The organism is Streptomyces sp. URMC 129, assembly GCF_051386415.1.
Taxonomy (GTDB): Bacteria; Actinomycetota; Actinomycetes; order Streptomycetales; family Streptomycetaceae; genus Streptomyces.
Genome location: NZ_JBPQTQ010000013.1, coordinates 1 through 56,645 on the forward strand (window position 1 = coordinate 1; position 56,645 = coordinate 56,645).

Here is a 56,645-nt window from a genome sequence, read left to right on the forward strand (position 1 = left end):
GGGCCGGGGCCGGGGGCGGCTCCGCCGCCACCGGCTCGGGCTCGGGCTCCGCCTCCCCGGCGGGCTCCGGCCCGCCGCCCGCGCGGTCGGCCGCCTCCTGGAGCCACTGCGGCGGCGTCAGCAGGAACGACGTGACGTTCAGATCGATCCGCTGCTCCTCCGGCTCGGCGGGCGGCGCGGCCGACGAGGTGCCGTACTCCTCCTCGTACGCCCGGATGACCTCCGCGACCGGCAGCGCGGGCCACAGCGTGGTGTCGCCGCTGTCCCGGGCGATCACCAGCTTGCCGCCGCCGACCGGGCCCGCCTCCGGGTCCTCGGCCCACGCCACGAAGCCGAGGCCGAACTCCCGCACCCGGACCTCGCGGCGCGGATCACCGCCGCCCGCGCCGTTCACCCAGCGCTCCGCGCGCTCCTGCGCCTGTGCGAACGTCACCATCGCGCTCATCCCTCCACCGGGACGGCGCGCGCGAATCCGCCGTCCACCATCAGATTCGCCACCGTCTCCAGCTCCGGGGGGTTCCCCGCCAGCCGCAGCAGGAAGTCGTCGAAGTCCGCGCCGCAGGGCAGCAGCAGGTCGTCGACCCGCTGCTGGAGGAGCATGCCGTCCCGGTCCCGCGCGTCGTCGTACGGGCACAGCCAGACCGAGCCCAGGTCCTCGCCCTTGACCTTCACGGCGAGGATGCCGCCGTGCACGAACGCGACGCCCAGGTAGTCCTTGGTGAGGTGGTCGCGCAGGCACTTGTTGATGTACACCAGATCGTTGACCGCGGCCTCCTCGCGCAGCGTGAAGAACGGCTGGTCGACCAGCAGCCCCAGCTCCGCGTCGAGCGCGGCCCCGACCGGGGCGCAGCCGCCCGCCGCCTTGAGGAACGAGCGGTACGCCTCCGGCAGCCGGTACCCCAGCCGGTCCTCGGCGGCCCGCAGCCGGTCCTCCGGCACGGCGACCGCGTGCGGCACGGAGAAGTGCACCGGCTTGGTCTCGGCCAGCGGGCGGGTGCCGCGCTTCGTCTGGTCGACGGGCGCGGTCGCCAGGCCGCCGTGGTGCCGCAGCAGCGCCTTCACCTCGACCGGGACCAGCTCCAGCCGCCGCGAGTGCGCCACGTGGTGCCAGGTCCAGCCGTGCGGCGTCGCGACCGGGGACAGGTCCGCCCACAGCTCGTGCCCCTGGGCGTGGAGCGCGGCGTTGGCCGACACGTAGTCGGTCAGCCGCAGCTCGTCCACGCCGAAGCCCTCGGGCGGCTCGGCGATCTCCGCGGCGGCCCCGGCATAGGGCGAGAAATCGGGAAAACCGTCCGCGTCCACGCGCACGCCGTCGGGGAACCGGGCGGCCCGGACCGGGTCGGGAAATTGCACGACCTGTCCGGCATAGGCCCTGTTCGGTGGCGCGGCCTGGTGCCCGAGCCGACCTGTCGTCATGGCGGTACGCCCCCTGCTGTTACGTCACGCTGTCGCCGGACAGCCTAGGGGTTCCCTGTGTCAGTGGCACGATCGTGCACGTGATATCGGATACCCACGGCCCGGTACCCCCGGTGCTCCAGCACCGCCGCGACGGCATTCTGCCGACGACGGCCGCCGCGCTGTCCGTGCCGGCGCGCGCCCAGGCGCTCACCGGGACGGCGAGCCGCGCCACCGCCGCGCCCGACCTCCACCCCGTCGTGGCGGGCATCCTGGCGGAGCTCGGCGCCGGACAGCGCGAGCGTCACCTCGGGCGCTGCCCCGAGGCGTTCCTGCTCTCCCGCTGCCTCACCGAGGCGGACGCCCATGACCTCGCCACCGCCCGGTTCGCCCTGGCGGACGCCGGGATCACCACGCGGCACATCCGCGAGGACGGCGACCCGCTGCACGGCGCGTACGCCCCGCATTGCCGCTCCTGCGCGGTGCTGCTGGCGCGGCTCGGCGTGCGCAGCGTCAGCGCCGACTCCGCCGCCGGGGCCACGGACAGCCCCGCGGCGGGCGCGCCGTGGTCGGCGGGCAGCATCGACCAGGCCCTGGCCGTCGCGGGCTGGAGCCCGGGGCGGCGGCACGCGGCGCGCGCCGAGCAGTGGGCGGACGTGCTCAGCGGCCACCGGTCGCCGCAGGGGCACCCGCACACGCTGTTCCCGGCCGCGTTCGAGACATGGGCCGAACTGGGCGAGCTGACGCTGCCGCCGCAGGGGCCCGGTCAGGAGTACGCGGCCACCGGCGTCGTCATCGACCCGCTGCGCGGCCTGCACTGGGCGCGCACGCTGGGCGACCTCGGGCGCGCGCTGGGCACCGAGCTGTGCCCGCTGGGCGAGGAGACCGGCGGCACGGCGCTGATCGCGGTGGACCGCGCGGGACGGCTGTACTGCGTGGACCACACCGGCGACTGGTACCTGGGCCCGGACGTGCTCAGCGGCCTGACGACGCTGCTGACGGGCGCCGCGCCGCACCGCCTGGTACCCGCTGCGGAAACGTTTTGACACGCCCGGGGCGCGACGCGGAACGCCACGGCCGTTCCCACCGCCGCCGGGCCGCCGGGCCGCACGTGCCGGGTGCGGCACGGAACCCCGGCGGCGTCCGGCCACCTGCCGCGCCGCCCGCCCCACGACGACGGCGGCCTGATCAGCGGCATCGGCGGCACGGTGGGCAAGCGGACCGCCCGGACGCGCGGGCCATCACCGCCTTCGCGCCCCTGGACCCCGCGCGGCGCCGCCGGCGCCCCACTCGACGCGGACGGCGGCTTCCCGGCCTGACCCCGGCCCTCGTCCCGGACGGTCACCGGGCGGGCCGTGGGGCGACCCGACCGTGCCGCCCCGCGTGACGTCGCCGTTGTCCTGGTCACCTCCGGGCGCGCGGGCTGTGACTGCCTGTACGGCCCTGGGGCGCCGCGCGGGCGGCGGGTCTGCGGCGCGGTGGTGCGCGCCTCGTCCCGGACGTCCCGCCGGGTCCGCCGGTCACCGGGCGGGCTGCTCCGCCGCGCGGATCGCGTCGCGGTAGACCCGGGCCGCCGCGCGGAGGGCCGTCTCGGGGTCGGTGCCGGCCGCTTCCGCCTCCGCGGCCAGGGCCAGCAGGCGGTAGCCGACATCGCCGGCCGGGGCCGGGGCCGGGGGCAGGGACACCTCCAGGCCCGCCGCGCGGGCGCGGGCGGCGAGCTTCGCCGCCAGGGCCAGGCCGGGCTGGCCGAGCGGGATGCCCTCCGTCACCGACGCGCGGCGCTTCTCCGCCGCCTTGGCGCGCTGCCACAGCGCCTTCACGTCCTCCGGCGTCTCCGCGCGCTCGTCGCCGAAGACGTGCGGGTGGCGGTGGATCAGCTTGGTCACGATGCCGCCCGCCACGTCGTCGATGTCGAACGGCTCCTCCGCGTCATCCGCCGCGATCCTCGCGTGGAAGACGACCTGGAGCAGCACGTCCCCCAGCTCCTCGCGTAGCTCCGTCCGGTCGCCCGCCTCGATGGCCTCGATCAGCTCGTACATCTCCTCGACGCCGTACTTCGCGAGATCCGCGCTGGTCCGCGTCGACGCCCACGGGCACTCGGCGCGGATGCGGTCCATCACCTGCACCAGGTCCAGCAGCCGCGCGCCCGGCAGGTCGTACGAGCCGGGCAGCAGCTCCAGCTCGGGCAGGGCCGTGGCCCGGCCGGAGCCCGCGAGCGCCGCCAGTCCGTCCGTCAGGCGCGGCTCGCCCTCCGCCGAGGCCAGCACCACGACCACGCGCCCGCCCGCGCACGCGGCCACCACCCGCTCCGCGCCGATCTCCGGGGCGGTCTCGACCGCGACCCCGGCCTCCTTCAGGTACGGGAGCTGCGGGTGCGCCGCGTCCCGGCACAGCACCAGACCGGCGGCGCGCAGCGTCTGCCAGGCGGGCCAGGACAGCAGTCCGGGCGCCACCCGGTGGGTGGTCGTCAGCAGAACGATCCGGCCGTGGGGAGCCGCGGGAGCGGGCGGGGGAGCGGATGGGGTGGTGGTCACCCGTCGAGCGTAACCGCGTGCTCCTCGACGCCGGCCGCCCGCAGCCAGGGCTCGGCCGCGTCGGTCAGCATGACCTGCCGCGCGTCCCACTGGCCGAACCGCGGGTTCACCTCGACGCCGATCTCGTCGGCGGTGTCGGCCAGCACCTCCGCGATCCGCTGCACGCCCGCCGCGTCCGGCGCGACGCCCAGTGCCTCCGCGAGGCCCTGGAACAGGAGCTGGCTGCGCAGCATCTGGTCGATCTGGTCGTCCCCCGCCAGCGGGGTCGCGCCGCTGGCGGGCATCAGCGCGGCCTGGGCGAGCGCGTCGGCGCCGCCGAGGCTCCGCTCGGCCTCGTCGCGGGCGCCCTGCACCTCGCGCCGGCTGACGTCCACCCCGGCGTCGGCCGCGGCCCGCTCCAGCACTTCCAGGTAGACCAGGAACTCGACGCGCTCGCGGGTGAGCCCGCTGCTGGCGGCGATGAGCTGGTCGGCCTCCGGGCGCGCGCGCTGCGCGTCGCGGACGGCCTCGACCTCGGACTGCACCGTGGCCAGGGAGATCCGCTCACCGCCCACCACGGCCGCCGCGCCCGGATGGGCGTCGGTGGAACACCCGGTCAGCAGGGGGGCCGCGGCGGCGAGCAGCGCTGCGGCGGAGACGGACAGTGCGGTGCGGCGGCGCTTCACTGAGGCACTCCCGTGGATGATCCGTTGGGTCGCTCGATCTTATGCAGCGGTCCTCGCGATGTCAGCACCGCTGCGCCGTACCCCGGCGCCCTTCCCCGTGCCGTCACCGGCCCTGCGCCAGGCGGCGGATGGCGGGCGCGACACGGGTGCGCCCGACGCGGTAGAGGCCGCCCGCGCCGCGCTGGATCAGCTTGCGCATCGCGGTCGGGTTGCCGGCCGCCGCGGCGGCGCCCGGCAGCGGGCGTCCGCTCAGGCCCAGGCCGTGGCGCATGAGCAGCGTCTCCAGATAGTCGGAGGCGTTCTGCGGCGTGTAGTAGGGCCGCATGCGGGGGAGCGAGGTGCGCCCCCTGAGCTGGGCGAACCGGGTGCGGGCGGCGACGAACGGGTCGCGCTGCCCGAGGCCCTGGCGGGCGGCCCACTCCGGGTCGGCGCGGGGGATCAGCCCCTCGTCCAGTTGCGCCCAGGAGGCGAGCAGGCCCGAGTCGAGGAAGAAGTGGTTGCCGTGGGCCTCGCGGATCCCGTGGTCGGTGAGGATCGCGGTCGGGATGCCCCGGTGGACGGCCTCCATGGCGGCGGTGGAGCTGACGGTGACGAGCAGGTCGGTGCGGTCCAGCACCTGGCCCATGTCGCCGTGGACGACGGAGAGGTTGGGCGGCGGGTCGGGCAGCGCGTCGTACAGCTCCTGGTACGGGAAGCGTTCGATCCGGCTGGTGGTCTCGCCCTCCCGCACGCGCAGCTTGATCAGCACCTCGCGGTCGGGGAAGCGGCGGGCGTGCCGCTGGAGCTTCTCCAGCATCCCGGCGCGCGCCGCGCGGGAGGCGGGCACGGTCGGCTGCACGGCGAAGCAGACGGTGAACGGCCGCTCGCCGCGCCCGACCGCCGAGGGGTTGTAACGGCGGCCCCCGAGGTACGGCAGCCCGGCCTCGACCACGGTGAACGGGTCCGCGCCGACCGTCCGGTAGACGTCGCGGAAGCGCTTGGCGTCGTCGGAGCCGTTGGCCAGCACGATGTCGGAGCCGACGCGCAGCAGCAGGCCGTCCACCAGGTTCTCGTAGACGACGCCGACGTAGCCGGAGACGACGACGGGGCGGCGGGAGGCGCCGTCCCACGCCATCCCCAGGCTGTGGACGAGCGCGAGCACGGTGCCGCCGATGGTGCCGACGACGACGAGGTCGGCCCCGGCCAGCGCCGGATCGTCCAGCAACTCGGCGCAGGTGACGTGGCGGCTGGTGTCGGGGGCGATGCCGACTTCGGCGATCTGGCGTGCGGTGGGGGTGGTCGGGGTCAGCAGGAACCGTGCGTCGAGGGCGTGTTGGGGGGCGAGCCTGCGGGCGGCGTGGACGGCCCACTTCCACCGGCTGTCCGAGTCCGCGAGCACGACGGCACGGGGAACTGCGCTTCCCATCGCTCGACTTCCCTTCGACGGGACCTCAAGTCCCGGTAGTACACGGGGCGTCAGGGTACCGCCTGTGCCGGAGAGCGTTCGAACCGTTGCGCGGGACGGCGGCGTCCGCCGGATCCGGTCCGAGGTTCGTCCTGCCGGGTGACGAGCGGGCCGCGCGTTCTCCCTAGTCTGCTGAGGGAATCCGATGGCCAACGCTTCACTCACCGAAGGAGATCAACGTGACAACGGCTGTGGTGGATCGCACGACCGGGGGCGGCGGAGCACACGCGGCCGTGGTGGCGCGGGCCGGGGCGGTGCCGGTGGCGCGGAACGGGGTCTCGCGGGACACCACCCGTGCCCTCGCCGCTCCCGCCGACCGGGCGCCGGGCCGCACGCGCCGCTCCGGCGCGAAGGGCCCCGTGTCGTGACCGTCCTCAGAACGTCCCTGCGGAGCTTCCTGGCCCACAAGTGGCGCATGCTCCTGTCCGGGATGGCCGTGGTCCTGTCCGTCGCGTTCGTCTGCGGCACGCTCGTCTTCACCGCCACCATGAACACGACGTTCGACCAGCTCTTCGCGGAGACCGCGTCCGACGTCATGATCGCCGCCCGGGAGGACGACGACCGGAGCGCCTTCGAGGAGGGCCCCTCCACCGGCGTGCCCGCCACCGTGCCCGTCTCGGTCCTCGACCGGGTCGCCGCCGTCGAGGGCGTGGCGCGCGTGACCGGCACGGTCGCCTCCACCAGCGCGGTCGCCGTCGACGGCGAGAACGAGAACATCGGCCCCACCACCGGCGCCCCGACCGTCGTCGCCAACTGGTCCGACATCGAGCTGCGGTCCATGGAGATCGCGGAGGGCGAACCGCCGTCCGGGCCGGACCAGGTCATGATCGACGGCGACACCGCCGACAAGAAGAACCTCGCCCTCGGCGACCGCCTGCGCCTGGTGACCCCCTTCGGGGACCATCCCGTCACCATCACCGGCATCGCCGACTTCAAGGTCACCAACCCCGGCGCCGCCCTCGTCTACACCGACCTGCCCACCGCCCAGCGGATCCTGCTCGGCGCGGAGGACCAGTTCACCCAGGTCTACGTGGACGCCACCGGCACCGTCACCGACGAAGCCCTGAAGGCCGCCGTCACCGACGTCATCGACGCCGGCGCGTACAAGATCCAGACCGCCGACGAGTACATCGAGGAGAACCGCGACGAGATCGGTGAGGTGCTGAGCATCCTGGAGTACGTGCTGCTCGGCTTCGCCGGTGTCGCGCTGCTGGTCGGGATCTTCCTCATCGTCAACACCTTCTCCATGCTGGTGGCCCAGCGCACCCGCGAGATCGGGCTGATGCGGGCGATCGGCGCCGGCCGCCGCCAGGTCAACCGCTCGGTGCTGATCGAGGCGCTGCTCCTCGGCCTCGTCGCCTCCGCCGCCGGGTTCGGCGTCGGCATCGGGCTCGCCGTCGGGCTCATGGAGCTGATGGGCCTGCTCGGCATGAACCTCAGCACCGAGGAGCTGACCATCGGCTGGAGCGTGCCGGTCGTCGGCGTCGTCCTCGGTGTCGCCGTCACCCTCGTGGCCGCCTACATCCCGTCCCGGCGGGCCGGGCGGATCAGCCCGATGGCCGCGCTGCGCGACGCGGGCATGCCGGGCGACGTGCGGGCCGGGCGGGTGCGGGCGGCCGTGGGCGCGCTGTGCACCGTCGCCGGCCTGGCCGCCCTCGCGGGCACGGCCACGGCGGAGGACAGTGCCGCCGACGGGGTGCCGTTCCTCGTCCTCGGCGTCCCGCTGAGCCTCGTCGGGCTGATCGTCGTCGGCCCGGCCCTGGTCGGGCTCGTGGTGCGGGTCCTCAGCGCGGTCCTGCTGCGGATCTTCGGGCCGGTCGGGCGGCTGGCCGAGCGCAACGCCCTGCGCAACCCGCGCCGCACCGGCGCCACCGCCGCCGCGCTCATGATCGGACTGGCACTGGTGGCCGGGCTGTCGGTGGTCGGCTCCTCGATGGTGGCCTCCGCGAGCGAGGAGATCGACGACTCGCTGGGCGCCGACTTCGTCGTCTCGTCCCTCAACTTCCAGCCCATCCTGCCGGACGCCGCCGAGGCCGTGCACGCGGTCGCGGAGCTGGACCACGTGACCGAATTCCGGCAGATCAGGTCCGAGATGACGTTCCCCGGCGGCGGCCACGACGCCATCACCCTCGGCGTGACCCCGCCCAGCTACCTGGACGACTTCACCTCCACCGTCCTGGCCGGCGACATGGCGGACGCGCTGCGGCCCGGCGGCATCTCCGTCGACGCCGACACGGCGGACCGCCGGGGCCTGGAGATCGGGGACGAGGTGACCGTCGCGTTCCGGGACGGCGGCACCGCCGCGCTCACGGTGCGGGCGATCACCGCCGCCGACAGCGTGCTGGAGGGCAACTCCTGGTACGTCGGCCTCGACACCGCCCGCGCCCATGTCCCGGACCGGGCGCTGCCGTTGCCGACGATGATGTTCGCCACGGCCGCCGAGGGGCGGCAGGACGAGGCCCGCGCCGCGCTGGAGGCCGCGCTCGAACCGCACCCGACGATGGAGGTCCGCGACCAGGCCGAGTTCAAGGAGCTGATCCAGGCGCAGATCGGCCAGCTCCTCAACATGATCTACGGGCTGCTGGCGCTGGCGATCATCGTGGCGATCCTGGGCGTGGTGAACACCCTCGCCCTGTCGGTCGTCGAACGGACCCGCGAGATCGGGCTGATGCGGGCCATCGGCCTCTCCCGGCGCCAACTGCGGCGCATGATCCGCCTGGAGTCGGTGGTGATCGCCCTGTTCGGCGCGCTGCTCGGCCTCGGCCTCGGGATGGCCTGGGGAGCGGCGGGCCAACAGCTCCTGGCCGCCGAGAACTTCACCGTGCTGGAGATCCCGTGGGCCACGATCACCGGCGTGTTCGCGGGCTCGGCCCTGGTCGGCCTGCTGGCCGCGCTCCTCCCGGCGTTCCGCGCCGGGCGCATGAACGTCCTGGATGCCATCGCCACGGACTGATCGGACTGATCATGCGCGGCGCGCGCGGCGCGCGAGGCACGGGAGGGGCGCTGGGGAGGAAGTGTGATCCAGTGGCGGAGAGTGAGGATGTGAGGCGCGCGGCCGGTTGATGACGGGAGAGGCTAGCATCGCGGTATGGCTGCCACCGCTGACCTGATCCGCATCGTCTCGCGCTCCTCGCCCATGGCGCTGGCGCAGGTCGAGCGGGTCCGGGCCGAACTGGCCGCCCTGCGGCCGGAGATCAGGACCGAGGTGGTGCCGGTCACCACATCCGGCGACCGGTGGACGGGCGACCTCGCCGCGCTGGGCGGGAAGGGCGCGTTCACCAAGGAGGTGGACGCCGCGCTGCTGGCCGGTGAGGCCGACCTCGCCGTGCACTGTCTGAAGGACGTGCCCGCCGACCGGCCCCTCCCGGCCGGGACGGTGTTCGCCGCCTATCTCGAACGCGACGACATCCGCGACGCGCTCGTCCACCCCGGCGGCCTCACCCTCGACCAGCTCCCGGCGGGCACCCGCGTCGGCACGTCGTCCGTGCGCCGCATCGCCCAACTCGCCGCCTCCCACCCGCACCTGAAGTGCGTGCCGATCCGGGGCAACGCCAACAGCCGCCTCGCCAAGCTCGACGCGGGCGTGATCGACGCGCTGCTGCTCGCCGTCTCCGGCCTCGAACGCATCGGGCGGAGCGACCGGATCGCCCAGGTCCTGCCGCCCGAGGTCATGTGCCCGCCCATCGGCGCGGGCATTCTCGCCCTCCAGTGCCGGGCGGACGACGCCACGACCATCGCGGCCGTCAGCGGCCTCGGGCACGGCGACACGTGGCGGGAGGCCACGGCGGAGCGGATGTTCCTGCACGTCCTCCAGGGCCACTGCAACTCGCCCATCGCCGGCTACGCCAAGGCCGAGCCGGACGGCCGGCTCTCGCTGCGCGGCCGGGTCTTCACGCCCGACGGCAAGCGGGTGCTCGACGCCCACGAGTGGGCCGGCGCGCTCGACCCCGAAGACCTCGGCACGGCCACCGCCCTGGCCCTGAAACGCCAGGGTGCCGGGGCCCTGATCGCCGGCATCCCGCACTGAAGCGCGTCGCGGAACCGCCGGACGGCCGTCGATCCCCTTCCGGAACGCCTGCGGGAGCAGGCCGGTCAGCCACGCCGCGTCGGCGTACAGGGGGCCGCAGGCGCCGAACGTGACGTCGGCGCGGTCGCGTTGGGTGAACGTCCGCCGGGCGGTGCCCGCGATCCCGCCGGGGGCGAGCGTCCGGTCTCCCACGGCGCCGGACCGCCGCGTGGGCGATGTCCCAGGTCATCCGGGAGTCCATGGAGGTGGCGCCGCGCGCCTGCGGCGCTGCCCGGCCTTCGTCCCGGACGGCCCGCGAGCCCGCGCCGCCCGGCCCGCGCCGGTGCCCGCCCTGACGCAGGACCAACGCACGGAGATCATGCGGCGTTCGCCCAGGACCCAGCGTTGAGAGCCGGGATCTCCGGGCGGTTCTTTCCGGTGGGCCAAGGGCCATGAGGCGTGAAGGCCGCGCCGGATACCCGCGGTTCTCTCGCCCCGGTTGCCCGTGCTCCCGCCGGCGCACGAGTCGGGCCCGACGGAGGACGCCCCGGCGGATGTGGACGCTCACAGCGCAACTGTCTTCAGGGCCGTCCCTTTTGGGGCGGGAAGCCGCGACGGCCCGACCCGCGTCGCGGTACTGCTCCCGGCCGGCCGGCCGCCCGCGGACAGCGCTGTGGCAGCGCACCGTGGCGGCGGAGAAGTGGCCGGGCCCTCCTCCGCCGTCCGCGTGTTGTGAGCACGGTGCGGGGCGGCGGAGGAGGGGGCTCGGTCAGGCGCAGCCGTTGAGGATGCTGGTCAGCGCGCTCTTCTCGGCGGAGTCCACGGCGAGGCCGTAGTAGTACTTCACCTGGACCCAGGCACGGGCGTAGATGCAGTGGTAGCTGGTGCGCGAGGGCATCCAGGTCGCCGGGTCCTGGTCGCCCTTCGCCTGGTTCACGTCGTCCGTGACGGCGAGGAGCTGGGGCCGGGTGAGGTCGTTGGCGAACGACTGGCGCTTGGACGTCGTCCAGGCGCTCGCGCCGGAGTCCCAGGCCTCGGCGAGCGGCACGAGGTGGTCGATGTCCACGTCCGAGGCGGCGTACCAGGTGGCGCCGTCGTAGGGGGAGTACCAACTGCCGCTGACAGCGGCACAGTTCGAGTCCTGCACGACGTTGGTGCCGTCGCGCTTGAGCACCACCTCGCGGGTGTTGCAGGTGCCGCTCTGGGTGATCCAGTGGGGGAACAGGTCGCGGTTGTAGCCCGTCCGGTTCTCGGTGCGGACCGGGAGGGCGGCCAGGTAGCTGCGGGCGGTCGAGGCGCTGACCGGGGTCGGCAGCGCGGCCTGGGCGGAGGGGCCAGTGAAGAGGGCGGCGATGGAGATGAGACCGGTAACGGCGGCTATCAGGGCCAGCCGTCGACGCGCGTAGAAGGCGCGCCGTGCGACGGCGCTGCGCACTCGGTTCACGCGGAACTCCCTTGTGGTGGAGGCGGATTCGGCTCAGCAGAGCCGCGTGTGCTCATGCGTTCGACATGGTCCCGCCGGAACGTTTCCTCGGGGAGTGCGGCAGGTAACGGGCTGACGGCATGCACACGTCATCCAGGCCGTGTGCGGTCATGACGTGCCGGATCGGCCTTCCGGACCTGCGAGAGTGGGGATCTCCGGCACGATCGGCCGGAAGCGCCGGAAGGAGCGTCAGGTGGGCAGGAACAGGGAGCACGGCTACGACGTCACGGTCCGCTGGACGGGGGACACCGGCGAGGGCACGGCCGGGTACCGGGCGTACGCCCGCGACCACGAGGTGACCGTGGCCGGGAAGCCGACGATGATCCTGGGCAGCGCGGACCCGGCGTTCGTCGGGGATCCCGACCGCTGGAACCCCGAGGAGCTGCTCGTCGCGTCGCTGTCGCAGTGCCACATGCTGTCGTACCTGGCGCTGTGCTCGCTGAAGCGCGTGGTGGTGACCGGCTACGAGGACGCCGCTCAGGGCACGATGCGCGAAACGCCGGGCGGCGGCGGGGCGTTCGCGGAGGTCGTGCTCAACCCGGTGGTGACGGTGGCGGAGGAGGGCATGGTCGAGGCGGCCACGGCGCTGCACGAGGAGGCCCACCGGATCTGCTTCATCGCCAACTCGGTCAACTTCCCGGTCCGGCACGCCCCGGTGATCCGCGTGTCGGCGCCCCCGGCGTAGCCGCGGACGACGCGGCCGGGGGCGCCGGGTGTCAGGCGGGCGTGCCCGGTTCGTTCGGTTCGTGGTGCGGGGTGGCGGCCAGGGTGAGGAGTTCGTCCACCGACCACTGGTCGTAGGCGTGGTCCCCGTACTTCGCCGCCAGGACGCGGCCGTCCGGGGCGATCAGGAAGTCCGCCGGGAGGCCGAGTTGTCCGCCGTGGGGCTTGAACTTCGGTGCCGGGCGCCTGCGTCGGGCCATCGGGCCGGCGACCAGCAGGAAGCCGCGCGCGATCGCGCCCCACGCGCGCGGGCCCATCGACCGCAGGCCGGACTCCACGCCGAAGCGCCGGTAGAACGTCTTGTCCGGGTCGGGCACCACCGCGAACGGCAGGTCCGCCACGTACGGCCGCAGATCGTCCGCCGGCGCGTGGAAGAACACCACCTCGCGGATCCCGGCCGCCGCGATCTCGGCGTGGCGCTCGACCACCGACCGCAGGTGCAGATTGCAGATGGGGCAGCCCGCGAAGCGGCGGAACTGGAGGTGCAGCAGCCCGCCCCCGCCGGGGAGCGCGATCCTCTCCCCGCTGATCGTCTCGGCCTCGGTGGTCTCGATCACCGTTCCCACGGGTATACGTGTCGCGTCGGGCGTCGCTTCCGGCATGGTCACCTGCCTTGTAGGAGTGCGCCGTACGCGGAACGACGGTATGGGCGTATCCTGTACGCTGTCAAGGTCATGCCGCGACCCAAATCCCTCACTCAGTCCCAGGTCACCGATGCCGCCCTGGCCGTCATCGACCGCGCCGGCCTCGCCGCGCTCTCGATGCGGGCCGTCGCCGCCGAGCTGGGCATGGCGACCATGTCCCTCTACCGCTACGTCACCGGTCGTGACGAACTGGAGGCCCTGGTCGCCGAACGGATGCTCGGCGCCGTGGACGTCACCCCGCCGCCCGGTGAGCCATGGCACGAACAGGTGGCCGTGCTCCTCGTCCGGCTGCGCGCCGCCGTCGCCGCCCACCCCGAGGCCATGCCGCTGATGCTCACCCACCGGCACCACTCACCCGGCGCCTGGCGCTGGGCCGAGGCCGTGCTCTCCGTCCTGCGCGCCGCCGGCTTCGACGACCACCAGCGCGTGATCGGGCTGCGCGGCCTGGTCAGCTATCTGATCGGCGCGCTCCAGACGGACCGGCTCGGCCCGCCCACCGGCGTCGCGGGCGGCGAGGAGTACCCGCTGCTGGCCGATGTCGTCCGCCGGGCCGAGACCCTGTCGCCCGACGACCAGTTCCGCAACGGGCTCGATCTGCTGCTGCGGGGCCTCGCCGGTCACCTGGCGTGACGTCCGGCGCGGGCGCGTACCCTGGGAACCCCCGGCCCGCCGCGCGTGCCGGGTGATTCGCGTTGCCCGTCAGGCGCGCCGCCCATCCGACACCCGCCACCCGCACTCACCACCCTCGGACGGAACCTCATGAGCCTGCACGGCCTGCTCGACGCCGTATGTGAAGAGCCAGCCCTCGCCGAGGCCGTCGCCGCCGCCGCTGCCGCAGCCGACGGCGGGCGGCGCCACCTCGACCTGGTCGGCCCGCCCGCCGCCCGCCCGTTCGCCGTCGCCGCCCTCGCCCGCACCGCCCGGCGCCCGGTCCTCGCGGTGACCGCGACCGGCCGCGAGGCGGAGGACCTGGCCGCCGCCCTGCGTTCGCTGCTGCCGCCGGACGGCGTCGTGGAGTACCCCGCGTGGGAGACGCTGCCGCACGAACGGCTCTCGCCGCGCGCCGACACGGTCGGCCGGCGGCTGGCCGTGCTGCGCCGCCTGGCCCACCCCCGCGCCGACGACCCGGGCGCCGGACCCGTCTCGGTCGTCGTCGCGCCCGTCAGGTCCGTGCTCCAGCCGCAGGTCAAGGGCCTGGGCGACCTGGAGCCGGTCAGCCTGCGCGGCGGCCAGAGCGCCGACCTGGCCCGGATCACCGAGGCGCTGGCCGCCGCCGCGTACAGCCGCGTCGAGCTGGTCGAGAAGCGCGGCGAGTTCGCCGTGCGGGGCGGCATCCTCGACGTCTTCCCGCCCACCGAGGAGCACCCGCTGCGTGTGGAGTTCTGGGGCGACGACGTGGAGGAGATCCGGTACTTCAAGGTGGCCGACCAGCGCTCCCTCGAAGTCGCCGAGCACGGCCTGTGGGCGCCGCCCTGCCGCGAACTGCTGCTGACCGAGGACGTGCGCCGCCGCGCCGCCGCACTGGCCGCCCGCCACCCCGAGCTGAACGAGCTGCTGGGCAAGATCGCCGAGGGCATCGCCGTCGAGGGCATGGAGTCCCTGGCGCCCGTGCTCGTCGACGACATGGAGCTGCTGCTCGACGTGCTCCCCGCCGGCAGCATGACCGTCGTCTGCGACCCCGAACGGGTCCGCGGCCGGGCCGCCGACCTGGTGGCCACCAGCCAGGAGTTCCTCCAGGCGTCCTGGGCCGCCGCCGCCATGTCGGACAGCGGCGAGGCGCCCATCGACGTCGGCGCCGCCTCGCTGCGCGGCCTGGCCGAGGTCCGGGAGCGCGCCGCCGAGCTGGGCATGCCGTGGTGGTCCGTCTCCCCGTTCTCCTCGTCCACCGCGGACGACGAGGCCGGTGAGGACACGCTGCGCCTGGGCCTGCGCGCCCCCGAGACGTACCGCGGCGACACCGCGCGGGCGCTGGCCGACACCAAGGGCTGGCTGGCCGACGGCTGGCGCGTGGTGTATCTGACGGAGGCACACGGCCCGGCCGCCCGCACGGCCGAGGTGCTCGCCGGGGAGGGCATCGCCGCCCGCCTCGACGGCGCGCTGACGGGCGAGATCGCCCCGGCCGTCGTCCACGTCTCGTGCGGCGCGATCGAGCACGGCTTCCTCGCGCCCCGCCTGAAGCTCGCCGTCCTCACCGAGACCGACCTCACCGGCCAGAAGGCGGCCGGCCGCGACGGCGTGCGGATGCCGGCCAGGCGCCGCAAGACCCTCGACCCGCTGACGCTGGAGGCCGGGGACTACATCGTCCACGAGCAGCACGGCGTCGGCCGGTACATCGAGATGGTGCAGCGCACGGTGCAGGGCGCCACCCGCGAGTACCTGGTGGTGGAGTACGCGCCCGCCAAGCGCGGCCAGCCCGGCGACCGGCTGTTCGTGCCGACCGACCAGCTCGACCTGGTCACCAAGTACGTCGGCGGCGAGGCCCCGACGCTGCACCGGCTCGGCGGCGCGGACTGGACCAGGACGAAGGCCAGGGCGCGCAAGGCGGTCAAGGAGATCGCGGCCGACCTGATCAAGCTGTACTCGGCGCGGATGGCGGCCCCCGGCCACGCGTTCGGCCAGGACACCCCGTGGCAGCGGGAGCTGGAGGACGCCTTCCCGTACATGGAGACGCCCGACCAGCTCACGACGATCGCCGAGGTGAAGGAGGACATGGAGAAGTCGGTCCCGATGGACCGGCTCGTCTGCGGCGACGTCGGCTACGGGAAGACCGAGATCGCGGTCCGCGCCGCGTTCAAGGCGGTGCAGGACGGCAAGCAGGTGGCGGTGCTGGTGCCGACGACGCTGCTGGTGCAGCAGCACTTCGGCACGTTCTCCGAGCGGTACGCCCAGTTCCCGGTCACCGTCCGGCCGCTGTCCCGCTTCCAGTCCGACGCCGAGGCCAGGGCGGTGATCGAGGGGCTGCGCGACGGCACGGTGGACGTCGTCATCGGCACGCACCGGCTGTTCTCGTCCGAGGTGAAGTTCAAGGACCTGGGCCTGGTCATCGTGGACGAGGAGCAGCGTTTCGGCGTCGAGCACAAGGAGCAGCTCAAGAAGCTGCGGGCCAACGTGGACGTGCTCACCATGTCCGCCACGCCCATTCCGCGCACCCTGGAGATGGCCGTCACCGGCATCCGGGAGATGTCGACGATCACCACGCCGCCCGAGGAGCGGCACCCGGTGCTGACGTTCGTCGGACCGTACGAGGAGCGGCAGATCGGTGCGGCGATCCGCCGTGAGCTGCTGCGCGAGGGCCAGGTCTTCTACATCCACAACCGGGTGGACTCCATCGACCGCGCCGCGGCCCGGCTGCGGGAGATCGTCCCGGAGGCGCGGATCGCGACCGCGCACGGGCAGATGGGCGAGGCGGCGCTGGAGCAGGTGGTCGTGGACTTCTGGGAGAAGAAGTCCGACGTGCTGGTGTCGACCACGATCGTGGAGTCCGGCATCGACATCGCCAACGCCAACACCCTCATCGTGGAGCGCGGCGACACGTTCGGCCTGTCGCAGTTGCACCAGTTGCGCGGCCGGGTCGGCCGGGGCCGGGAGCGCGGCTACGCGTACTTCCTGTATCCGCCGGAGAAGCCGCTGACGGAGACCGCGCACGAGCGGCTGGCCACCATCGCGCAGCACACCGAGATGGGCGCGGGCATGTACGTGGCGATGAAGGACCTGGAGATCCGCGGCGCGGGCAACCTGCTGGGCGGCGAGCAGTCCGGGCACATCGCGGGCGTCGGCTTCGATCTGTACGTGCGGATGGTCGGCGAGGCCGTCGCCGACTACCGGGCGGCTCTGGAGCAGGGCGCGGCCGGGGCCGAGCCGGAGGAGTCGCTGCTGGAGGTGAAGATCGAGCTGCCGGTCGACGCCCACGTGCCGCACGACTACGCGCCGGGGGAGCGGCTGCGCCTCCAGGCGTACCGGTCGATCGCCGCCGCCGACACCGAGGACGACATCCGCGCGGTGCGGGAGGAACTGGCCGACCGGTACGGGCCACTGCCGGAGCCGGTGGAGAACCTGCTGCTGGTCGCCGGGCTGCGGATGCTGGCCCGCTCGTGCGGGGTCACGGACATCACGCTCCAGGGCAACAAGATCCGGTTCTCGCCGGTGGAGCTGCGGGAGTCGCAGGAGCTGCGGCTGAACCGGGTCTACCCGGGCTCGGTGATCAGGCGCGCCGCGCACCAGGTCCTGGTGCCCCGGCCCACGACGGCCCGGGTCGGCGGCAAGCCGGTGACCGGCCGCGACCTCCTGGCGTGGACCGGCGAGTTCCTGACGACGATCCCCGGCTCCTGACCGTTCCCGGCGCGCGGGCCGGGGGAGCTGGGGCGCCAGGCACCGGAACCCCTCGCCGGTGCCGGGCGCCCCAGCGGCTCGTGGGGCCCGGAGGGGGGCGCCGCGCCCGCGCGGGCCGTGGCCGGACGGACGGGCGTCGGGATCCCCGCTTGCCGGTGCCGGTGTTCTCCCGCGTCACCGTGACCCGGTGGGCCCGGTTTCCCCCGGTGTGGCCGATGGCGTACGCGTCGGGCGGGCACGCCTCGGCGGCGGAGACCGTGATCTCCGTGCCGTTGTCGAAGACCGGCGTCTCGCCGGCCTGCTGCTCTTCTTCCCCGTCCTGCCCGGGGCTTTCCTCTTCCGTTCCCGCCCCGCCCGCGCGGGCCCCGGCGCGGGTCCGCGGACCGTCGCGGGGACCGGAGGGGACGACGGCGCTGGACGGGATCAGAGGGCTGCTGTCCACCGGCCGGTACGCGCGGGCGGTGCCCGGGATGGGGCGCCCGGCCTGCGGATTCACGGCCGAACGCGGCCCGTACGACCCGGTGGTGGCGCGGCTGCGGGTGACGAGCAGCTCCGCCTGCGGCAGTTGGGCCATGTGCGCCGAGAGGCTCCCCCGCCAGGACTCGAACCTGGAATGATCGGACCAAAACCGACAGTGTTGCCAATTACACCACGGGGGAGGGCAAATCGGGCAGGTTGCCCGGTGGAGCGGGCCGCCGATCCGACAGGCACCACTATGCCAGTCCACCGGCCCCCGACGCGACGGCCGAGCGCGCGACCCGGCCCCGGCGCGGGCCGGTCGCCCTCCTGAAAAGGAGTAGACCGCGCCCTTAGTCTGGTCCTTATGAATGCGACGGGGGCGGGGGAAGCGCCGGGGCAGGGGTTCGCGCTCGCATGGTGGCATCGGCGGCGCAGCGTGGCGCTCGACGGGGGCCTCGCGCTGGCCTCGGCCGTCGAGTGCGCGGCGCAGGGGGTCGGATTCGCGGACCGGACCGGGCTGCCGGTCGGCCTGGTCGTCGTGCCGGGGGCGCTGGCCGGGCTGACGCTGCTGGTGCGGCGCCGCTGGCCGCTCGCGGTGATCCTGGTCTCGGTCGCCGTCCTGCCCGCGAACATGGGCATCATGCTGGCCCTCGTCGGCCTCTACACCCTGGCGACCACCGACGCGCCGCGCCGGATCATCGGGGCGCTGGCGGGCATGGAGGGCGTGGGGACGGTCATCGTCACCTATCTCCTCATGGACCAGGACCCGGGCCTGCGCGAGCAGGGCGTGCCGATGTGGTTCGAGCCGCTGGTCTCCGTGCTGTTCGGCGTGGCCTGTGTGGTGCCGCCGGTGCTGCTCGGCATGTATGTGCGGGCGCGGCGGCGGCTGGTGGAGTCGTTGCGGGACCGGGCGCACGGTCTGGAGCGGGAGCTGGCGCTGCTGGCCGAGCGGGCCGAGGAGCGCGCGGAGTGGGCGCGGGACGAGGAACGGCGGCGGATCGCGCGCGAGATGCACGACGTGGTGGCGCACCGGGTGAGCCTGATGGTGGTGCACGCGGCGGCGGTGCAGTCGGTGGCGCCCAAGGACCCGGAGAAGGCGGCGAAGAACGCGGCCCTCATCGGCGACATGGGCCGGCAGGCGCTGACCGAGCTGCGGACGATGCTGGGCGTGCTGCGGGCGGGGGACGGCCGGGCCGCCGCGGCGCCGTCCCGGCTCGCGGAGATCGCGGCGGCGGCGCGGCTGGAGGAGGAGTCGGGGCCGTCGCTGACGGAAGTGGCCGTGCTGGTGGACGAGTCGCGCGCGGCGGGCATGACGGTGGACCTGGCCGTGGAGGGGGAGCCGCGCGGGTACGCGGAGCAGGTGGAGTCGACGGCGTACCGGGTGGTGCAGGAGGCGCTGACCAACGTGCACAAGCACGCGGCGGGCGCGGCGGCGCAGGTGCGGCTGGCGCACCGGGACGGCGAGGTGGCGGTGCTGGTGCAGAACGAGGCGCCGGCGGGCGGGGGTCCGGCGCCGGACGGGGCACGGCTGCCGAGCGGGGGGAACGGCCTGGTGGGGATGCGGGAACGGGTGACGGCGCTGGGCGGCGGGTTCGTGTCGGGGCCCACGGACAGCGGGGGCTTCCGGGTGTCGGCGGTGATCCCGGATCAGCGCGGACGGCGGCCGGAGCGGGCGGATGGCTGAGGCCGGGGAGCCGCCCGCGCTGTTCGGCCAGGACTTCACGGCGGACCCGTATCCGGCGTACGCGTGGCTGCGGGAGAACGCGCCGGTGCGCCGGGCGGTGCTGCCGAGCGGGGTGGCGGCCTGGCTGGTGACCCGGTACGCCGACGCGCGGCGGGCGCTGGCGGATCCGCGGCTGAGCAAGAACCCGCGGCGGCACAGCGCCGCCGAGCACGCGTCGGGCCGGGTGGGCATCCCGGGGGAGCGCGGCGCGAACGTGATGACCCATCTGCTGAACATCGACCCGCCCGACCACACGCGGCTGCGGCGGCTGGTGTCCACGGCGTTCACGCCGCGCCGGGTGGCCGAGTTCGAGCCGCGGGTGCGGGAGCTGGCGGAGCGGCTGGTGGACGGGTTCGCGGGCGCGGGGTCGGCGGACCTGATCGACGAGTTCGCGTTCCCGCTGCCGATCTACGCGATCTGCGAGCTGCTGGGCGTGCCGCGCGAGGACCAGGACGACTTCCGGCGGTGGGCCGGGATGATGCTGCACACGGCGGGGAAGCGCGGCGGCGTGGGGCGCGCGGTGCGGCGGATGCGGACGTATCTGGGGGAGCTGATCCACCGCAAGCGCGGGGAGTTGGGGGACGACCTGATCTCCGGGCTGATCCGGGCCTCGGACCACGGCGAGCAGCTGACGGAGGACGAGGCCGCGTCGATGGCGTTCATCCTCCTCTTCGCGGGCTTCGAGACCACGGTCAACCTCATCGGCAACGGCACGCTGGCGCTGCTGCGGAACCCGGCGGAGCTGGCGCGGCTGCGGGGCGCGGTGGCGGCCGGGGACGAGGGGCTGATGGCCACGGCGGTCGAGGAACTGCTGCGGTACGACGGGCCGGTGGAGCTGGCGACGTGGCGGTTCGCGTCGGAGCCGCTGACGCTGGGCGGGGAGCGGGTGGAGCGCGGCGACCCGGTGCTGGTGGTGCTGGCGGCGGCGGACCGGGACCCGGAGCGGTTCGCGGCGCCGGACGTGCTGGACCTGGGGCGGACGGACAACCCCCATCTGGGGTACGGACACGGCATTCACTACTGCCTGGGCGCGCCGCTGGCCCGGCTGGAGGCGCGGACGGCGCTGGCGACGCTGCTGCGGCGGCTGCCGGACGTGCGGCTGGCCGCGGAACCGGGGGAGCTGCGCTGGCGGGGCGGTCTGATCATGCGCGGGCTGCGCTCGCTGCCGGTCACGTTCACGCCGGAAGGCGACAGGACGTCAGCGGGGTGAGGATCACCTGATCGCGGCGGGCGCGGTGGTCGAGCGGATCCTCGCCGGCCGGGCCGAGGCGGCATCGGGGCGGGCCCGACCCGGCCGACGCGGTGGCGGGGGCGGAGTGCACGCGGGCCGGTACGGGGTGCGGTGGGGGGACGCGCTGTCCGCCATTGCGGTCGAGTCCGGCGTGTCCGGCGGCCGGACCGCCCTCGACAGGGCGAACAAAACGGTCATTGGCGACAATCTATATCTTCTACTCCCGGATCGGGAGCCGGAGTTGACGGTCACGGCCCGTGAGGTACCGATCCGCGAGCGCAACGTTGCGATTCCGAAAATGTGACCATCATCTCCCCGTACATCGGTGATATCCGACTCTTTTGTCGCTTCCGTCCCCGGGCTGACCTGGGCAAATCCGACTCTTTACCCGTCAACCCCCGCCACGCCCGTGATCATCTTCGTTCTTGAATCGTTAGCGAGCGTGTGTTTAGTGTCCCTCCGCCCGACGCCTCGCCGGGTGCCGAAGCCGTAACGCCGAATCCTGCCGCCGGCCTCGGGGACCACCATCGCGCACCACCGCAGGCAGGAGCGGGGGACCCAGACCGCGACCCGTCACACCGACGGCGGGCCACGGACGCCGCACCGGACCACACCGTCCGGCGGCGGCTTGGGGTGAAGCCCCGGACGCGCCGCAAGGCGTCCCGGGGCCGGGCAACTCACCTGACCCGAACCCGACAGCTCACCTCGCAGGCGTCGGTGAGAAGGAACGTCATGCTGTTCACGGGCAAGGGCCGTCATCGTCGTCCGTCCAAACCGACCCGCTTCGCCGCCGCGGCCACCGTCACCGGTGCCGCCGCGGTCGCGCTTCCCCTGCTGAGCGCGGGCAGCGCGAGCGCCGCCTCCGTCGACACCTGGGACGCCGTCGCCCAGTGCGAGTCCGGCGGCGACTGGGCCATCAACACCGGCAACGGCTACTACGGCGGCCTGCAGTTCTCCCAGTCGAGCTGGGAAGCGGCCGGCGGCACGCAGTACGCCTCCCGCGCCGACCTGGCCACCAAGGACCAGCAGATCGCCACCGCCGAGCAGCTCCTCGCCATGCAGGGTCCGGGCGCCTGGCCCGTCTGCGGCGCGCAGGCCGGCCTGACCGCCGGCGGCCCGGCCCCCGAGCTGGGCACCGGTGCCCCGGCCCCCGAGCCGGTCCCGGCTCCCGAGCCGGAGTCCGCCGCCGAGCCGCTGCCGGAGGTCCAGGCCGAGCCGGCGCGCGAGGAGGAGGCGCCCGCCGACCACGGCAACGGCGGCACGTACACCGTCCAGCGCGGCGACACCCTCTCCGAGATCGCCGAGGACCACGACACCACCTGGCAGCAGCTCTGGGCCGACAACGCCGACGTCGTCGGCGAGGACCCCGACCTGATCCACCCCGGCCAGGAACTGCGCGTCTGACACCGCCCGGCCGGCCATGCCGGTGAACGGAACCCGGTGCGGGGCGACGTCCCCGCACCGGGTTTTCTTCTCCTGTTAAACAAAAAGATGACACCCACCCTGAGCTGGGCGTTCAGTGGAGGATCGGGCGCTTGGGGCGAGCTGGCGAACAGTGCGGCCCCCGGGGGCGGCTACGCTCTTCAGGGTTGAAGACCCGCCACTGACGACATCCACTCGGACCTAAGGAGAACCTCGTGCCGTCTATCGACGTCGTCGTAGCCCGCGAGATCCTTGACTCGCGAGGCAACCCCACGGTCGAGGTCGAGGTCGGCCTCGACGACGGCAGCACCGGCCGTGCCGCGGTGCCCTCCGGGGCCTCCACCGGGGCCTTCGAGGCGCTGGAGCTGCGTGACGGGGACACCGGCCGCTACCTGGGCAAGGGCGTGGAGAAGGCCGTCCTCGCCGTCATCGAGCAGATCGGCCCCGAGTTGGTGGGCTACGACGCCACCGAGCAGCGGCTGATCGACCAGGCGATGTTCGACCTGGACGCCACCGCCGACAAGTCCTCGCTCGGCGCCAACGCGATCCTCGGCGTCTCCCTCGCCGTGGCGCACGCCGCCTCGGAATCCCGCGACCTCCCCCTCTTCCGCTACCTCGGCGGGCCCAACGCGCACCTGCTGCCGGTGCCGATGATGAACATCCTGAACGGCGGCGCGCACGCCGACTCCAACGTGGACATCCAGGAGTTCATGATCGCCCCCATCGGCGCGGAGTCCTTCTCCGAGGCCGTCCGCTGGGGCGCCGAGACCTACCACACGCTCAAGAAGGTGCTCAAGGAGCGCAACCTCGGCACCGGCCTGGGCGACGAGGGCGGCTTCGCGCCGAACCTCGGCTCCAACCGCGAGGCCCTCGACCTCATCGTCGAGGCCATCCAGAAGGCGGGCTACACCCCGGGCCAGGACATCGCCCTCGCCCTGGACGTGGCCGCCACCGAGTTCTACGCGGACGGCGCCTACACCTTCGAGGGCAAGTCCCGCACCGCCGCCGAGCAGACCGCGTACTACGCCGAGCTGGTCGACGCCTACCCGCTGGTGTCCATCGAGGACCCGCTGAGCGAGGACGACTGGGAGGGCTGGCAGGCCCTCACCACCGAGCTGGGCGGCCGGCTCCAGATCGTCGGCGACGACCTGTTCGTCACCAACCCCGAGCGGCTCCAGCGCGGCATCGACGCGGGCGCGGCCAACGCGCTGCTGGTGAAGGTCAACCAGATCGGCTCGCTGACCGAGACCCTCGACGCCGTGGAGCTGGCCCAGCGCAACGGCTTCAAGTGCATGATGTCCCACCGCTCCGGCGAGACGGAGGACGTCACCATCGCGGACCTGGCCGTCGCCACCAACTGCGGCCAGATCAAGACCGGCGCCCCCGCCCGCTCCGAGCGGGTCGCCAAGTACAACCAGCTCATGCGGATCGAGGAGATCCTCGACGACGCGGCCGTCTACGCCGGGCGGAGCGCCTTCCCGCGCTTCCGCGGCTGAGACCCCGCGCGGGGGCGGGCGTCCGGCGTTCGTCCCGGCCGTTCCGCCGTGTTCCGTCTCGTACGCCCGTCCTACGCCCGTCCCCGCCATCCGTCCCGTACGGTGGCGGGGACACGCGTACGACGGACACGGGTGAGAGGGAGGCGACGTGGCCGCGGAGCGGGACCGGTTCTCCACCGCCACCAGGCTGAGGGCGCTGGGCGAGCAGGCCGCGGCCCGCGTCTACCGGGCACAGAGCCGGCGGCTGCGCCGCCCGCCGCGCCGCAGCCGCCTCACCGGCCGGGCCGCGATCCTGGCGCTGGTCGTCTGCTCGCTGATCGTCGCGCTCGCCTACCCGCTGCGCCAGTACATCCAGCAGCGTGCCGAGATCGACGACCTGCGGCGGCAGGCCGAGGAGGAGCGGCAGCGGGTCGAGGAGCTGCGCGACGCCAAGGCCCGCTGGCAGGACCCGGCGTATGTGGAGCAGCAGGCGCGCGAGCGGCTGCAGTTCGTGCGGCCCGGCGAGATCGGCTTCATCCTCCCCGACGCGGACCCGGACGCGGAGTCCGGTGAGGGCGACGGCGAGGACGGGGACGGCGCGGACGACGCGTTCGGCACCCGCGGCGCACCCGTCCCCCGCCCCTGGTACGACAATCTGTGGGACGGCGTCGACGCGGCCGACCGGCCGAGCTGACCGACCGTCCCGCCTGGTCCCGTTGACAGAAAGCCACCCGTGGAAACCCCAACCCCGACGGACGCCGCCGCGGTCGAGGAACAGCTCGGCCGGACACCGCGCGGTCTGCGCGCCGTCGCCCACCGCTGCCCCTGCGGCAACCCGGACGTGGTCGAGACGGCCCCCCGCCTGCCGGACGGCACGCCGTTCCCCACGACCTACTACCTGACCTGTCCCCGCGCCGCCTCCGCCATCGGCACCCTGGAGGCCGAGGGCGTGATGAAGGACATGACTGCCCGGCTGGCCGAGGACCCCGGGCTGGCCGCCGCGTACCGGGCCGCGCACGAGGACTACCTCGCGCGCCGGGACGCCATCGAGGTGCTGCCGGGCTTCCCCAGCGCGGGCGGGATGCCCGACCGGGTCAAGTGCCTGCACGTGCTGGTCGCCCACTCCCTGGCCGCCGGGCCCGGGGTGAACCCGCTGGGCGACGAGGCGCTGGCCATGCTGCCCGAGTGGTGGCGCAAGGGGCCCTGCGTCCCGGTCCGTTCCGAAGGAGACGACGAAGCATGACGGCAGCCGCCGCGATCGACTGCGGCACCAACTCCATCCGCCTGCTGATCGCCGACGCCGATCCGGCGACCGGCCGGCTGACCGACCTCGACCGGCGGATGGAGATCGTCCGGCTCGGCCAGGGCGTGGACCGCACCGGCCGCCTCGCGCCGGAGGCGCTGGAGCGCACCTTCGCCGCCTGCCGCGCGTACGCCGCGGCGATGGCCGAACACGGCATCACGCCGGAGCGGACGCGGTTCGTCGCCACCTCCGCCTCGCGCGACGCGGAGAACCGCGAGGAGTTCACGCGCGGCGTGCGGGACATCCTCGGCATCACGCCCGAGGTGATCAGCGGCGACGAGGAGGCCGCGCTCTCCTTCACCGGCGCCACCAAGGAGCTGGCCGGGCGGCCCGGGACGACGCCGCCGTACCTGGTCCTCGACATCGGCGGCGGCTCCACGGAGTTCGTGCTCGGCGACGACGCGGTGCGCGCCGCCCGCAGCGTCGACATCGGCTGCGTCCGCCTCACCGAGCGGCACCTGCTGCACGACGGGCGCGTCACCGATCCGCCGACGGACGGCCAGATCGCCGCGATGAGCGCCGACATCGACGCCGCGCTCGCGCTCGCGGCCGAACGGGTCCCGCTGGACGCCACCCACACCCTCGTCGGGCTGGCCGGCTCGGTGACCACGCTCGCCGCGATCGCCCTCGACCTGCCCGCCTACGACTCGGCCGCGATCCACCACTCCCGCCTGACCGCCGACCGCGTCCGCGAGATCACCGCCCGGCTGCTGGCCGCCACCCACGCCGAGCGCGCCGCGATCCCGGTGATGCACCCGGGCCGGGTGGACGTGATCGGCGCGGGCGCGCTGATCCTGACGAAGGTGCTCGAACGGACGGGCGCGCGGGAGGTCGTGGTGAGCGAGCACGACATCCTCGACGGCATCCTGTGGTCGGTCCTGACCCGCTGAGAGCCCCTGCGGAACGGGCCCCGGAAGAAGTTCGTGAAGTTTTTCACATGCTGCCCCGCGAAACCGCCCCGACGCACGGCCGTCACGGCCGGGGAACGGCCCGCACGGGCCCTTCCCCGGCCCCGTCCGGGCGGTGTCCGGGGCGGGCCCGGCCGTTCGGGCGAGGGTGCCGGAGCGGGATCCACGCCCGCGACCTGCGCCGATCTCTCGGACGCCGCCGCGGCGCCGGGCGGCGATGTTTACTTGCTGGTAACAAAGGCGCGTAGTGTAACAGAACCCCCGTACCTGCTTGTGAACCCCCTCACGAGCACCCCCCTCCCCCCGGGTGGATACTCGATGCCATGAGCACCACGGAGCGTCCCCGCATTCTCGTCGTTGGTGGCGGGTACGTCGGTTTGTACGCAGCCCGCCGCATCCTGAAGAAGATGCGTTACGGCGAGGCGACCGTCACCGTCGTCGACCCGCGTTCGTACATGACCTACCAGCCGTTCCTCCCGGAGGCGGCGGCCGGAAGCATCTCCCCCCGCCACGTCGTGGTCCCGCTGCGCCGCGTGCTGCCCGGCGCCGAGGTTCTCACCGGGCGGGTCACCTCCATCGACCAGGACCGCAGGGTCGCCACCGTCTCGCCGCTCGTCGGCCGGGCGTACGAGGTGCCCTTCGACTACCTGGTGGTGGCCCTCGGCGCGGTGTCCCGCACCTTCCCCGTGCCGGGCCTGGCCGAGCAGGGCATCGGCATGAAGGGTGTCGAGGAGGCGATCGGGCTGCGCAACCACGTGCTGGAGCAGTTCGACAAGGCCGACTCCACCACCGACGAGGACATCCGCCGCAGGGCGCTGACGTTCGTCTTCGTGGGCGGCGGCTTCGCCGGGGCCGAGACCATCGGCGAGATCGAGGACCTGGCCCGCGACGCGGCCCGGTACTACCCCAACGTCAGGCGCGAGGACATGCGTTTCCTCCTCGTCGACGTCGCGGACAAGATCCTCCCCGAGGTCGGCCCGAAGCTCGGCGAGTGGGGTCTGGAGCACCTGAAGAAGCGCGGCATCGAGGTGCACCTGGGGACGTCGCTCACGTCCTGCGTCGACGGCCACGTGGTGCTCAGCAACGGCGTCGAGGCCGACTCGAACACCATCGTGTGGACCGCGGGTGTCAAGCCCAACCCGGTGCTGGCCCGGTACGGCCTGCCGCTCGGCCCGCGCGGTCACGTGGACACCGAGGCCACCCTCCAGGTCAAGGGCACCGACTACATCTGGTCGGCCGGCGACAACGCCCAGGTCCCCGACCTGGCCGCCCGCGCGGCCGGCCAGGAGAACGCCTGGTGCCCGCCCAACGCCCAGCACGCGCTGCGCCAGGCCAAGGTCCTCGGGGACAACGTGATCTCCGGGATGCGCGGCTTCCCGCAGCACGAGTACAAGCACGCCAGCATGGGCGCGGTGGCCGGTCTCGGCCTCCACAAGGGTGTCGCCCTCATCAAGCTCGGCCGGCTGACCCTCCGCTTCCGCGGCCGGCTCGGCTGGTATCTGCACCGCGGCTACCACGGCATGGCCGTGCCGACCTGGAACCGCAAGATCCGGGTCTTCGCCGACTGGGCCCTGGGCATGTTCCTCAAGCGCGAGGTGGTGTCCCTCGGCGCGATGGAGCACCCGCGCGAGGAGTTCTACGAGGCGGCGGCCCCCGTCACCGCGGCGGCCGAGTCCAAGCCCCGGTCCGACGAGCCGGCGGCCAGGGCGAGCTGACTCCCCGCGCACCGGCGCGGCAGGGGCGGGCGGCGAGAGCCGTCCCGCCCCTTTTCGCGTTGTGCTGTTCATGCTCCCGGCGGCGGCGAACGGCGGAATCGACGGCCTGGTGAGGGCGTTCCCCGGCCATCGGGTGCCAAGGTGGTATGCGGCACCTGCCCACTCCTGTGGATATTCCTGGAGGTGTGTCCCATGGCTGTCGCCCCCCGTCTCGCCGACCTCGCCGGACAGTTCCTCGGAACGCCGCTTCCGTTGCGCGTCCGCGCCTGGGACGGCAGCGAGAGCGGACCGCCCGGCGAGCCCGTCGTCGTCCTGCGGCACCCGCGGGCGCTGCGCCGGGTGCTGTTCAAGCCGGGCGAACTCGGCCTGGCCAGGGCCTGGGTGGCCGGAGACCTCGACGTCGAGGGCGACCTGTACCGGGCGCTGGACGGCCTTTCGGTCCTCGTGCACGGCGACCGCCCCCCGATGACCGGGCGGGCGCGGCTGACGGCCTTCCGCGAGTTGCTCGCGCTCGCCGGCCGCCCGCTGCCGCTGCCCCCGCCGCCGCCCCGCGAGGAGATCCGCCGCCGCGGCGGCGCGCCGCACTCCCCGCGCCGGGACCGGCAGGCCGTCAGCCACCACTACGACGTCGGCAACGACTTCTACGAGCTGGTCCTCGGCCCCTCGATGGTCTACTCGTGCGCCGTGTGGGACGAGGACACCGCGTCGCTGGAGGACGCGCAGGCCGCCAAGCTCGACCTGATCTGCCGCAAGCTCGGGCTCCGCGCGGGCGACCGGCTCCTCGACGTCGGCTGCGGCTGGGGCTCGCTGGCGCTGCACGCCGCCCAGCACCACGGCGCGCGGGTCGTGGGCATCACGCTCTCCACCGAGCAGGCCGCCCTCGCCCGCGAGCGGGTCGCCAAGGAGGACCTGGCCGACCGGGTGGAGATCCGCGTCCAGGACTACCGCGAGACGGCCGACGGCCCGTTCGACGCCATCGCCTCGGTCGGCATGGCCGAGCACGTCGGCGCCGCCCGCTACCGCGAGTACGCCGACCGGCTGTTCGGCCTGCTGCGCCCCGGCGGGCGGCTGCTCAACCACCAGATCGCCCGCCGCCCGCTGCCGGACGAATCGGCGTACCGCGTCGACCCGTTCATCGACGCGTACGTCTTCCCCGACGGGGAGCTGGCGCCGCTGGGCCGCACGGTGTCGCTGCTGGAGAAGGCGGGCTTCGAGGTCCGGGACGTCGAATCGCTGCGCGAGCACTACGCCCTGACGCTGCGCCGCTGGGTGCGGAACCTGGAGGGCGACTGGTCCCGGGCGGTCCGGCTCACCAGTCCCGGCCGCGCCCGGGTCTGGCGCCTGTACATGGCCGCCTGCGCCCTGGCCTTCGAGCACGCCCGCCTCGGCGTCAACCAGGTCCTGGCCGTCCGCCCCACCCCGGCCGGCGACTCCCCGCTGCCCCTGCGCCCCCGCACCTGGACGGAGGGCGTGGCCTGACCCGGCGGCGCTCCCGGCACACACGACACGCGACCGGGGCGGGACCGCCGTGCGGCGGCCCCGGCCCGGGGAACGGGAAGGCGGTGCCGGTCAGTCGGCCTTGATCGCGGCCAGCATGTTCAGCCTGGCGGCGCGGCGGGCCGGCCACAGGGCGGCCAGGACGCCGACCAGCCCGGCCAGGACCAGGAAGACCACCATCCGGCCCCACGGCAGGACCAGCTCGAACGTGGTGATGAAGCCCGCGAGCACCTCACCGACCGCCCAGCCGAAGAAGGTGCCCAGGGCGACGCCCAGCACCCCGCCGAACAGGGCGATCACCACGGACTCCAGCCGCACCATCCGCTTCGTCGCCCCCCGCTCCAGGCCGATCGCCCGCAGCATGCCGATCTCCTGGCGGCGCTCGAACACCGACATGGCCAGGGTGTTGATGACGCCGAGGACCGCCACGATCACCGCCATCGCCAGCAGCCCGTAGACCATGTTCAGCAAGAGGGTGAAGAAGGAGGCGATGTCCTCGGAGATGTCCTCCTTGTCCTGCACCAGGATCGCCGGGTTGTCGCCGAGGACCCGCTCCAGCTGGTCCTTGGCCGCGTCGCTCGCGCCGTCCTCCGTGCGGAGCATGACCTGGACGACCTCGACGCGCTCCATGTGCGGGTCCAGCGTGGCGCTGTCCACCATGATGCCGTTGATCATCATGTTGCCCTCGTAGAGCCCGGACACGGTCAGCTCGCCGGTCGCGCCGTCCTCGTACGTGACGGGGAACGTGGTCCCCAGGCGCCAGCCGTGGTCCTCGGCGGTGTCGGTGTCCACCACCACGTTGCTCCCGCTGAGGCCCGCGAAGGAACCGGCGGTGAAGTCGAGGTCGGTCAGCTCACCGATCGCGGCGCCGTTGACACCCGTCAGGTTCTCGTCGGCGGAGTCCTCCCCGACCAGCGCGGGCGACAGCCGCAGCCCGGTGATCGCGGTGACCTCCGGCTGCTCGGCCAGCGTGCGCTCCACCTCGGGCGAGAGCGGCCCGAAGCTGGCCATGGACACCACGTAGTCCGAGCGCAGCGACTCGGCGGCCATGTTGTCGATGCTCTTCGCCATCGAGTCGGCGATCACCGTGATGCCGGTGATCAGCGTCAGCCCGATCATCAGCGCCGAGGCGGTGGCGGCGGTGCGGCGCGGGTTGCGGACCGCGTTGAGCCGGGCCAGCCTTCCCGAGACGCCGAACACGCGCAGCAGCGGGCTCGCCGCCGCGATCACCGGGCGGGACAGCAGCGGGGTCAGCACGAAGACGCCGATGACCAGCAGCCCGGCGCCCAGGCCCATGGTGGCGCCCTGGTCGTCCGCGCCGATACCGGCCAGGACGAGGGCGGCGCCCGCGGCGGCGAACAGCGCGCCGATGCTGTTGCGCACCAGCAGGCCGCGCCCGCTCGGGGTGGCGTGCACGCTGTTCATGGCGGCGACGGGCGGGATCTTCGCGGCCCGGCGGGCGGGCAGGTAGGCGGCGAGCATCGTCACCAGGACGCCCACGACCAGCGACGCCGCCACGGCCGAGCCGGAGATGATCAGCGGCCCGTCGGGGATGGTGAGGTCGAACGACTCCATCAGCCCGCGCAGGCCCACCGCGACCCCGATGCCCGCCGCGAAACCCGCCAGGCCCGCGACCGTGCCGACGACGAGCGCCTCGATCAGCACCGACCGCGTCACCTGCCGGCGGGTGGCGCCCACCGCGCGCAGCAGCGCCAGCTCGCGGGTGCGCTGCGCGACGAGCATGGTGAAGGTGTTGGCGATGATGAAGATCCCGACGAACAGGGAGATCCCGGCGAACACCAGCAGCGTCGTCCGCAAGCCGCTGGTGGCCGTCTCGATCTCGTCGGCCTGGTCCCGCGCGAGCTGCTCGCCCGTGATGGCCTCCGCGTCGGCCGGCAGCAGCGGCGTGACCGCGTCCCGCAGCTCCTGCTGCGTGGTCCCCTCGCCGGCCTCCAGCGTGATCTGGGTGTACTCGCCGGGCGCCGTGTACAGCTCCTGGGCGGTGGCCGTGTCGAACAGCAGCAGCGAGCCGCCGGCCGCGACCGTGCCGTCGTCGGTGGTGAAGACGCCGGTGATGGTCTCCTCGCGGACCGGGCCGTCCACCGAGACCCGGGCGGTGTCGCCCACCTCGTAGCCCGTGCGGTCGGCGGTGGCGGCGTCGATGGCGATCTCGCCCGCCCGCTCGGGGGCGCGGCCGGTCTCCATCGGGTACCGCGCCGCGTCGCCCGTGTCGTCCGGACCGGCGTAGTAGTTGGCGCCGCTGGTGTCCCAGCCCGCGCCGACCAGGTCCCCGTCCTTGTCGGCCAGGGCGGCGAAGCCGGAGACGCGGCCGGTGGCCGAGGCGACGCCGGGCAGGGCGGCGGCCTGGTCGAGCAGGTCCTGGCCGAGGTTGGCGGGGTCGCCGGGCGCGGCCTCGGCGGCCTCGCTGTCGTCGTCCGGCTGGATGGCCAGGTCGACGTTGGTCAGGCCCTCCTCGGAACTGCGCCGGAACGCCTCGGAGACGGTGGAGGTGAAGACGAGGGTGCCGGCCACGAAGGCGACGCCGAGCAGCACGGCCAGGGTGGTCATCATCAGCCTGGCCTTGTGCGCGAGCACGTTGCGCAGGGCGGTTGTGAGCATGGCGGATCCAGACAGTGGTGTGGGCGGGAGAAAGTCGTGGGGTCCGGCGGGGCCGGATGGCGCGGGGCCCGGGCGCGGGGCCGGGGCTAGCTGGTGCGCCCGCCGACGTCGAACCGCTTCATGTGCTCCAGCACGCGCTCGGCGGTCGGCTCCGCCATGTCGTCCACGACCCGGCCGTCGGCGAGGAAGACGACGCGGTCGGCGTAGGAGGCGGCGACCGGGTCGTGGGTGACCATCACGACCGTCTGGCCCAGCTCCCGCACCGAGTTGCGCAGGAAGCCGAGGATCTCGGCACCGGCCCGGGAGTCGAGGTTGCCCGTGGGCTCGTCGCCGAAGATGATGTCGGGCCGCCCGGCGAGGGCCCGCGCGACCGCGACGCGCTGCTGCTGGCCGCCGGACAACTGGGCGGGCCGGTGCTTGAGGCGGTCGGCGAGGCCCACGGTGGCGATGACGGTGTCCAGCCACTCGGCGTCGGGCTTCCGGCCAGCTATGTCCATGGGCAGCCGGATGTTCTCGATGGCGTTGAGCGTGGGCAGCAGGTTGAACGCCTGGAAGATGAAGCCGATCCGGTCGCGGCGCAGCTTCGTCAGCTTCTTGTCGCTCAGGCCGGTCAGCTCGGTGTCCCCGATGCGGGCCGAGCCGCCGGAGACCGAGTCGAGGCCCGCCATGCAGTGCATCAGCGTGGACTTGCCCGAGCCGGAGGGGCCCATGATCGCGGTGAACTCGGACTGCCGGAACTCGACCGAGACGTGGTCGAGCGCGACGACCCGTGTCTCGCCCTCTCCGTACACCTTGGTCAGATCCGTGGCCTTGGCGGCGTATGTGGTGGAGGGGGCTGAGGGGGACACCGGTGAACTCCTTCATCGCGGGACGGGGCGGTACGGTCCCATCCTCGGCCAGCGCCCTGACGCGGGGGATCCCTCCAGGTGCGGGTTCCGGGGAGTTCTTCAGGGTTACGCGTGCGGGCCGCCCGTCATACCTGAGGATGACGTCACCCCTGAGTGCGCGTGAGGCTGCGGAGGGTTGATTTGCGTCATTCCTCGGCGTGCCGGGCGTGGACGCCGACGGCATGAAGCGGCCCGTGACCGGGCAGTAGCCACCTGATGACTCGTCAGCAGCTCATAAAATCAGACAACGTCGGCCTGGGGCACCGGTGTTCGGCCGAACCAGCCCGTTAAGCTCATGAGCGACACGGCGCGCGCCTGCGCCCGGTACGGCTTGGGATCTGTGCCCGGATGGTGGAAAGCAGACACGGCGAGCTTAAAACTCGCTGGCCTTCGGGCCGTGCCGGTTCAAGTCCGGCTCCGGGCACCCAGAGCCCCAAGCCCTTGATCAGCGGGAACGGCTGACACCGGCCGGCGCCCTCCCGGCGGCGGGGGCCCGGGCGGGGGCTCCGGCGGGAACATCGCGGCACTTCCTCACGTTTTCATCAACGCACTACCGTGCGGTCTTTGCTTACGCATTACTCTGGTGGTCAAGGCCGTGCCGTGCGGCCATGGAGGAGTGAGATGAGGAGCAGCAACCCGGTCTTCACGCGTCGGGGGTTCAGTCGGGACGGTGGCTACGCCGGCTTCAACGCCGGACCGCAGCCGCAGACCGGGACTCCGTACGCGGGCAGCCCGACCAACCCGTACGCGCAGCCGGGCAACCCGTATGCGCAGCCGCAGGTGGGCCCGCAGGGCGGAGTGGTGCCGCCGGGCGCCCCCGCGCGCCCCGGTGTGATGACGATCGACAGCGTCGTCTCCCGCACCGCGCTCACCCTGGGCACCGTGATCGCCACGGCCGCGGTGGCGTGGATCACCGACCTCCCGGTCGGCATCGCCGTCGCCGCCGCCCTCGTCGCGCTGGTCCTGGCGCTGGTGCAGAGCTTCAAGCGCACCCCGTCGCCCGCGCTGATCCTCGGGTACGCCGCGTTCGAGGGCCTCTTCCTCGGGGCCGTGAGCAACGCGATCAACGCCGCCGCGCCCGGCGCCGCCATGCAGGCCGTGCTCGGCACGATGGCCGTGTTCGTCGGCGTGCTCGTCATGTACAAGCAGCGGATCATCCGGGTCACCGCCCGGTTCACCCAGTTCGTGCTGGCCGCCGCCGTCGGGTTCATCCTCCTGTCGATGGTGAACCTGGTGGTCGCCCTCATCGGCGACGGCAACGGGCTGGGCCTGCGCGACGGCGCCCTCGGGGTCGTCTTCGGCATCGCGGGCATCGTCCTCGGCGCCTGCTTCCTCGCCCTGGACTTCAAGCAGGTCGAGGACGGCATCGCCTACGGCGCCCCGGAGAAGGAGTCGTGGCTGGCCGCCTTCGGCCTGACCCTGACCCTGGTGTGGATCTACATGGAGTTCCTGCGGCTGGTCGCCATCCTGCAGGGCGACTGACGCCGGTGACGGCGCCCCGCGGCGCCGGACGCCGCGCCCCACGGAAGGGCCCCGGCGGGACGACCGTCCCGCCGGGGCCCTCGTGCGTCAGGCGCGCCCGCGTCACACCGTGACCCGCCGCAGCAGCTCCAGGGCCGCCGCCAGCTCCCGCCGGGCGGCCTCCGCGTCCGCCGCCTCACCGATCGCCCGGGACAGGTCGTGCCCCGCGACCGCCACCTGATCCCCGACCACCCACAGCCCCGCGTCCGGCATCCGGCGCACGCCCCCGAACGGCTGCTCCAGGCGCTGCGCGCGCCCGGCGAGCTCCCGGGCCACCTCCAGGCCCGCCGCCCCGGCCCCGCGCCGCAGACGGCTCTCCGGCAGCGCCCGCAGCCGCTCCGCGAACGACTCCACGGCCTCGTCCAGCTCGCCCGTGTCCACTCCGGCCACGCCCGCCCCGCCTACTCGCCGCGGTGGCTGGAGGCCACCACCCGGTCGGCCAGCAGATAGACGCTGTCCGGCCCGCAGGAGAACGTCAGCGCGTACGCGCCGGACACCCCCGAGCCGCCCATCAGCACCGGCTGCTCCCCGGCCCGCACCGCCGCGGCGAGCCGCTGGGCCGCCTCCTGGTGGCTGGGCGAGAGACACAGCGTGGTGCCGTCGGCGAAGAGGAACACGTCCAGCGTGCCCAGCGGCCCCTGCCGCACGTCGGCCAGCGGGATCCCGGCCTCGGCCAGCCGCGCCAGCCGGTCCGCGGTACGCCGGTGCTCCTCGCGCGCCGACCGGTCGGCGCCGGCCCGGTCCACCGGCTCGCCGGACAGCGTGAAGCCCGGGTGCGACGGGTGGCGGCGGCGGGCGGCGGCCAGCTCGGCCGACTCCCCGGTCTCCGCCGGGCCCTCGGCAGGCAGCTCCGCCCCGGCGGCCCCGCCGCCCGGGGCGGCGCCCGGAACGGACCCGGCCTCGGCGGGCGCGGTGCCGCCCTCGGCGTCGTCGCCGGGCTGGCGGGCCATGAGCACCCCGCCGTCCCGGCCCGACCCGGCCGCGGGCAGGCCGGAGTCGCTCAGCAGATACCGCTCCAGCAGGGCGTCGAGCAACTCCTCGTCGGCCTCCGCGACCTCGTACCCGAGGCCCCGGCCGCCGAGCAGGGCGGCCGGGCCGTCGTTCTCCCGGGCGTCCTGCTCGGCCCAGTACGCCCGCGCCTCGGCCAGCTCCCGCTCCCGCTCGTCCGCCAGGGCGGCGGCCACGGCACAGCGGATCTCCTCGGCCGGGACCGGCCGGGCCGCGGGCACCGTGCGCCCGGCCAGCTCGGCGCGGAGCGCGGCGACTTCCGCCCGCAGGCCGCGGGCGGTGTGCAGGGCTCCGGCGCCCAGGGCAACGGCGGTGCCTGCGGCCACCAGCAGGATGACGGATATGGCGCTCACGGACTCGCTCCCAGTGCTCTCGGTCCCTGACTTCTTATCTCAGGTTTCCGGGGCGCGGCCACGGCGTGCAGTGCGAAACGTCATGAATGGGACGGGACTTTGGTCCAAAACGCGCCCCCCGCACCCCGCTGACCTGCGGTTTCGCGGAGACTGCCGGGCCGGATCACATCCCGGGTCCGCTTCGGTATCGCCCGTATATACCAAGTGACGCAGGCCCCTTCCCGCACCATGAGCACCTTATGTCACCTTCAGCTCAGTCGCTCCAGGATCATGGCCATGCCCTGGCCGCCCCCGACGCACATCGTCTCGAGGGCGAACTGCTTGTCGTGCCACCGCAACGAGTTGATGAGCGTAGTCGCGATCCGGGCGCCCGTCATGCCGAACGGGTGGCCGACCGCGATGGCGCCGCCGTTGACGTTCAGCCGGTCCAGGTCGATGCCCAGGTCACGGTAGGAGGGGATGACCTGGGCGGCGAACGCCTCGTTGATCTCCACCAGATCGATGTCGTCGATCGTCATCCCGGCGCGGGCCAGGGCCTGCTGGGTGGCGGCGACCGGGCCGTAGCCCATGATCTCCGGCGACAGGCCGGAGACACCGGTGGCCACGATCCGCGCCAGCGGCGTCAGCCCCAACTCCCGCGCCTTGGTGTCGGACATGACGACCAGCGCGGCGGCGCCGTCGTTCAGCGGGCAGGCGTTGCCCGCGGTGACCAGGCCGTCGGGGCGGAAGGCCGGCTTCAGGCCCGCCACGCCCTCCAGCGTGACGCCGGGGCGCGGGCCGTCGTCGGCGCTGACGACCGAGCCGTCCGGCAGCGTCACCGGGGTGATCTCGCGCTGCCAGAAGCCGTCCGCGATGGCCTTCTCCGCGAGGTTCTGCGACCGGACCGCGAACTCGTCCATCTCCTGGCGGGTGACGCCCTTCAGCCGCGCCAGGTTCTCCGCGGTCTGGCCCATCGCGATGTAGACGTCGGGCAGTTCGCCGTCCTCGCGCGGGTCGTGCCAGCCCTCGCCGGCCTTCTCGGAGCGCTCCGCGGTGCGGGCCTCGGCGTCCGCGAAGAGCGGGTTGTGCGTGCCCTCCAGGTTGTCCGAGGTGCCGTAGACGGCGCGCGAGACCATCTCCACGCCGGCCGAGATGAAGACGTCGCCCTCACCGGCCTTGATCGCGTGGAACGCCATGCGCGTGGTCTGGAGCGACGACGAACAGTACCGGGTGACGGTGCAGCCCGGGAGCTGGTCCAGGCCGAGCTGGACGGCGACGACGCGCCCCAGGTTGTGGCCCTGCTCGCCGCCCGGCAGGCCGCAGCCCAGCATCAGGTCGTCGATGTCGGACGGGTCGAGCGCGGGCACCTGGTCCAGCGCGGCCCGCACGATCGTCGCGGTCAGGTCGTCGGGGCGGACGTCCTTCAGCGAGCCCTTGAAGGCACGGCCGATCGGAGAACGGGCGGCGGAGACGATCACTGCTTCTGGCACGGGGACCTCCGGGCGGCTGCGGGTGAGCGGAGTCGGACTCTCGCCGCGAAATTACCCGCTAGTAGCAGTGTGTGTCACGTGCACGGGAGCGTGATCCTGGTCCTGCTCGGGCAGCGGCCGGCGGCGCCGGCGGCTGAGCAGCGCCCACGGCACGCGCCGCCCCGCGGCCCGCGCCGCGCTGACCTCCGTGCCGCCCTCGGCCGCGGCCCTGACCGCCGCGTCGGCCACCGGCAGCAGCCGCTCCCTGCGGCGGGCCTCCGCCCGCTCCTCCTCCGGCCAGGCGCCCAGCGCCGCGCACAGCGTCGGCAGGATCGCCATCGCGGCCGTCGCGTACCCCTCGGCGGAGGGGTGGTAGCGGTCGGGGCCGAACAACTCGCGCGGGTTCGCGGCGAACTCGGGCCCCAGCAGCGTGCCCAGCGACACCGTCCGGCCGCCCAGCTCCACCACCGCGATCGTCTGGGCCGCCGCCAGCTGACGGCACAGCCGCCGCGCGATCCAGCGCAGCGGCTGCCCCACCGGCTCCACCGAGCCCAGGTCGGGACAGGTCCCCACGATCACCTGGCAGCCCGCCGTGCGCAGCCGGGCCACCGCGTCCGCCAGATGCTTGACCGAACGGGCCGGCGGGACGCGGCCGGTGACGTCGTTGGCGCCGATCATGATCACGCACGCGTCGGGGACCGGCGCCCGGCCCGGGTCGGTCAGCAGGAGCGACACCTGCCGTTCCAGATCGGCCGACCTGGCGCCCGAGAGCGCCACGTTGTGCAGCTCCACCGGGCGCTCCGACGCCGCCGCCAGCCCTGAGGCCAGCAGCGCGCCCGGGGTCTGCCCGGCGCGCCGCACGCCCAGCCCGGCGGCCGTCGAGTCGCCCAGCATCGCCAGCCGCCACGGCGCCCGGCGGCTGTCGGCGAACGCGGTCCCGTACAGGCCCTCGGCGACCGGCGGTTCGGCGTCCTCCTCCCCGCCGCTCAGCCGCCGCCGCGCGTACCGCATCTCGGTCAGCACCAGCCCGGCCGCAGCGCCTCCCACCAGGCTGATGCCGCCGCCGCCGAACGCCGCCGCGGTCGCGATCCTCCGTGCCACTCTCGCCCTCGACATGGCCCGCTCCCGACTTGCCACCGGCTCACCGCCGGACCGATCTTCACTGAAGTGGTGCCCAGCGCGAGCCGCCGCGCAACGCAATAGGGTGCAGGGAGAGGACGGACGAACCCGCCCCTGACATGCGGAGACCCAGGTGCAGTATCACGAGTCGATGATCGACCTTGTCGGCAACACCCCGCTGGTCCGGCTGAGCAAGGTGACGGCCGGCATCGCCGCCACCGTGCTGGCCAAGGTGGAGTACTTCAACCCGGGCGGCTCGGTGAAGGACCGGATCGCGCTGCGGATGATCGAGGCGGCCGAGCGGTCCGGCGAACTGCGGCCCGGCGGCGTGATCGTGGAGCCGACGTCCGGCAACACCGGCGTCGGCCTGGCGATCGTGGCCCAGCAGAAGGGCTACCGCTGCGTCTTCGTCTGCCCGGACAAGGTCTCCTCGGACAAGATCAACGTGATGCGGGCCTACGGCGCCGAGGTCGTCGTCTGCCCCACCGCCGTCGCCCCCGAGCACCCGGACTCCTACTACAACGTCTCCGACCGGCTGGTCCGCGAGACGCCGGGCGCCTGGAAGCCGGACCAGTACAGCAACCCCAACAACCCGCTCTCCCACTACGAGACCACCGGGCCCGAGACCTGGCGGCAGACCGACGGCAGGCTGACGCACTTCGTCGCCGGCGTCGGCACCGGCGGCACCATCACCGGCACCGGCCGCTACCTGAAGGAGGTCAGCGGCGGACGGGTCCGGGTCATCGGCGCCGACCCGGAGGGCTCGGTGTACTCGGGCGGCTCGGGGCGGCCGTATCTGGTCGAGGGCGTCGGCGAGGACTTCTGGCCCGACGCGTACGACCGGGACCTCGCGGACGAGATCGTCGCCGTCTCCGACAAGGAGTCCTTCCAGATGACGCGGCGGCTGGCCCGCGAGGAGGGCCTGCTGGTCGGCGGCTCCTGCGGGATGGCGGTGGCCGCCGCCCTGAGGGTGGCGCGGCGGCTCGGCCCGGAGGACGTGGTGGTGGTTTTGCTCCCGGACGGCGGGCGCGGGTACCTGAGCAAGATCTTCAACGACGAGTGGATGGCCGACTACGGCTTCCTGGAGGGCGGCGAGCCGCAGGCACGGGTGGCCGACGTGCTGCGGCGCAAGGAGGGCGACATGCCGTCCCTGGTGCACATGCACCCCGACGAGACGGTGGGCGAGGCGGTGGAGGTGCTGCGCGAGTACGGCGTCTCGCAGATGCCGGTGGTCAAGCCCGGCGCCGGGCACCCCGACGTGATGGCCGCCGAGATCGTCGGCTCGGTCGTCGAACGTGAGCTGCTGGACGCCCTGTTCACGCAGAAGGCGGCCCTCGGGGACCGGCTGGAGCAGCACATGGGCCGACCGCTGCCGCACGTCGGCTCCGGCGAGCCGCTGGGCGACCTGATGGCCGTGCTGCGGGACGCCGACGCGGCGGTGGTGCTCGTGGAGGGCAAGCCGGCCGGGGTGGTCAGCCGCCAGGACCTGCTGGCGTTCCTGGCGGGCGGCGACGCGGAGCGGTAGCGGCGAACGGGAACGGGCAGGGGGCACGGGAACAGGGAAGCGACTGGTCAGGGGGCGCGGCGCGACCTGGTCGGGCAAGAGATCCCGAAGTGTCACGGCCGGGCAACGCGTCGTTAACACCGGTCCGGCAGAGTTCTGGATGTCGGCACCAAGGACCTCCGGAGCGGCTCCCGGACCTCCCTGGTCGCCCGGACGCGAGGCCCCGACCCGGCCCGTGTCCCCGCGGGGACCGCCGTCGTCCCGCCCCTGGTGACTACACCGGGGTGCGGCGGTCCCCGCCTGCTTCTTCCCTCAGTCCCAGTCGCCGTCGGGCGTCTTCCGGCCGAGCCACTTGCCGCCCGCGAAGCAGGCGTTGACCCCCACGATCCCGGCCCAGCAGACGAACATCCCCGCCAGGCCCGTCTGCACGGCGGCGATCGCGGACAGCGGGATCGCCAGCACCAGGGAGAGCGCGGCGAGCGCGAACGCGGCCCCCGGCCCGTTCCTCTCCCCGCCGCCGCCCGGCGCCGGCCGGCCGCCGCGCGCGATGACCATCTGCTGCTCGGCGAGCCGGCGGCGCACCCGCTTGTCCACGGTGGCGTCGATGCGCTGCTCGACCTTCTCCAGGAACGAGTCGACCAGCTCCGACTCGTACGTCTCGCCGAGCTCCTTGCGGGTCTGCACGGCGGCCTCCAGCTCCCCCTTGAGGGCGGAGTCACGCTTCAGCTCGGTGTCACGGCCACTCATCATGACCACACGGTACGGCGGCCCCCGGCGGCCGGGCAGTGGGGCTAGCCCCCGTATGTGTCGCCTCCGTCCGCCCCGCCGTGCTCCGCGACCAGCTCGGCCATGGTCTGCGGGCGGCGCAGCGTGGTGAACGCGACCTGTCCGGGCGCCTCGTCGCCGGCCGTGTACCCGTAGACGCCGGGCCGCGGGAGCGCGTTGTAGCCGAACGGCGTGGAGAAGTAGTACGCGCCGGTGTCCAGCAGCGCGACCAGGTCGCCCGGCTCCAGCGGCGGCAGCGGCCGGTCGCGGGCCACCAGGTCCCCGGCGAAGCAGCACGGCCCCGCGATGTCCTGGCGGACGGGCGGGCCCGCCTTGGGCGCGCCCCCGGCGTCGTAGGCCGCCACCCGGATCGGCCACGACTCCGGCACGAACACCGTCCTGACCGCGATCTGCGCGCCCGCGTGGGTGATGGCGATGGGCCGCCCGCCCGCCGACTTCGTGTACTCCACCCGGGCGACGACCATCCCGGCCTTGGCCAGCAGCGCCCGGCCGAACTCGGTGACCAGCCCGTACCGGCCGTCGAACAGGCCCGGGACCGTGTCGCGCAGCAGGCGGGCATAGCCGGCGAAGGTGGGGGCGACGGTGTCGGAGGTGAAGTTCACCGGCAGGCCGCCGCCGATGTCGATGGTGTCGACCTGGCGGCGGCCGGCCGCCGCGTTGATCTCCTCGGCCAGCTCGTAGGTGGCCCGCACGCCCGCCGCCATCCGCTCCAGCGCCATGCCCTGCGAGCCCACGTGGCAGTGCAGCCGGGTCAGCCACGGCCGGTCGAGGCAGGCGCGCAGGACCCAGGCACGGGCGCCCGGGTCCTGGAGCGCGACGCCGAACTTGGCGGTGGCGGTGGCGGTGCTCATCGCGCCGATGGTGCCGCCGCCGAGCTGCGGGTTGACGCGCAGCCCGAGCGGGCCGGAGGGGGCCGTGAGCAGGGCGTCGCGCAGGGTGTCGAGCCGGGCCAGCTCCTGCGGGCTGTCGGCGTTGAGCGCGACGCCGAGCGCGAGGGCCGCGCGCAGCTCGGACGGGGTCTTGGCGGGGGAGTCCAGCACGATGCGGCCGGGGGCCACCCCGGCGGCGCGGGCGAGCGCCAGCTCGCCGGGGCTGGCGACCTCGCAGCCGATGCCGAGCCCGTCGAGCAGCCGCAGCACGGGCACGAGGGCGCCCGCCTTCACCGCGAAGGTGTGCAGCACCGGCTGGCCGGGCGCGACGACCGCATCGAAGGCAGCATGGAGAGCGGAGGCGGCTTCCCGGACGCCGCGCAGGTCGAGCAGCGCGGCCAGCGGATGGCCGTCGGTGAGGAGACGACGGGCGACCACGGCCCGAACGGCCGCGTCCCGCCGCGCGGACAGCGCCATGCCGCCAGCCAAACACGGGCGGCACCACGACGGCAAAGGCGCCAGGAAGGCAGACGGATGGCACGCACAGCCCCCACACCACTCCGGCGCCGCGGCCCGGCGGTGGAGATCCGGGCGGACGTCCGGGGCGTGGCACCGGCCCGGCGCGTGGTGGGGTGCCCGTCTCGTCCCCGGCCGGGGAGCGGTGGCCCCTGGGCGTGGGCCCCCGCGCCCCCGCGCGTCGGTGCGGCGGTGTGGTCCGGGCCTTCCGGGGCCTGCGGAGATCCGGACCGGACGTTCCGGGGGCGCCTCCGCGCGTCACGCCGGGTTGCCGTGCCCGTCGTGGGCGCGGGTCGGGTACTCCCGGCCGGGGAGCGCGGTGCTTCCGGGCCCGGGTGGGCCGGGGGCGCGGTTCGTGCGGCGGTTCGTGTGGCGGTTCGGGCAGGTGCCGGGCGGCTGTGGAGATCCGGGCGAGAGGCCGTGGGGCGTGGCACCGGCCCGGGGGTGCGGGGTGACGGGCCGGGGTCAGGGCCCGTCCGGGGCCCGGGCACCCCGCGCGGGGCGGGCCCGCGCATCGCCGGTTCCCTCTCCCGTGGCGCTGTCCACCCTGCCACCCCGGCGGGCGGGCCCGCGCATCGCCGGTTCCCTCCCGCGCGTGTGCGGTCGCCCGGTGGTGCGGTGGCGCGGCCGTGTGGCCGGGGGCTCGGCCCGGGGACCGGCCCGGGCGGCTCCCGGTACGGGGCGGGAGGTCGTTTCGTGGGGGCTCCGTCCGGGGACCCGGTGTGCTGCGGCCTCTCCGGTCGTGGGCCTCAGTGACGAAGTGGAGGTTCCGGCGTGTCCCTGACCGCGCAGACCTACTGGGCCGAGCACGCCTGGCTCAACGACACCGTCGAACCCGGCGTGCTGATCACCACGGCCGCCGCCACCGGCCGCGTCACCGGCGTCCGGACGGAGGTCGCGCAGCCCCCGGCCGGGGCCGTCGCGCTGCGGGGGCTCACACTGCCCGGGTTCGCCAACGCCCACAGCCACTGCTTCCACCGCGCGCTGCGCTCCAGCGTCCAGATCGGCAGCGGCACGTTCTGGACCTGGCGCAGCTCGATGTACGCGCTGTCGCAGGACCTCACCCCCGATTCGTACTACGAGCTGGCCCGCGCCGTGTACGCCGAGATGGCGCTCGCGGGCGTCACGTGCGTCGGGGAGTTCCACTACCTGCACCACGACCGCGGCGGTGCCCGTTACGGCGACCCCAACGCCATGGGCCGGGCCCTGATGGCCGCCGCCGCGGCGGCCGGGATCCGCGTCACACTGCTGGACACCTGCTACCTCTCCGCCGGATTCGGCGAGCCGCCGGACCGGGCGCAGCTCCGTTTCTCCGACGGCACCGCCGACGCCTGGGCCGAGCGGGCCGACGCGCTGCGCGCCGACGGCGACACCGCCCGCGTCGGCGCCGCGATCCACTCGGTACGGGCCGTGCCCGCCGACGCACTCGCCACCGTCGCCGCCTGGGCCACCGACCGGAACGCCATGCTCCACGTGCACCTCTCCGAGCAGCCGAAGGAGAACGACGACTGTCTCCGCGTCCACGGCCGCACCCCGGCCCGCCTCCTCGCGGACCACGGAGTGCTCGGCCCGCGCACCACCGCCGTGCACGCCACCCACCTCACCGGGGACGACATCGCCCTGCTCGGCGGCTCCGGCACCACCGCCTGCCTGTGCCCCACCACCGAGCGGGACCTCGCGGACGGCATCGGGCCCGCCGCGCGGCTGCGCGCGGCGGGCAGCCCGTTGTGCCTGGGCAGCGACAGCCACGCCGTGATCGACCCGCTCGAAGAGGCCCGCGCCCTGGAGATGCACGAGCGCCTCAGTACCCGCGCCCGCGGCCACTTCACCGCCGCGCAGCTGCTGCGTGCCGCCGGTGAGAGCGGCCACGCCGCGCTCGGCTGGCCGGAGGCCGGCCGCCTCGAACCGGGCGGCCTGGCCGACTTCACCACCCTCGCCCTGGACTCCGTGCGCACGGCCGGGCCGCCGCCCCGGCTGGGGGCCGAGGCCGCTGTGTTCGCGGCGACCTGCGCGGACGTGCGGCACACGGTCGTCGGCGGCCGGCACATCGTCCGGGACGGCATCCACCAGCTCGTGCCCCACGTCCCGCAGACCCTGGCCCACGCCATCGCCGCGCTCGGCGCGGCCCGCTAGCTAGCGCGGGCCGACGGCCGGGCGCGGGGGGCCGAGCAGCGCGCCCAGCGCCATCGCGCCGTACCCGGCGACCACCACCCACGGGCCGGCCGACACGTCGAAGGCGCCCTCGTCGCCCAGGTCGAGCAGCGAGGTGGCGACGACGATCGTCGAGACCAGCCCGAAGACGCACAGGATCACCGCCACCCCGCGCAGCGCCGCCCGCTGCCCCGGCCCGGGGTGCGGCCAGGTCGCCAGGACGGCCGTCAGCGCGGCGCCGAGGGCGGTCACCCAGCTGAGGTGGCGCAGGTAGACGTGCTCGTACCCGCCGATGAGGTCCCGCGCCGGCTCCGGGTAGAACTCCGCGGCCACACCGCTCAGCGGCACGGAGTCCTCTCCGGCGTAGCCGTCGGACCAGGACAGCCATGCGAGCACGGCCATGCCCAGGCCCACGACGAGCAGTCCGGCCAGGACGATGATCAGCCCGAGCGCGGGCCCGGCGGTCGGCGGCAGCCCGTAGTGCGGCGGCGGCGGTGGTGGGACGGGCGGGTAGGCGGCGGGGTGGTGCGGCGGTCCGTAGCCCGGGTGACCCGGCTGCGTGGGGTAGCCCATGACCGAAGAATCCCGGCATGCCGCCAACCTGTCCAGACGGTAAGGCAGTTGGTATCGGAGCGCGCCCGGCCGATGAGTTTCCGCTTCCCGGCCGGTCCTCATACCCGACAGACGACCGACGAACGGCAGGGAGCGACCCGACATGACGGACGCCGACGACAACACCATGACCTACGAGAACGAGAAGACCGGCCCGAAGCCCCGGCTGGGCGGCCTGGTGCTCGGCAGCGCCGATCCGCGGCGGCTCTACGAGTGGTACCGGGCGGCGTTCGGGCCGCAGGACCGGCCGGAGGAGAGCACGCCCGAGGGGCCGGTGCTCGCGCTGGAGCTGGGCGGGACCTGGCTGATCTTCGAGCACCGGGACGACGTCGGGCCGAAGGCGGCCGAGCCGGGGCGCGTCCTGTTCAACATCCTGGTGGACGACATCAAGGCGGCCGAGGCCCGGCTCGACGAACTCGGCGCGCACTGGATCCGGCCCGTCAGCGAGCCGGCCCCCGGCGAGCCGGTCCTGCTGGCCACCGTCGAGGACCCCGACGGGAACTATCCGCAGATCTTCGAGATCCTCAACGCCTGAGGTCCCCGGCCCCGGCCGGTCCCGCCGGTCCCGCCGTCCCGGCCGCCTCGGCGGCCTCGGCGGCCCACTTCCGGGCCTTGCGCAGGGCCTCCGGGTGCAGCGCCTCACCGGCGGCCAGCACCCGGGGGCGCAGCTCCGGCTCGGTGGTCTCGGCGCGGAAGAGGAACGCGACGGACACCTCGTGCCCGGGCCGGTGGACGATCTCGATCGGGTCACCGGCCCGGATCACGCCCGGCCGGATCACGCGGAAGTACGCGCCGGGCGCGGCCTCGCGCGTGAAGCGCTTGATCCAGCCGCGCTCGTCGAGCCACGTGGCGAACGTGCGGCACGGGGTGCGGGCGGAGGTGGCCTCGATCACCAGGTCCGGGCCGATCCGCCACCGTTCCCCGATGCGCGCGCCGTTGACGTCGATGCCGCTGGTGGTGAGGTTCTCGCCGAAGATGCCGTTGGCCAGCTTCCGGCCGAGGGCCGCCTCCCAGCGGTCCAGGTCCTCGCGGGCGTAGGCGTAGACGGCCTGGTCGTCGCCGCCGTGGTGGCGGAGGTGACAGATCGCGTCCCCGGCCAGGCCGCTGCCGCCGGTGCCCTTCGGGCCGGGCGCGGACACGGCCACCGGCCCGGCGGCGGGTCGCTTGTCGATGCCGGTGAGGCCACTGGGCGCCTCGGTGTGCGCGGAGGCGGCGGCCCGGCCGAGGTTCACGGACAGCAGGGTGCTCAGCATGCCGTCACCCTAATGGCGACGCCGGGGACCCGACATGTCCGAACGGACGTACGGGGCCCCGGCGCGCGCGGCCGGTGCGGACCGGGCACGAGGAGTCGGTGCGTGCCGCCAGTCCGTGCCGTCAGTCCTCGACGAGCAGCCCGCGGCGCAGCCTGCCCAGCGTGCGGGCCAGCAGCCGCGAGACGTGCATCTGCGATATCCCCAGCTCCTCGCCGATCTCCGACTGGGTCATGTTCGCCACGAAGCGCAGCGCCAGGATCCGCCGGTCACGCGGGGACAGGCGGGCGATCAGCGGCTTGAGGGACTCGATGTACTCGATGCCCTCCAGGCCGTGGTCCTCGTAGCCGATGCGGTCGGCCAGGGCGCCCTCGGCGTCGTCGTCCTCGGGCTGCGCGTCCAGCGAGCTGGCGGTGTACGCGTTCGACGCGGCCATGCCCTCCACGACCTCGTCCTCGCTGATCCCCAGCCGCTCGGCCAGCTCGGCGACGGTCGGGGAGCGGTCCAGCTGCTGCGCCAGCTCGTCCCCGGCCTTGGCCAGGTCGAGGCGCAGTTCCTGAAGCCGCCGCGGCACGCGGACCGACCAGGAGGTGTCCCGGAAGAAGCGCTTGATCTCGCCGATGATCGTCGGCATCGCGAAGGTGGGGAACTCCACACCGCGGTCGGCCTCGAAGCGGTCGATCGCCTTGATCAGGCCGATGGTGCCGACCTGGACGATGTCCTCCATCGGCTCGCTGCGCGAGCGGAATCTGGCGGCGGCGAACTTCACCAGCGCCAGATTGAGCTCGACCAGGGTGTTGCGCACGTACGCGTGCTCGTGGGTGCCCTCGTCGAGCGTCCGCAGACGGGCGAAAAGGCTCTTGGACAGGGCCCGCGCGTCGGGCGGCGCGACCACGTCGTAGTGCGGGAGCTCGGGCAGCGACGCGAGGACGTCCACTTCTGCCGCTTCTTCTTCCACTTCCGCCGCCAGTGCGGTGGCGGTGGGGACGCCGGTGCGCGGGTGAGGGGTTTCAGGGGCGGGTGACATGAGGTGTCCTCCGAATTCTTCTCGGCATATGGCTGCCGAAGCCGTGACGTGCACTGCGGGGTGCGGCGCCTCCAAAGCCGGCGTGGGGATCGACGTGTTCTAGACCTACCGGTCGCGCGCTGACGATGGCAAGCCTGCTACGCCTGAAATCGGTGTATTGTCCGTCTTGTTCAGGTGTTGAGGGCCCCCGGCAGGGGTTATGGTTCGAACCTAGCCAGGAACGGGCTCCGGAATGAAGGGGGCTGCATGGACCGTGGGATGCCGGGTGAACGCACCCCGCGCCAACTGACGGTCGAAGTGCGGCGCGTGGGCACGGGGGCGGTGGTCTCGCCGATCGGCGAGCTGGACCACCACTCCGCGGGAGAGCTGCGCGAGGCGCTCGACGCATGCGTCGCCGACGCTTGTACCCGGATCGTTATCGACTGTTCGGCGCTCGAATTCTGTGATTCCACCGGTCTCAACGTCCTTCTCGCCGCGCGCATGGAGGCCGAGGCGGTGGGGGGAGAGGTGCAGTTGGCCGGAATGCGCCCGAATGTCGCCCGCGTCTTCGAGATAACGGGTGCCGGTTCGGTCTTCGTCGTGCACAACAGCCTCGACGAGGCCCTCGCGGCCCTTCCGGCCGAATGAGCACGGCCCGTGGGAGCCGGTGCGAACCGCCGGCCATCGCGTCACACTGTTACCGGAAGGGAACGGGTGTGGTCTCCCCCCGTGAGGGCAGGAGATCAGTCACGCCGGGCCACCGGGACGGCCCGGCACGGCCATCCGGAGACGCGGCGATGCGGTGAGGGGAGCGCATATGGGTACCACCCAGCCGTATCCGGCGGGAGAACCGGGCCCCGAATCGCCCACCCCGCCCGTACCGACTGTTTCACCCACGCCGTCCGCGCCGTCCGCGCCGTCCGCAGCGCCCGCGTCGCCCGCACCGGCCGGGGCGCCCGCGTCCTCCGGGGCGCCGACCGCCACGGAGCCGGAGCCCGCACGGCAGACGCGCTCGCTGCGGCTGGCGGGGGCCGCCGGCGTCGTCTCGCTCGCCCGCGAGTTCGCGCGCGAGGCGCTGCGGGACTGGGGCTGGCTGCCGTCGGTCTCCGAGGAGCAGCGCGCGGTGGCCGAGGACGTCCTGCTGGTCGTCTCCGAGCTGGTCACCAACGCCTGCCTGCACGCCGACGGCCCCGAGGAACTCCGCGTGAGCCGCAGCGGCAAGCTGCTGCGCGTCGAGGTCCTGGACCTCGGCGACGGCGCGCCCGCCCTCGCCACCACCCGCCGGGTCGGCAGCCCCGGCGGCCACGGCATGTTCATCGTCCAGCGGCTGAGCCTCGACTGGGGCGTCACCGAGAACCCGGACCAACCGGGCAAGACCGTCTGGGCCGAGCTGTCCGGCCCCTCGGCGGGTGACTGAGTCCCGTCCTGCCGCGTTCCTGGCAGGTCAGCCGTGGGCGTCTACCATCAGCCCATGACCCGAGTACTGCTCGCCGAGGACGATGCATCCATCTCGGAGCCGCTGGCCCGAGCGCTGCGCCGCGAGGGATACGAGGTGGAGGTGCGCGAGGACGGGCCGGGGGCGTTGCGAGCCGGGCTGCGGGGCGACGTCGATCTGGTCGTGCTCGACCTCGGGCTGCCCGGCATGGACGGCCTCGAAGTGTGCCGAAGACTCCGGACCGAGGGTCTCGGCCTCCCCGTTCTGGTCCTGACCGCCCGCGCGGACGAGGTCGACACCGTCGTCGGCCTCGACGCGGGCGCCGACGACTACGTCACCAAGCCGTTCCGCCTCGCCGAACTGCTGGCCCGTGTCCGGGCCCTGCTGCGGCGCGGCACCGCCGAGGCCGCCCCGGCCCCGGCCGTGCACGGCATCCGCATCGATGTCGAATCCCACCGCGCGTGGATGGGCGACGAGGAACTGCACCTGACGGCCAAGGAGTTCGACCTGCTACGGGTCCTGGTCCGGGACGCCGGGCGGGTCGTCACGCGGGAACAGCTGATGCGCGAGGTCTGGGACACGACGTGGTGGTCCTCGACCAAGACTCTCGACATGCACATTTCATGGCTCCGGAAGAAGCTCGGTGACGACGCCGCCAACCCCCGCTACATCGCGACGGTCCGGGGAGTGGGTTTCCGCTTCGAGAAGAGCTGACGGGGGGCTCGTGGCGTGCGCCGCCGTTTGATCAACTCGACGCTGGCCGTGGTCCTCGTCGTCATCGCGGTCTTCGGCGTCTCGCTCTTCGTGGTCGAGAGCCGCTCGATCGAGTCCAGCGCGCGAGACCGGCTCGACGCGGAGGTGGCCCGGCTGCTGGGCGACGTGGAGAGCCGGATCGCCGCCGGCGAACCGGTGACGGCCGAGAAGATGCGCCCGCTCGCACCGGCCGACCGTTTCGTCAAGATCCAGCTCGTCGGGGAGGCGCCGGTCCTCATCGGGCTGCGGCCCGAGGGCGAGGTGATGGAGGTCACCGAGACCGGCGTGCACGGGGAGACCGTGACCGTCATCCAGCCCAAGAGCGTGGTCAGCAACGAGATCGGCCGGATGGTCACGATCATCCTGGTCGTCTCACTGCTGGCCATCGTCGCCGCCGCGCTCCTCGCCGTCCAGCAGGCCCACCGCGTGGCCGCGCCGCTGACGGACCTGGCGGAGACCGCCGAACGCCTCGGCTCCGGCGACCCCCGCCCGCGCCACCGCCGCTACGGCGTCGCGGAGCTGGACCGGGTCGCGGACGTGCTGGACGCGAGCGCGGAACGGATCGCCCGCATGCTCACCGCCGAACGCCGCCTGGCCGCCGACGCCTCCCACCAGCTCCGCACGCCACTGACGGCGCTGACGATGCGGCTGGAGGAGATCATCGCGACGGAGGACGCGGACACCGTGAAGGAGGAGGCGACGATCGCGCTGTCCCAGGTGGAACGCCTGACGGACGTGGTCCAGCGCCTCCTGACCAACGCCCGCGACGCCCGCCTGGGCTCGGCGGTGAGCTTCGACCTGGACGAGGTCGTGATCCAGCAGGTGGAGGAATGGCGCCCGGCGTACCGCAGCGCCAACCGCGCGATCGTCCACTCCGGCAAACCGGGCCTGCGAGCGGTGGGCACCCCGGGCGCGGTGTCCCAGGTCCTGGCGTGCCTGGTGGAGAACTCCCTCATGCACGGCGACGGCACGGTGGCGCTGCGCACGCGGACGACAGGCAACCAGGTGGTGGTGGAAGTCACCGACGCCGGCCCCGGCGTCCCCCCGGAACTGGGCGCAAGAGTCTTCGAACGCACCGTGAGCGGCCACAACTCCACGGGCCTCGGCCTGGCCGTAGCCCGCGACCTGGCCGAAGCAGACGGCGGTCGCCTGGAACTCCTCCAACAGCGCCCCCCGGTCTTCGCCCTGTTCCTGAGCCGGGAGGCGGACGGAGCGGGAGGCGAGGACTGAAGAAAAACGACCGCCTGAGCCGAGAAAGCGGCAGGTCAGGAAGCGTGGTCCCCGCACGTGCGGGGATGGTCCGATCGTGCGAGAGATCACGGGTTGACATGACAGGTGGTCCCCGCACGTGCGGGGATGGTCCCCACCACGTTCCCGCGCGTAGACAGCGCCCAGGGTGGTCCCCGCACGTGCGGGGATGGTCCTCTCCCGCCGGTGCTCGCCGCCTACCGGGGCGGGTGGTCCCCGCACGGGCGGGGGTGGTCCGGCCGGCCGCCTCGGTGATCGCTCGGACCTGGCGTGGTCCCCGCGTACGCGGGGCTACCGCACTGTCGCCGAGTCCGCCTCCGCCGCCGTGGCCACTTCCGCCGCCAAGGGCGGCGGGGTGCGGAAGACCCAGGTGCGGTAGGACCAGAAGCGGAACAGGGAGCCGAGGCCCAGGCCGATCACGTTCTTGGCCAGGTTGTCCGCCAGGGGGGACGTGAAGTCCAGGCCGTAGTGGGACAGTGCCAGCACGCCGTTCTCGATCACCATGCCCGCGCCCGAGAACAGCAGGAACAGGGTCGCCTCCCGGCTGGGGCCCGTCTTGTCGCGGTGGCGGTACGTCCAGTACCGGTTGCCCACGTAGTTCGTGCAGATCGCCGCCGACGTCGCCAGCACTCCGGACCGGATCGGTGCCAGCCCCGCCGCCTGGGTGCAGACGTTGAACACGATCACGTTCACCAGAAAGCCGAACGCGCCCACGGTGCCGAATTTCGCGGCCTCCTGGGCGATGCCCCGCAGGCGGTCGCGCAAGGGGCGGCGGTCGGTCATAGCGGCCATGCTAACCAGACCCCCTCCCGTTCCGGCCGATCGGCCGACGTCAGAGCGCTGCCGATACGCTGGCCCCGTGACATTTCCTGTAGTCGGCATGGTCGGAGGCGGTCAGCTCGCCCGTATGACCCATGAGGCGGGCATCCCGCTCGGTATCAAGTTCAGGCTGCTCAGCGACACCGCGCGTGACTCGGCGGCCCAGGTCGTGAACGACGTGGTCGTCGGGGACTACCGCGACCTCGACACGCTGCGCGCGTTCGCCCGGGGCTGCGACGTGATCACGTTCGATCACGAGCACGTCCCGACCGAACATCTCCGGGCCCTCGAAGCCGACGGCATCGCCGTCCGGCCCGGCCCCGACGCCCTCGTGCACGCCCAGGACAAGGGCGTCATGCGGGCCCGGCTCACCGCGCTCGGCATTCCCTGCCCCCGCCACCGCATCGTCGACGACCCCGCCGACGTCCGCCGTTTCGCCGAGGAGGACGAGGGCGCCGGCGGCTTCCCCGTCGTCCTGAAGACCGTGCGCGGCGGCTACGACGGCAAGGGCGTCTGGGTCGTCCGCTCCGCCGCCGAGGCCGCCGAGACGAGCGCGCCGTTCCTCGCCGGGGTCCCGGTGCTGGCCGAGGAGAAGGTCGACTTCACGCGCGAACTCGCCGCCAACGTCGTGCGTTCCCCGCACGGCCAGGCCGTCGCCTACCCGGTGGTGGAGTCGGTCCAGGTCGACGGCGTCTGCGACACCGTCATCGCCCCCGCGCCCGGCCTGCCGCACGAGCTGGCCCTCGCCACGCAGCGGCTCGCGCTCACCATCGCCCGTGAACTGGGCGTGACCGGCCACCTCGCCGTGGAGCTGTTCGAGACGGCCGACGGCCGCGTCCTCGTCAACGAGCTGGCGATGCGCCCGCACAACTCCGGCCACTGGACGCAGGACGGCGCGGTCACGTCCCAGTTCGCCAACCACCTGCGCGCCGTCCTCGACCTCCCGCTCGGCGACCCGCGCCCGCGCGCGCCGTGGACCGTGATGGCCAACGTTCTCGGCGGCGACGCCCCGGACATGTACCAGGGCTACCTGCACTGCATGGCCCGCGACCCGCGCCTCAAGATCCACATGTACGGCAAGGACGTGAAGCCCGGCCGCAAGGTCGGCCACGTCACCACCTTCGGCGAGGACCTGGCCGACGTGCGCGACCGCGCCCGGCACGCCGCCGACTACCTCCGAGGAATCATCGACGAATGAGCACCACGCAACCACCCCTGGTCGGCATCGTCATGGGCTCCGACTCCGACTGGCCGGTGATGCGCGGCGCGGCCGAGGCGCTGGACGAGTTCGCCGTTCCGTACGAGGTGGACGTCGTCTCCGCGCACCGCATGCCGCACGAGATGGTCGCCTACGGCGAGCAGGCCGCCGGCCGGGGGCTGAAGGCGATCATCGCGGGAGCCGGGGGAGCGGCCCACCTCCCGGGCATGCTGGCCTCCCTGACCCCGCTGCCCGTCATCGGCGTGCCCGTGCCGCTGAAGTACCTCGACGGGATGGACTCGCTGCTCTCCATCGTGCAGATGCCGGCCGGGGTGCCGGTCGCCACCGTCTCGGTCGGCGGCGCGCGCAACGCCGGACTGCTCGCCGTCCGCACGCTCGCCGCGCACGACCCGGCGCTGCTGGAGCGGATGCGGGCGTTCCAGCGCGGCCTGAACGAGCAGGCCACCGAGAAGGGCCGCCGCCTGCGCGCCTCCCTCGCCGCTCCCTCTCCCACAGGTGTCGGCGGCGCCGCCGACACCGGCGGCACCGCGTGAGCTCCCTCGCCAAGGCGCGCGAGCTGCTGGCCGAGCACCCGGTCGTGGACGGGCACAACGACCTGCCGTGGGCGCTGCGCACGCAGGTCGCGTACGACCTCGACCGCCGCGACATCGCCACCGACCAGAGCGCCCACCTCCACACCGACATCCCCCGGCTGCGGGCGGGCGGCGTCGGCGCGCAGTTCTGGTCGGTGTACGTGCGCACCTCCCTCGCCGGGGACGCGGCCGTCAGCGCCTGCCTGGAGCAGATCGACGTCGTGCAGCGCCTCCAGCGGCGGTACGCGGGCGATCTGCGGCCCGCGCTGACCGCCGACGACATGGCGGCGGCCCGCGCGGAGGGCCGCATCGCGTCCCTCATGGGCGCCGAGGGCGGCCACTCCATCGCGAACTCGCTCGCCACGCTCCGCGCGTTCCACCGCCTCGGCGTCCGCTACATGACGCTGACCCACAACGACAACACCGACTGGGCCGACTCCGCCACCGACGAGCCGCGCCACGACGGCCTGAGCGCGTTCGGCGAGGAGGTGGTCCGGGAGATGAACCGCATGGGGATGCTGGTCGACCTCTCCCACGTCGCCCCCGCGACGATGCGCGACGCGCTGCGCGTGACCGAGGCGCCCGTGATCTTCTCGCACTCGTCGGCGCGCGCCGTCTGCGACCACCCGCGCAACGTCCCCGACGACGTGCTGGAGGCGCTGCGGACCAACGGCGGGGTGGCGATGGCGACGTTCGTGGCGTCGTTCGTGCTGCCCGAGGCCGCCGCGTGGGACCGCCGCGCCGACGAGAACCTGCGCGCCCACGGCCTGGACCCGCTGGACACGACGGAGCCCGCGATGCGCCTGCACCGGGCGTTCGAGGCGGAGAACCCGCGTCCGCGCCCCACCGTGGCGACCGTCGCGGACCATCTGGACCACATGCGCGAGGTCGCGGGCGTGGACCACATCGGCCTCGGCGGCGACTTCGACGGCACCGCGTTCCTGCCGGACGGGCTGGACAGCGTGGCGGGTTATCCGGCGCTGATCGCGGAGCTGCTGGACCGGCGCTGGTCGGCGGCCGACATCGCGAAGCTCACGTGGCACAACGCGGTGCGCGCGCTGCGGGACGCGGAGGCCGTCGCCCGCGACCTGTCGGCGCGGCGCGGTCCGTCGATCGCGACGATCGCGTGATCGCGACGATCGGAAAAGGGGCACAAGGGAGATAAGGGGCGGGGGTGGCGGTGTCGTGACGGAGGTCACTCACCGAGGTGACTGATGAGCGCGGCCACCGTTCCCCCGCCCGGCCTTCTCGTTCAACGGGCCTTTGGCTGCGGGTAGTTGGGGAAGGCGGCGGAAACGCGGCCGTAACCTCCCGTTTATGTGTCGTCGCGCCTCGTGACGAAAAGAGCGGGTCGGTATTCCCGATCATGGAGAGGCCGTGCCCGATTTCTTGTCTTCCGTGAATTCATAGGTTTACCGTTCTGGCCGCGCCGCATCCGCGGCGAGCCGCTCCCGGACGCCGAATCCTGTCACCGGAGGCGGAAACGCAGCAATTCCGCGTGACAGGAGCGGGGGACCCACTTTCCGCCGGGGCGTGTTCCCACGCACCGGCTTGGGGTGAAGCCACCCAGGAATTCGGTCGCTCATGCCCGAATTCCGGCGGTGGCCGGGCTACTCCGGCCCGAACCCGACAGCTCACCTCGCAGGCGTTGGAGAGGAGCACACCTATGTCCGCACGCGGACGTCACCGCCGCCTGCGCGCCCGGCGCAGTTCCCGCATCTCGCTGATGCTGACGGCGGGCGGTGCCGGCGTGGCACTGCCGCTCATCGCCGCCGGCGGAGCGAGCGCCGCGCAGCCCGCGGCCCAGCAGGTCGCCGCCGCCAACGCCGCCCCCGCCGGATCCGACCGCGACTCGGACCGCTCGGACCGGTCGGACCGCGAGCGTTCCGACCGCGAGAGCGGTACCCGGACCTACACCGTGGTCAAGGGCGACTCGCTCTTCAAGATCGCGGACGCCCAGGACGTCGAGGGCGGCTGGGAGCAGCTGTACGAGGACAACCGCCAGGTCATCGGCGGCGACCCCCACCTGATCCACCCGGGTCAGGAGCTGTCCCTGGACGGCACCGCCGCCGCCCAGACCGCGGCCCCGGAGCCCGAGCCCGCCCCGGCCCCGTCCGACGAGACCGGCACCGGCTACACCGCCCCGACCTCGGGCGCGGTCGGCACGAACTACGCCGTCGCCGGTTCGAACTGGTCCTCCGGCTACCACACCGGCGTCGACTTCCCGGTGCCCACCGGCACCCCGGTGGTGGCCATCACCTCCGGCGAGGTCGTCACGGCCCGGACGAGCAGCGCCTACGGCAACGAGGTCGTCATCAAGCACGCCGACGGCCACTACAGCCAGTACGCCCACCTGTCGTCGTTCTCCGTCACCGTCGGCCAGACGGTGGGCACCGGCGAACAGATCGGCACCGTCGGCGCCACCGGCAACGCGACCGGCCCGCACCTGCACTTCGAGGTGCGCACCGGCCCCGAGTACGGCTCGGACATCGACCCGCTGGCCTACCTGCGGTCGTTCGGCGTCGCCCTCTGACACACACAAAACGGCGGGGCCCCACACCGACACCCAGTCGGCGCGGGGCCCCGCCGCATTGGGTCCACACGGACCGCCATCAGCACGACCGGCCCGCCACCGCCAAAACAGCCCGTGGCGGCCCTGTCCCGAAACCCCAGGACGTCCCCGCACACGCGGGGACCATGGACCTCGATGGTGTGGGTGCCGTCGTTGATCGGGACCACCGGAAGTCCCGGCGGGCCATCTACGCGATGAACGGACCACCCCCGCGTGTGCGGGGACCACTCGGTCGCACCCCGGCCGCCTTCAAGGATGGGGGGACCATCCCCGCGTGTGCGGGGACCACAAGCGCCGAATCGCGATTGAGCTGATCAAGCCCGGACCATCCCCGCGTGTGCGGGGACCACTGCGCCATGACCACCTGGTACGTGTACAAGCCCGGACCATCCCCGCGTGTGCGGGGACCACCGGCGGGCGGGCCTACTTCGCCGGAGTCGGGACGGACCATCCCCGCGCGTGTGCGGGGACCACGGATACAGACCATGACTGGTCGTCGCCCGGGCAACCATCCCCGCGCGTGTGCGGGGACCACACGGGCAGGTGGACTGACGTGGCAAGGCACAGGACCATCCCCGCGCGTGTGCGGGGACCACGACCCCCCTCGTAGCCCCAGTCGACCTAGTGCAACCATCCCCGCGCGTGTGCGGGGACCACACTTGTTCACCTGGTGCTTTGTCCTGCCGGGAGGCCCGTTTCGTTCACTTGCGCCCGCAGCGGTAGTAGCAGCCTGGGTCAGGGGAGGTTGCGGGCCATCACGATGCGCTGGACCTGGTTGGTGCCCTCGTAGATCTGGGTGATCTTCGCGTCCCGCATCATCCGTTCCACCGGGTAGTCCCGCGTGTACCCGTACCCGCCCAGCAACTGGACCGCGTCCGTGGTGATCTCCATCGCCACGTCCGAGGCGTAGCACTTGGCCGCCGCGCCGAAGAACGTCAGGTCCGCGTCGCCGCGTTCGGACTTCGCCGCCGCCGCGTACGTCAGCTGCCGCGCGGCCTCCAGCTTCATCGCCATGTCCGCGATCATGAACTGGATCCCCTGGAAGTCCCCCACCGGCTTCCCGAACTGCTTGCGCTCCCGGACATACCCCTTGGCGTAGTCCAGCGCCCCCTGCGCGATCCCCAGCGCCTGCGCCGCGATCGTGATCCGCGTGTGGTCCAGCGTCCGCATCGCCGTGGCGAACCCCGTCCCCTCCGCGCCGATCATCCGGTCCGCCGGGACACGCACGTTGTCCAGGTACACCTCGCGGGTCGGGGAGCCCTTGATACCCAGCTTCTTCTCCGGTGCCCCGAACGAGACGCCCTCATCACCCTTCTCCACCACGAACGCCGAGATCCCGCCCCGCGTCCGCTTCTCCGGGTCGGTCACCGCCATCACCGTGTAGAACTCCGACACACCCGCGTTCGTGATCCACCGCTTCAC

General features: G+C 73.6%; 49 protein-coding genes, 2 tRNA genes, 2 pseudogenes and 2 riboswitches (1 of these 55 running past the window's edge). Of the genes and pseudogenes, 32 read left to right on the plus strand and 21 right to left on the minus strand.

The features are described 5' to 3' along the window. Positions 1-445, minus strand: a pseudogene (locus ACSNOC_RS04555) (SUKH-4 family immunity protein); the annotation flags it as partial. Further along, positions 442-1,416: an HNH endonuclease gene (locus ACSNOC_RS04560; protein ID WP_436745917.1), complete on the minus strand. Its 975-nt coding sequence runs from the start codon at positions 1,414-1,416 to the stop codon at positions 442-444. The gene ACSNOC_RS04560 and the pseudogene ACSNOC_RS04555, both read right to left, overlap by 4 nt. A 113-nt stretch (positions 1,417-1,529) precedes the next feature. Here ACSNOC_RS04560 and ACSNOC_RS04565 point away from each other — a divergent pair. The 3 genes and pseudogenes from ACSNOC_RS04565 to ACSNOC_RS04575 form a co-directional block, all read left to right on the plus strand. Next, positions 1,530-1,886: pseudogene (locus ACSNOC_RS04565) on the plus strand (YwqJ-related putative deaminase); the annotation flags it as partial. 90 nt (positions 1,887-1,976) lie between these two features. Continuing rightward, entirely contained in the window at positions 1,977-2,441 is a 465-nt protein-coding gene (locus ACSNOC_RS04570) for an SUKH-3 domain-containing protein (RefSeq protein WP_436745965.1), read from the plus strand. A gap of 72 nt (positions 2,442-2,513) precedes the next feature. Next, a complete protein-coding gene (locus tag ACSNOC_RS04575; RefSeq protein WP_436745918.1) occupies positions 2,514-2,714 on the plus strand; it encodes a hypothetical protein in 201 nt (66 codons plus the stop codon). Between the two features lie 201 nt (positions 2,715-2,915). Here ACSNOC_RS04575 and ACSNOC_RS04580 read toward each other — a convergent pair whose 3' ends face one another. The 3 genes from ACSNOC_RS04580 to ACSNOC_RS04590 all read right to left on the minus strand — a co-directional run bounded on the left by ACSNOC_RS04580 (position 2,916) and on the right by ACSNOC_RS04590 (position 5,999). Then, positions 2,916-3,929, minus strand: coding sequence for a nucleoside triphosphate pyrophosphohydrolase (locus ACSNOC_RS04580; protein ID WP_436745919.1), 1,014 nt, complete (start codon positions 3,927-3,929; stop codon positions 2,916-2,918). Further along, on the minus strand, positions 3,926-4,594 hold the full coding sequence (locus ACSNOC_RS04585; protein ID WP_436745920.1) for a SurA N-terminal domain-containing protein: 669 nt from the start codon (positions 4,592-4,594) through the stop codon (positions 3,926-3,928). Before ACSNOC_RS04585 ends, ACSNOC_RS04580 begins: the two co-directional genes overlap by 4 nt. A gap of 103 nt (positions 4,595-4,697) precedes the next feature. Then, complete coding sequence (locus tag ACSNOC_RS04590) at positions 4,698-5,999, minus strand: DUF6716 putative glycosyltransferase (protein WP_436745921.1); 1,302 nt, start codon at positions 5,997-5,999, stop codon at positions 4,698-4,700. 218 nt (positions 6,000-6,217) lie between these two features. On the opposite strand from ACSNOC_RS04590, the gene ACSNOC_RS04595 reads away from it, so the two are divergent. The 3 genes from ACSNOC_RS04595 (at position 6,218) to hemC (ending at position 10,065) form a co-directional block, all read left to right on the plus strand. Further along, the gene (locus tag ACSNOC_RS04595; protein WP_436745922.1) at positions 6,218-6,406 is read left to right on the plus strand and encodes a hypothetical protein; all 189 of its coding nucleotides are present in this window, start codon (positions 6,218-6,220) and stop codon (positions 6,404-6,406) included. Further along, a complete protein-coding gene (locus ACSNOC_RS04600; protein ID WP_436745923.1) occupies positions 6,403-8,991 on the plus strand; it encodes an ABC transporter permease in 2,589 nt (862 codons plus the stop codon). The genes ACSNOC_RS04595 and ACSNOC_RS04600 overlap by 4 nt, the downstream gene beginning before the upstream one ends. A 135-nt stretch (positions 8,992-9,126) precedes the next feature. Then, entirely contained in the window at positions 9,127-10,065 is a 939-nt protein-coding gene (gene hemC, locus ACSNOC_RS04605; RefSeq protein WP_436745924.1) for a hydroxymethylbilane synthase, read from the plus strand. Positions 10,066-10,813: 748 nt separating this feature from the next. Here the strand turns inward: hemC and ACSNOC_RS04610 are convergent. Continuing rightward, positions 10,814-11,488, minus strand: a complete 675-nt coding sequence (locus ACSNOC_RS04610) for an HNH endonuclease family protein (RefSeq protein ID WP_436745925.1) — start codon at positions 11,486-11,488, stop codon at positions 10,814-10,816. 232 nt (positions 11,489-11,720) lie between these two features. On the opposite strand from ACSNOC_RS04610, the gene ACSNOC_RS04615 reads away from it, so the two are divergent. Further along, positions 11,721-12,212, plus strand: coding sequence for an OsmC family protein (locus ACSNOC_RS04615; protein ID WP_436745926.1), 492 nt, complete (start codon positions 11,721-11,723; stop codon positions 12,210-12,212). 31 nt (positions 12,213-12,243) lie between these two features. Here ACSNOC_RS04615 and ACSNOC_RS04620 read toward each other — a convergent pair whose 3' ends face one another. Further along, positions 12,244-12,822, minus strand: a complete 579-nt coding sequence (locus ACSNOC_RS04620; protein WP_436745966.1) for a peroxiredoxin-like family protein — start codon at positions 12,820-12,822, stop codon at positions 12,244-12,246. A 102-nt stretch (positions 12,823-12,924) separates the two neighbouring features. On the opposite strand from ACSNOC_RS04620, the gene ACSNOC_RS04625 reads away from it, so the two are divergent. The 3 genes from ACSNOC_RS04625 (at position 12,925) to ACSNOC_RS04635 (ending at position 17,840) form a co-directional block, all read left to right on the plus strand. After that, on the plus strand, positions 12,925-13,524 hold the full coding sequence (locus ACSNOC_RS04625) for a TetR/AcrR family transcriptional regulator (RefSeq protein ID WP_436745927.1): 600 nt from the start codon (positions 12,925-12,927) through the stop codon (positions 13,522-13,524). Positions 13,525-13,653: 129 nt separating this feature from the next. Further along, complete coding sequence (gene mfd / locus ACSNOC_RS04630; RefSeq protein ID WP_436745928.1) at positions 13,654-17,223, plus strand: transcription-repair coupling factor; 3,570 nt, start codon at positions 13,654-13,656, stop codon at positions 17,221-17,223. A 149-nt stretch (positions 17,224-17,372) separates the two neighbouring features. Beyond that, entirely contained in the window at positions 17,373-17,840 is a 468-nt protein-coding gene (locus ACSNOC_RS04635; RefSeq protein ID WP_436745929.1) for a hypothetical protein, read from the plus strand. Here ACSNOC_RS04635 and ACSNOC_RS04640 read toward each other — a convergent pair. Continuing rightward, positions 17,811-17,882 (minus strand) — tRNA-Gln (locus tag ACSNOC_RS04640). The two genes, ACSNOC_RS04635 and ACSNOC_RS04640, sit on opposite strands and share 30 nt — an antisense overlap. A 164-nt stretch (positions 17,883-18,046) precedes the next feature. Here ACSNOC_RS04640 and ACSNOC_RS04645 point away from each other — a divergent pair. The 9 genes from ACSNOC_RS04645 to ACSNOC_RS04685 all read left to right on the plus strand — a co-directional run bounded on the left by ACSNOC_RS04645 (position 18,047) and on the right by ACSNOC_RS04685 (position 28,938). After that, positions 18,047-19,366 (plus strand): sensor histidine kinase, encoded by a 1,320-nt coding sequence (locus ACSNOC_RS04645; RefSeq protein WP_436745930.1) that lies wholly within the window; start codon positions 18,047-18,049, stop codon positions 19,364-19,366. After that, the gene (locus ACSNOC_RS04650) at positions 19,359-20,615 is read left to right on the plus strand and encodes a cytochrome P450 family protein (RefSeq protein WP_436745931.1); all 1,257 of its coding nucleotides are present in this window, start codon (positions 19,359-19,361) and stop codon (positions 20,613-20,615) included. Before ACSNOC_RS04645 ends, ACSNOC_RS04650 begins: the two co-directional genes overlap by 8 nt. A gap of 607 nt (positions 20,616-21,222) precedes the next feature. Next, positions 21,223-21,365, plus strand: a riboswitch (cyclic di-AMP (ydaO/yuaA leader). Between the two features lie 3 nt (positions 21,366-21,368). Continuing rightward, positions 21,369-22,040, plus strand: coding sequence for a transglycosylase family protein (locus ACSNOC_RS04655; protein WP_436745932.1), 672 nt, complete (start codon positions 21,369-21,371; stop codon positions 22,038-22,040). 233 nt (positions 22,041-22,273) lie between these two features. Next, positions 22,274-23,554, plus strand: a complete 1,281-nt coding sequence (eno, locus tag ACSNOC_RS04660) for a phosphopyruvate hydratase (protein WP_436745933.1) — start codon at positions 22,274-22,276, stop codon at positions 23,552-23,554. Positions 23,555-23,702: 148 nt separating this feature from the next. Beyond that, positions 23,703-24,227, plus strand: coding sequence for an FtsB family cell division protein (locus ACSNOC_RS04665; protein ID WP_436745934.1), 525 nt, complete (start codon positions 23,703-23,705; stop codon positions 24,225-24,227). Positions 24,228-24,266: 39 nt separating this feature from the next. Continuing rightward, entirely contained in the window at positions 24,267-24,776 is a 510-nt protein-coding gene (locus tag ACSNOC_RS04670) for a DUF501 domain-containing protein (RefSeq protein ID WP_436745935.1), read from the plus strand. Further along, positions 24,773-25,726: a Ppx/GppA phosphatase family protein gene (locus ACSNOC_RS04675; protein WP_436745936.1), complete on the plus strand. Its 954-nt coding sequence runs from the start codon at positions 24,773-24,775 to the stop codon at positions 25,724-25,726. Before ACSNOC_RS04670 ends, ACSNOC_RS04675 begins: the two co-directional genes overlap by 4 nt. A 341-nt stretch (positions 25,727-26,067) precedes the next feature. Continuing rightward, positions 26,068-27,459 (plus strand): NAD(P)/FAD-dependent oxidoreductase, encoded by a 1,392-nt coding sequence (locus ACSNOC_RS04680; RefSeq protein WP_436745937.1) that lies wholly within the window; start codon positions 26,068-26,070, stop codon positions 27,457-27,459. Between the two features lie 192 nt (positions 27,460-27,651). Then, positions 27,652-28,938, plus strand: coding sequence for a class I SAM-dependent methyltransferase (locus ACSNOC_RS04685; protein ID WP_436745938.1), 1,287 nt, complete (start codon positions 27,652-27,654; stop codon positions 28,936-28,938). A 90-nt stretch (positions 28,939-29,028) separates the two neighbouring features. On the opposite strand, the gene ACSNOC_RS04690 is transcribed toward ACSNOC_RS04685, so the two are convergent. Together ACSNOC_RS04690 and ACSNOC_RS04695 are read right to left on the minus strand one after the other, a co-directional pair. Next, a complete protein-coding gene (locus tag ACSNOC_RS04690; protein WP_436745939.1) occupies positions 29,029-31,575 on the minus strand; it encodes an ABC transporter permease in 2,547 nt (848 codons plus the stop codon). 86 nt (positions 31,576-31,661) lie between these two features. After that, positions 31,662-32,423 (minus strand): ABC transporter ATP-binding protein, encoded by a 762-nt coding sequence (locus ACSNOC_RS04695; RefSeq protein ID WP_436745940.1) that lies wholly within the window; start codon positions 32,421-32,423, stop codon positions 31,662-31,664. A gap of 381 nt (positions 32,424-32,804) precedes the next feature. Between ACSNOC_RS04695 and ACSNOC_RS04700 the strand changes: the two genes are divergently transcribed. Next, a tRNA-Leu gene (locus ACSNOC_RS04700) sits at positions 32,805-32,886 on the plus strand. 197 nt (positions 32,887-33,083) lie between these two features. Next, the gene (locus ACSNOC_RS04705; RefSeq protein WP_436745941.1) at positions 33,084-33,944 is read left to right on the plus strand and encodes a Bax inhibitor-1/YccA family protein; all 861 of its coding nucleotides are present in this window, start codon (positions 33,084-33,086) and stop codon (positions 33,942-33,944) included. Positions 33,945-34,046: 102 nt separating this feature from the next. Here ACSNOC_RS04705 and ACSNOC_RS04710 read toward each other — a convergent pair whose 3' ends face one another. The 4 genes from ACSNOC_RS04710 to ACSNOC_RS04725 all read right to left on the minus strand — a co-directional run bounded on the left by ACSNOC_RS04710 (position 34,047) and on the right by ACSNOC_RS04725 (position 37,908). After that, positions 34,047-34,373, minus strand: a complete 327-nt coding sequence (locus ACSNOC_RS04710) for a hypothetical protein (protein WP_436745942.1) — start codon at positions 34,371-34,373, stop codon at positions 34,047-34,049. Positions 34,374-34,384: 11 nt separating this feature from the next. Further along, positions 34,385-35,344: a hypothetical protein gene (locus ACSNOC_RS04715; protein ID WP_436745943.1), complete on the minus strand. Its 960-nt coding sequence runs from the start codon at positions 35,342-35,344 to the stop codon at positions 34,385-34,387. Between the two features lie 248 nt (positions 35,345-35,592). Then, positions 35,593-36,813 carry an acetyl-CoA C-acetyltransferase gene (locus ACSNOC_RS04720; protein WP_436745944.1) on the minus strand — a complete coding sequence of 407 codons (1,221 nt, stop codon included), beginning with the start codon at positions 36,811-36,813 and terminating at the stop codon, positions 35,593-35,595. 51 nt (positions 36,814-36,864) lie between these two features. After that, positions 36,865-37,908 (minus strand): SGNH/GDSL hydrolase family protein, encoded by a 1,044-nt coding sequence (locus ACSNOC_RS04725; RefSeq protein ID WP_436745945.1) that lies wholly within the window; start codon positions 37,906-37,908, stop codon positions 36,865-36,867. A gap of 136 nt (positions 37,909-38,044) precedes the next feature. On the opposite strand from ACSNOC_RS04725, the gene ACSNOC_RS04730 reads away from it, so the two are divergent. Next, positions 38,045-39,436, plus strand: a complete 1,392-nt coding sequence (locus ACSNOC_RS04730; RefSeq protein WP_436745946.1) for a cystathionine beta-synthase — start codon at positions 38,045-38,047, stop codon at positions 39,434-39,436. Between the two features lie 291 nt (positions 39,437-39,727). Here ACSNOC_RS04730 and ACSNOC_RS04735 read toward each other — a convergent pair whose 3' ends face one another. Further along, the gene (locus tag ACSNOC_RS04735; RefSeq protein WP_436745967.1) at positions 39,728-40,162 is read right to left on the minus strand and encodes a hypothetical protein; all 435 of its coding nucleotides are present in this window, start codon (positions 40,160-40,162) and stop codon (positions 39,728-39,730) included. A 44-nt stretch (positions 40,163-40,206) separates the two neighbouring features. After that, positions 40,207-41,547 (minus strand): diaminopimelate decarboxylase, encoded by a 1,341-nt coding sequence (locus ACSNOC_RS04740; protein WP_436745947.1) that lies wholly within the window; start codon positions 41,545-41,547, stop codon positions 40,207-40,209. 813 nt (positions 41,548-42,360) lie between these two features. Between ACSNOC_RS04740 and ACSNOC_RS04745 the strand changes: the two genes are divergently transcribed. After that, positions 42,361-43,719: a formimidoylglutamate deiminase gene (locus ACSNOC_RS04745; RefSeq protein ID WP_436745948.1), complete on the plus strand. Its 1,359-nt coding sequence runs from the start codon at positions 42,361-42,363 to the stop codon at positions 43,717-43,719. Here ACSNOC_RS04745 and ACSNOC_RS04750 read toward each other — a convergent pair whose 3' ends face one another. Next, positions 43,720-44,310 carry a hypothetical protein gene (locus tag ACSNOC_RS04750; protein WP_436745949.1) on the minus strand — a complete coding sequence of 197 codons (591 nt, stop codon included), beginning with the start codon at positions 44,308-44,310 and terminating at the stop codon, positions 43,720-43,722. A gap of 142 nt (positions 44,311-44,452) precedes the next feature. On the opposite strand from ACSNOC_RS04750, the gene ACSNOC_RS04755 reads away from it, so the two are divergent. Then, a complete protein-coding gene (locus tag ACSNOC_RS04755; protein ID WP_436745950.1) occupies positions 44,453-44,884 on the plus strand; it encodes a VOC family protein in 432 nt (143 codons plus the stop codon). Here ACSNOC_RS04755 and ACSNOC_RS04760 read toward each other — a convergent pair. Together ACSNOC_RS04760 and ACSNOC_RS04765 are read right to left on the minus strand one after the other, a co-directional pair. Continuing rightward, positions 44,874-45,602 carry an MOSC domain-containing protein gene (locus tag ACSNOC_RS04760; RefSeq protein ID WP_436745951.1) on the minus strand — a complete coding sequence of 243 codons (729 nt, stop codon included), beginning with the start codon at positions 45,600-45,602 and terminating at the stop codon, positions 44,874-44,876. The two genes, ACSNOC_RS04755 and ACSNOC_RS04760, sit on opposite strands and share 11 nt — an antisense overlap. A gap of 121 nt (positions 45,603-45,723) precedes the next feature. Continuing rightward, positions 45,724-46,626 carry an RNA polymerase sigma factor SigF gene (locus tag ACSNOC_RS04765; RefSeq protein ID WP_436745952.1) on the minus strand — a complete coding sequence of 301 codons (903 nt, stop codon included), beginning with the start codon at positions 46,624-46,626 and terminating at the stop codon, positions 45,724-45,726. A 246-nt stretch (positions 46,627-46,872) separates the two neighbouring features. On the opposite strand from ACSNOC_RS04765, the gene ACSNOC_RS04770 reads away from it, so the two are divergent. From ACSNOC_RS04770 to ACSNOC_RS04785, 4 genes are all read left to right on the plus strand, one after another. Beyond that, the gene (locus tag ACSNOC_RS04770; protein WP_436745953.1) at positions 46,873-47,253 is read left to right on the plus strand and encodes an STAS domain-containing protein; all 381 of its coding nucleotides are present in this window, start codon (positions 46,873-46,875) and stop codon (positions 47,251-47,253) included. 169 nt (positions 47,254-47,422) lie between these two features. Continuing rightward, entirely contained in the window at positions 47,423-48,022 is a 600-nt protein-coding gene (locus ACSNOC_RS04775) for an ATP-binding protein (protein WP_436745954.1), read from the plus strand. A gap of 54 nt (positions 48,023-48,076) precedes the next feature. Beyond that, positions 48,077-48,754: a response regulator transcription factor gene (locus ACSNOC_RS04780; protein WP_436745955.1), complete on the plus strand. Its 678-nt coding sequence runs from the start codon at positions 48,077-48,079 to the stop codon at positions 48,752-48,754. 15 nt (positions 48,755-48,769) lie between these two features. Next, a complete protein-coding gene (locus tag ACSNOC_RS04785) occupies positions 48,770-50,023 on the plus strand; it encodes an ATP-binding protein (RefSeq protein WP_436745956.1) in 1,254 nt (417 codons plus the stop codon). 309 nt (positions 50,024-50,332) lie between these two features. Here ACSNOC_RS04785 and ACSNOC_RS04790 read toward each other — a convergent pair whose 3' ends face one another. Next, positions 50,333-50,824: a GtrA family protein gene (locus ACSNOC_RS04790; RefSeq protein WP_436745957.1), complete on the minus strand. Its 492-nt coding sequence runs from the start codon at positions 50,822-50,824 to the stop codon at positions 50,333-50,335. A 97-nt stretch (positions 50,825-50,921) separates the two neighbouring features. Here ACSNOC_RS04790 and ACSNOC_RS04795 point away from each other — a divergent pair, with 97 nt between their 5' ends. The 4 genes from ACSNOC_RS04795 to ACSNOC_RS04810 all read left to right on the plus strand — a co-directional run bounded on the left by ACSNOC_RS04795 (position 50,922) and on the right by ACSNOC_RS04810 (position 55,184). After that, entirely contained in the window at positions 50,922-52,058 is a 1,137-nt protein-coding gene (locus ACSNOC_RS04795) for a 5-(carboxyamino)imidazole ribonucleotide synthase (protein ID WP_436745968.1), read from the plus strand. Then, a complete protein-coding gene (gene purE / locus ACSNOC_RS04800; RefSeq protein WP_436745958.1) occupies positions 52,055-52,612 on the plus strand; it encodes a 5-(carboxyamino)imidazole ribonucleotide mutase in 558 nt (185 codons plus the stop codon). Before ACSNOC_RS04795 ends, purE begins: the two co-directional genes overlap by 4 nt. Then, on the plus strand, positions 52,609-53,781 hold the full coding sequence (locus ACSNOC_RS04805) for a dipeptidase (protein WP_436745959.1): 1,173 nt from the start codon (positions 52,609-52,611) through the stop codon (positions 53,779-53,781). Before purE ends, ACSNOC_RS04805 begins: the two co-directional genes overlap by 4 nt. Before the next feature lie 344 nt (positions 53,782-54,125). Continuing rightward, a riboswitch (cyclic di-AMP (ydaO/yuaA leader) is annotated at positions 54,126-54,314 on the plus strand. Between the two features lie 3 nt (positions 54,315-54,317). Continuing rightward, positions 54,318-55,184 (plus strand): M23 family metallopeptidase, encoded by an 867-nt coding sequence (locus tag ACSNOC_RS04810; protein ID WP_436745960.1) that lies wholly within the window; start codon positions 54,318-54,320, stop codon positions 55,182-55,184. Between the two features lie 774 nt (positions 55,185-55,958). Here the strand turns inward: ACSNOC_RS04810 and ACSNOC_RS04815 are convergent. After that, positions 55,959-56,645 carry the 3' portion of an acyl-CoA dehydrogenase family protein gene (locus ACSNOC_RS04815; RefSeq protein ID WP_436745961.1) on the minus strand. Its footprint extends 474 nt past the window's final position, so only the last 687 of its 1,161 coding nucleotides appear in the window; its start codon lies off the right edge, out of view; it ends in the stop codon at positions 55,959-55,961.

Excerpts from the sequence above, each read along its gene's own strand:
- ACSNOC_RS04725 (WP_436745945.1), bottom strand. The coding sequence starts at position 37,908 with ATGTCGAGGGCGAGAGTGGCACGGAGGATCGCGACCGCGGCGGCGTTC.
- ACSNOC_RS04810 (WP_436745960.1), top strand. The coding sequence starts at position 54,318 with ATGTCCGCACGCGGACGTCACCGCCGCCTGCGCGCCCGGCGCAGTTCC.
- hemC (WP_436745924.1), top strand. The coding sequence starts at position 9,127 with ATGGCTGCCACCGCTGACCTGATCCGCATCGTCTCGCGCTCCTCGCCC.
- ACSNOC_RS04765 (WP_436745952.1), bottom strand. The coding sequence starts at position 46,626 with ATGTCACCCGCCCCTGAAACCCCTCACCCGCGCACCGGCGTCCCCACC.
- ACSNOC_RS04650 (WP_436745931.1), top strand. The coding sequence starts at position 19,359 with ATGGCTGAGGCCGGGGAGCCGCCCGCGCTGTTCGGCCAGGACTTCACG.
- ACSNOC_RS04690 (WP_436745939.1), bottom strand. The coding sequence starts at position 31,575 with ATGCTCACAACCGCCCTGCGCAACGTGCTCGCGCACAAGGCCAGGCTG.
- ACSNOC_RS04740 (WP_436745947.1), bottom strand. The coding sequence starts at position 41,547 with ATGGCGCTGTCCGCGCGGCGGGACGCGGCCGTTCGGGCCGTGGTCGCC.
- ACSNOC_RS04770 (WP_436745953.1), top strand. The coding sequence starts at position 46,873 with ATGGACCGTGGGATGCCGGGTGAACGCACCCCGCGCCAACTGACGGTC.
- ACSNOC_RS04750 (WP_436745949.1), bottom strand. The coding sequence starts at position 44,310 with ATGGGCTACCCCACGCAGCCGGGTCACCCGGGCTACGGACCGCCGCAC.
- ACSNOC_RS04680 (WP_436745937.1), top strand. The coding sequence starts at position 26,068 with ATGAGCACCACGGAGCGTCCCCGCATTCTCGTCGTTGGTGGCGGGTAC.
- ACSNOC_RS04590 (WP_436745921.1), bottom strand. The coding sequence starts at position 5,999 with ATGGGAAGCGCAGTTCCCCGTGCCGTCGTGCTCGCGGACTCGGACAGC.
- ACSNOC_RS04790 (WP_436745957.1), bottom strand. The coding sequence starts at position 50,824 with ATGACCGACCGCCGCCCCTTGCGCGACCGCCTGCGGGGCATCGCCCAG.
- ACSNOC_RS04775 (WP_436745954.1), top strand. The coding sequence starts at position 47,423 with ATGGGTACCACCCAGCCGTATCCGGCGGGAGAACCGGGCCCCGAATCG.
- ACSNOC_RS04645 (WP_436745930.1), top strand. The coding sequence starts at position 18,047 with ATGAATGCGACGGGGGCGGGGGAAGCGCCGGGGCAGGGGTTCGCGCTC.
- ACSNOC_RS04705 (WP_436745941.1), top strand. The coding sequence starts at position 33,084 with ATGAGGAGCAGCAACCCGGTCTTCACGCGTCGGGGGTTCAGTCGGGAC.
- ACSNOC_RS04625 (WP_436745927.1), top strand. The coding sequence starts at position 12,925 with ATGCCGCGACCCAAATCCCTCACTCAGTCCCAGGTCACCGATGCCGCC.
- ACSNOC_RS04685 (WP_436745938.1), top strand. The coding sequence starts at position 27,652 with ATGGCTGTCGCCCCCCGTCTCGCCGACCTCGCCGGACAGTTCCTCGGA.
- ACSNOC_RS04795 (WP_436745968.1), top strand. The coding sequence starts at position 50,922 with ATGGTCGGAGGCGGTCAGCTCGCCCGTATGACCCATGAGGCGGGCATC.
- ACSNOC_RS04760 (WP_436745951.1), bottom strand. The coding sequence starts at position 45,602 with ATGCTGAGCACCCTGCTGTCCGTGAACCTCGGCCGGGCCGCCGCCTCC.
- mfd (WP_436745928.1), top strand. The coding sequence starts at position 13,654 with ATGAGCCTGCACGGCCTGCTCGACGCCGTATGTGAAGAGCCAGCCCTC.
- ACSNOC_RS04655 (WP_436745932.1), top strand. The coding sequence starts at position 21,369 with ATGCTGTTCACGGGCAAGGGCCGTCATCGTCGTCCGTCCAAACCGACC.
- ACSNOC_RS04755 (WP_436745950.1), top strand. The coding sequence starts at position 44,453 with ATGACGGACGCCGACGACAACACCATGACCTACGAGAACGAGAAGACC.
- purE (WP_436745958.1), top strand. The coding sequence starts at position 52,055 with ATGAGCACCACGCAACCACCCCTGGTCGGCATCGTCATGGGCTCCGAC.
- ACSNOC_RS04675 (WP_436745936.1), top strand. The coding sequence starts at position 24,773 with ATGACGGCAGCCGCCGCGATCGACTGCGGCACCAACTCCATCCGCCTG.
- ACSNOC_RS04735 (WP_436745967.1), bottom strand. The coding sequence starts at position 40,162 with ATGAGTGGCCGTGACACCGAGCTGAAGCGTGACTCCGCCCTCAAGGGG.
- ACSNOC_RS04560 (WP_436745917.1), bottom strand. The coding sequence starts at position 1,416 with ATGACGACAGGTCGGCTCGGGCACCAGGCCGCGCCACCGAACAGGGCC.
- ACSNOC_RS04780 (WP_436745955.1), top strand. The coding sequence starts at position 48,077 with ATGACCCGAGTACTGCTCGCCGAGGACGATGCATCCATCTCGGAGCCG.